Genomic DNA, 57671 nt, shown 5'->3' on the forward strand with positions numbered 1-57671 from the left:
TTGAAACTGTTGTTCCTTTAGATGAAAACGGTACTGCTGTTATTCCAATTGAAGATGTTGCAGCTGGAGATCACAGTGTTGTCGTTGTCTATGATGGTGATGATACTCACGCAGGATTCCATAAAGTAGCAACTTTCGCTGCTCCTGCAGTATCCAGTGAATTTGCTAATATCACTGTTGACGGATCAGGTTATATTGACGCTGTTTTAGTGGATAATATGGGCAATCCTATTGAAAACGCTACAATTGTCTACAAAATCAATGGTGTTGAAGCAAGCATTACAACTGATGAAGATGGTCACTTCATGCTGAACAATACCAACAATGCTATTGTTGAGCTCAGCTATGCAGGTACTGATTCTATCGAACCAGTTAATATAACTATTGACCTGCAGAATATTGCTTCTATCAAAACTGGTACTGTCCTTAACAGTAGTGACTTCTCACAATATGCTTGTGATTTCTACGAAGGAGAACGTGGTAGTAACTTTACCTTCCAACTCTTGGATATGGTAGGCAATCCTCTTGCAAACAAAACTATTTACATTGGTTATAATGGTGTAACATTAAACAGAACAACTGATGAAAACGGTTATGCAAGTGTGCAAATTAACCTTAAAAACGCAGGTTTATACACCTTTGTAGTCGTATTCCTCGGTGATGAAGACTACAACGCAACTATGGCTGTACATAAAATAACCATTGAAAAGAAAACTACTTCAATATCTGCAAGTGCAAAAACATTTAAGGCTACTGCAAAAACCAAAAAATACACAGTAACTTTAAAAACCATCAAAGGATCATCCATTGATGGAAAAACATACCTTAAAGCAGGTAAAAAAGTAACTTTAAAAGTAAATGGTAAAACATACACAGCAAAAACCAACGCTAAAGGTCAAGCAACATTCAGCCTGAAAATAACCAAAAAAGGTAAATTTACAGCTAAAGTTTCATTCGCTGGTGATGTAACATACGAAGCTACAAGCAAATCTGTAAAATTAACAATCAAATAGAAGTGATTTAATTCACTTCTAACTTTTTCTTTTTTAATTTGATATTTTTTTAAGATAACTTTATAAACTATTTTTAACAAACACTTCAATACCTTAGAACAATTTTTTAATTGTCGGGGTTATGATTTAATCTCGGGAGGTGAAAGGTATAGGAGATAACTTGAAATTAATTATAGGATTAATAATTCTATGTGTCGTTTTATCTTTTTCATCAGTTTCAGCAACTGTAATCGACGATAATGTCACAGCAAATCAGACAGAGGATATTGTTGGGATAAATGAAGTTGATGAAGTGCCTGATGAACCTGATTTGGTATTCAATGACACCATTTACATTGATTCGGAAAATTTTTATGATTATTTCGAAGATGGCGTTTTGAAATCCAAGTGCAACGATAAAACACTGATATTCACACAAAATTTCGAGAACTTAGGTAAACTGACTATTGATGCGAACAATGTAACAATCAAAGGCAATGACTTTTATTTGAAAAACACAGTATTTGAAATAATCTCAGATCGTGTAACACTGTCAAATGTCAATCTTGAGCTGGACAGCGAATTTGCAGACAATGACGGTGCGGGGATAGAAGTCGTATCCGATTATGTAAATCTCATAAATGTGAACATAAATTATGTTGTTCCGACCAATGTTGAAGCATATGGAATATATGCAATGGGCTATGAAAACAGGCCTCTTAAAAATCTGAGGATTATTAACTCATATATTAATTTCGAAGGACATAACAATGATTTAAACGTCTATAATTGTGCACTAAAATTATCCGATTGCAAAGATGCCATAATAGAGAACAATACTATTGAATCAGCTTTGCCTCTTAAGGATATTATATTTGGTGCAGATGGTGCTGAACTTGCTTCTGATTTGGTTTTAACCGTCGGAATTGGTGGTTGTGACAATATTTCCTTTGTTGGAAACAGTCTTATTTCAGAAGTAAACAAAAGAACGGATTGTCGATACCCTTCACTTGACTGTATGTTAGTAACTAAATCGGACAACTGTCTGATTTACAATAATTCAATATACATGACGGATTTCCTAACATATCTGGGAACTGACAATTATATCTACGGATTGGACATTTACAATCTAAACAATTTGACTGCTTCAAAAAACAAGATTACAATTATTACAACTGGCGGAAAACTGGCAGCAGGTACTGCATATCCGATGCAGTTGACAGGTCCTCTTTCCAATGTCAATATCACTGAAAATGATTTGTATTCATTTTCAAACGGTCCTAACATAGGAATTTATTCACAGAATTTCTATGGTACAACAAAGATTTCCATAACTAACAATAAGATTAACGTTACTGGACTTGCGGGAACTCATGAATGGGCATTGGTTGCAGGTATCGAATCACAGGACTCCAATTCGAATATCGTTAACAATTCAATTGAGGTTCACAGTGTAAGTGATGTTTCAATAGATGACAATATCTATGGTGTTAGTTATCGTCAGTCAACATCAGGTGATCATCAGTACAATATTCAAAACAATACAGTGTTCAGTGACGGATTCTATTCAGTTTCAATATTGAGTTCAAAGGATTCAGTCATTGGAGACAATTTACTGATTTCATATAATCCTGATGCTAAAAACGGCAATAACGGATATAAATATTGGGATATGAACTCACATGAAAATCTTGAGTTCTATAACAATCGTGTAATAACAGCATTCGACTATTTTGCTCAGCAGAACAATAACATTGACAATGGGGATGATGTTGATTACACAAGTCCGACCAATACTAAAGGAATTTCCAATAAAATCGATGGAAGCAACATCCAGGCAGAAAAAACTAACAAGTTCAACTACAATCCGCTGATTCCTGGATCTTCAGATACCGTAAACGGTAAACCTGAAGACGGCAACCAGCAGAATTCCCAGACTGGTGATGATTCAAACCAGCAATCAGGCGGCTCTGATAATAAAGGTACAGGAAGCGGAAACTCTTCAAATGGTGCAATGTCTTTAAGGGAAGCTTTGATGAATTTCATGAATTCAAACACTGATGGAGGAAACACCAATACAACTTCATACAACGGACAGAATGCAAATACAGTTTCAAACAACACTGATTCCAATCCGTCCGATGCAGGTGAGGATTCTTCTCAAAGTGAATCCAAGACAACCCAAAGTTTCGAGCCTTCAGCCGCCGGTGAATCTTCAGGCGTCAGCAAGAAGGTATATGAAATCGAAGAGAAAAATGAAATCGACAGGTTTATTCCAGGTGTGTTCTTTGTCATACCTGTTCTAATATTGCTGTTCATTGGAACTAGACGTAGAAAATCACAATTTGATTAAATTTTAGTTGTTTTAACAACTTTTTTCTTTTTTTTATATGAATTTTTTTAGATACTTTTAAATATTTTCTTTTTCAAACCTTAAAACATAATAGACAATTGATATGTTGTCAAGTTAAAATTAATTTAAGAGAGGTATCTAATTTGAAAATAAATAAAGCAATGTTAATTGTTTTCACGGTATTTGTTTTCCTGTCAATATCCTGCGTGAATGCGGCAGACATTGATGCGGATTCAAACAGTACTGATAAAAATGTTTTAACAAGTGATTTAAATACAATTAATGTTGACAATACTTCAGCAAGCACTATCAATGAAGCGTTGTCAATAGCAAAGGACAATGGCACAATTATATTGTCAGATGGTGTCTATAAGAGTGACGGCAACACAAAAATCACAATCACCAAGTCTGTTAATATAATCGGGTCTGACAATACAGTCCTTGACGGTTTAAACAAAAACTACATTTTTACAGTATCAGACAATATTACTGTAACATTCAAGAATTTGAAGTTCATCAATGCTTACAAGTCCCCTGAATCCTATGGGGCAACATATTCCAATACTGTATACGGCGCAGCACTGGATATAAAAAATGCAACAGTAACAATAGAAGACTGTACATTTGAAAACAGCAAACTGTTCTACGGTACAGTTGATAAATATATCTATGGTGGTGCAATAAGCAATTTCGGAGATTTGACAGTAATCAATTCAAATTTCATAAACAACACTGCACTGTCCACTTCAGGACTTTTCTCATACGGTGGAGCAATCTACAATAAGGGAAAGGCAAAAGTAATGAACTCATCATTTGAAAAATCCCAAAGCGTTGATTTCGGTTACGGTGCTGCAATAGCCAATGACGGAGAGATGATTTTTGAAAACGGCAGAATCACAGATTCAAGAGCCCTTCATGAATGTAAAGGCTCAGCAATATTCAACAATGGAAAAATGATTCTAACAGGTTCAGTCATTGAAAATAACTACATTGAAAGAGCAAACTTCAACGGAATCTATGGGGCAGTATACAATTCAGGTGAACTTACAGCTTACGGAAACATATTCAGAAACAACACAGGTTTTTATGAAGCTCCAATGGCTTCATATAAAGGGTCTCCAAACATTTACAGCGTAGGCATACTGAACCTGACATATAACGCATTCATGGACAACAACTACTTCGAGGGAATTTTCCGTGACGTTTACATCAACGCAGGAGACATCATCTCTTTGGACAATAACTGGTGGAATACCAATGAAAACCCGTACACAGATTCATCAAGGATAAATGTTGACGATTTAAACTCATGGATCATATTCAAGCTGACTCCTGACTATTCAAAACTCAACATATCCGAATCAGTAACACTAAAAGCGTTCTGGACAAACAACATAGATAACCTTCCTCAAATTAATTTATTCCCAATTTTCAACGCTACTTTCAAAACAGTTGTCAACAGCAATCAATACACTTCAACAAAGGAACTTGTCAATGGAGAATGCAATTTCGAATTCACATACACCCAAAATAAAGGATCATACAATGTAACTGCAGATGTAAACGGATTTGGCCAAACTGCCATTGTTGATGTCGGAAAAGCCAACACTTTCGTAAAGTTCACTGCATCAGATAACATAACATTTAATGAGAATCTCACAGTGGATGTTGAGGTAACCTCTGCAGGTTCAAAAGTTCCGACAGGTGTTGTCTTATTGAAGATAAACGGTGAAGTCTACACAGTTAATTTGACAAACGGCAGAGGCAGCACTGTCATTTCCAATTTAAATCCAAAGGATTATGTGATGGAAATAATCTACGACGGTGACGAGGACAGCTTCAAGGCATTCAACGAAACTACAATTCATATTAAAAAGCAGTCAGTGGACCTGACATTGACAATTCCGGAAATTAAAGTGGGTCAGAAAGGAACATTAATAACCACTTTGCTTCCTTCAGGAGTTCAGGGCCAGGCAATCGTTTATGTTGATGGGTCAAGAAAGAAAATAGCTTACCTCTACAACGGCAACACTACAATTGCATTAAACAACTTTGCAGAAGGGGAATACAACATCACCCTGGAATTTGTTGAAACTCCATTTTATTATCCGGCAACAGTCAGCGGCATCCTGAACGTAACACGTTACCCGACTCAAATCAACATTACCTCTCATGACATTAATGTCGGGGAAAATGCTACAATAACTATTTCAGTTTCACCTGAATCCCTCAGGGGAGAAGCAACATTGATTATCAACGGCGTAAGCAATGAGATATTCATTGACGATACAGTTACAAACATAACTCTCGAAGGTTTCTCAGCAGGCCAGTATAACGTCACACTCGTATTTGAAGGTGATTTGAGATATTATCCTGTTAATGTTTCCACTTCATTCAATGTCTTGAGAACTCCTACAGAGTTGACAGTCACCATTGACGAGGATGAGAAAAATCTAAACGGTACAGTCACAGTCAAGACAAATCATGCCAATTCCACAGGCGTTGTGGGAGTCTACATTAACTATGAAGTATACCGGATGAACCTCACCAACGGCGAAGCACAGTTCAACGTCAAATTTGACAAAGGAACCAATTATATCTTCGTATTCTATGAAGGGGATGAGTATTATGAGGAAGCTACATGGAACACAACAATAGGTGTTGACGATGAGTTTGCATTCATAGGACAAAATTCAACAGGATTCGCCTACAATGACTTCAATTACTCAGTCAGGCTGATTGAAGTTACAGGAATTCCAATGCCTAACAGAATCGTCTCAGTCAGTTTCGAGGGCAAAATCTATAATATAACAACTGACAACAACGGATATGCATATCTTAACATAAACATTGCTTCAGGAAAATATGACATTTTAGCTACTTACAGAAACTCCACAATAACCAATCATATTGTGGTAAGTGACGTTAAATTTAATCTGACTGCATCAGATATCACTTATGGTGAAACTGAAACATTAAAAGCAATTTTTGATAGTAAAATCACAGGAAATGTCAATTTCATCATAGATAATAAATTAAATGTTGTTTACAAAATCGTAAACGGCAGTGCTGTTTACAACATTTCAGGACTTGATGTTGGAAAATACACATTAAGGGCAGTCTATTCCAATGGAAAGATAAACCTGACCGAAACTACCCAGTTCAATATAGTTAAAGCGGATGTTGAATTGAAATTGGATATTCCAAGCTCAACACCTGAATTTGATCAAATCATTAACATTAACGGCCTTAAAAATGCAACAGGTACTGTGATAATTACAGTTAACGCAAATACATACGAAAGGACCATCAGTAACGGGCAAGTCACATTAAACATGTCAAAACTTGATGAGGGAAATTACACAATATCTGTCAGATATGGAGGAGACGGAAACTATAATCCTTCACAAGTCGAATCATACTTCTATGTCAAGAAATTTGCAAGTGCAATCGATTTGACAATCAACAGTGCAGCATATGCTGAAGATTTGACCGCTAACGTAAATCTGAATATGAATGCAACAGGAATTGTCAGATTCACTGTTGGAGATATCGTAAAGGATGTTGAAATCAAAAACGGTAATGCAGTGTGGAAATTCACAGGCATTGACGTCGGCACATACAACATCACTGCCGAATATCTTGGAAACGAATATTACGTTTCATCATCAAACACAACTTCATTTACCGTAAGCAAGGCAAATTCTAAAGTTGAGCTCTACGTTAAGGATGTTGCTTTGGATGAAAACATCAGAATCTATGCCAACTTAAGTCCGAATGCCACAGGTAAATTGTCATTCAGCATGATAGGATACTTCTCACCAAGAGACAAGCCAATCACAGATTCCACTTCAAACTGGTATATTGCACCATTGAATACAGGTGAATACACAGTCATTGCAAGATATGCGGGTGATAAGAACTACTATGCATCAAATACAACATATCTTTTGAATGTTTCTCAGCAGAAATCTGTCCTGACAGTAGATTTGAATGATGTAAGAGTCACAGAAAGGGTAGTCTGCAGAGTTACCCTGAATACAAAATACGGTGACCCTTTAACCTCAACAGTGACACTGAAAATAGGTGCAAACACATATGGCATTGATGTCAATGACGGAAAAGGATTACTTGTTATTGGAAGAATGGCGGCCGGAAATTACTCTTACTCTGTCCAGTATGCAGGTGATGAAAACTTCACCCCGGCAGGCATCAGCGGCAGCTTCAAGGTTGTTGATGACTTGCTTGATGCAACATTGACTGTAAGTAACCTTACAAAATACTATGGCGGCAAGGACAAATTGCAAGTAACCTTAAAGGATTCAAATGGAAATGCATTTGCCAATCAGAACATCATAGTTAAACTGGCATCCAAGGAATATAAGGCCGTAACAGATAAAAATGGAAAAGCTTATATTGATGTTGATGTTGTCTCAGGAAACTATACTGCACTTGTCACATTCCCTGAAACCGAAAGGTATCATGGAGCTTCAGCAAATGCCACAGTAACAGTCATGTCAACAGTTGATGGAATTGATGTTGTTAAAATGTACGGCTCCGGAACCCAGTACTTTGCAATATATACTGATTCAAACGGTAAGGCATTGTCAAATACAAAGGTTACATTCACATTATCCGGAAAATCATACACTATTACTACACTTCCAAACGGAATTGCTAGAGTCAACATTAACATTAAAGCCGGAACATACACAATTACATCCAAAAATCCTGCTACAGGTGAAACCCTGAAAAATAAGCTTACTATTTACTATAAGATTATGAATAATAAGGAGGTTTCCAACTACTACGGTGCAAAAACAAATTATAAGGTTCGCATTTACGGAAACGATGCAAAGCCTGTAGGTGCAGGAAAGGTAGTGACATTCAAGGTAAACGGCAAAACCTACAAAATCAAGACAAACAAGAACGGCTATGCCACACTGGCTGTTAAATTGCCTGCAAAGAAATACACTGTAACTGCAAGCTATAATGGATTTAAGGTTTCAAACAAGATAACTGTCAAAAAGGTCTTGTCCGCCAAAAACATTTCAAAGAAAAAGACCAAGACAACCAAGTTCAAGGCCAAACTGGTCAACAGCGCAGGCAAGGTTCTTAAAGGCAAAAAGATTACCTTCAAAATTGACGGTAAGAAATACACTGCCAAAACAAACAAAAATGGAATAGCTACCGTTACTATCAAAATGACTTTAAAAGTCGGTAAGCATAAGATACAGTCCATTTACGGCAAGACAAAGATAACCAATACAATAACAATCAAAAAATAGAAGTTTTCATAAAAAACTTCTCTTCTTTTATTTTTTCATATACATTGCATTATTCCATTTGTCTTTTTTTTAATTTCACTTTAATTTTATCAACAATCCATTTAATTATTAAGCTAGTTTTTGGAGTAACTATTAATTTCATTGACTGTATTTTTAATTAAAATGTATCGAAAATAATTTGAGTTTTCAGCAATAACTTTTATTAGGGTAGGAGTTTAATTATTATTATGATTTTTAAAATTATTGCCAAAGGCCATAAGAATGTAACCTCAAGGCATAAGTCAACATTCGAGATAACAAAAGATCCTGAACTGACTCTCAGCGGTGACTGCATTGTTGGGGTTGATATGGACAGGACCATGCTGGACTTTCCGGATGAATTCAAGGAAATGATTGCAGATTCAAGCACTAAAATCACAGTGGATTTAAAAACTGAAAACGGCCATGATGAAATTACAGGATTCGGTCATGAGGATTTGACACTGACACATCCAACGGATATTGTAATCAGAAAAAGCGATTTCACATGTTCCAGAACATTGATGATAAAGGCGGATAAGGCTGCAAGGGACTTGGATGAAAAACTGATTGATGATTTAAAAAATGAAAAAATCATGGAAGTTACTATAAAAACATCTAAAAACAGTTAACTATATATAGTTTGAAAAATATATTTTTTTATAACTACTTTTGTTTTATGCGGGGGTGGTCGAGCGGTCAAAGGCGCTAGGTTGAGGGCCTAGTGGGTCAGTCCCTTCGCGGGTTCAAGTCCCGTCCCCCGCACTATCTGATTACTTTTTTTGAAAACTTTATTTTGTATAAAAATCAAATATTTTTTACGAAGGAGGAAATTTATTTGATAAAAAAAATATTTTTTATTTTATCTTTAGCATTAATTGCCGTATCACTGACTTGTGTAAGTGCAAGTGATGTGGACAGTAATGTTACAGCGGATCTTCAAGATCTGGCTTTTGAAATCAACTTAACTGATGTTGGTGAAACACTTAATCTAGAGCATGATTATAAAAGCACTAATTCCTCAAATCAAATAATAATCTCAAAACCAATAACAATTGATGGAAATCATCATACAATCGATGCTCCTGATGTAAACAGGGTATTTTTGATAAATGCCGATAATGTTTGCATTAAAAATTTAAATTTCATCAATTCAAGAACAACCGGCCTTGCTGGAGGAGTCATCTCCTGGTGGGGTAACAACGGTACACTGTCAAACTGTAATTTCGAAAACAATTCCGCTTCATCAGGTGGTGGTGCGGTTTTATGGAACGGAAATGACGGATGCATAGAAAGCTGCAATTTCATAAATAACAATGTTTCATATGGTCCTGCAGTCAGCTTAACCAGCGGAGAAAGCTTTGACCCTTATCAAATTCACATTCAGGTTGTAAACAGTGAAGGCGGAGCCCTTTACTTGAATGGATATAATCTCATTGTCAATAACTGCAATTTCTCAAACAATGCTGCACTATTGAGTGGGGGTGCAATCTGTGTTAACTGGAATGGCAATGCCACAATTTCAAACTCCCGCTTCAAAAGCAATTCTGTTTCAGAATACAGCGGTGCAATACATGTGGATGGGGACAATTCAACTATAATAGGTTGTGATTTTGAAAATAATCATCAAAAGGATTTGTTTTTAAATGCAAATGCTGCTATCATCAATTCCACTTTTGATTATCCTCAGTCCATTGAAGACTGGCATAACGCAACTTACGTTAACGTTACATTCAGGTATGGCAATCCCTTTGACGAGTTATGTGAAAGAATAGCCAACACCCCTGAAAGTGGAATTCTGGTTTTAGATAAGGATTATACCTACACCGGCGAACCGGCTAAGGGAATTCTAATCAACAAAACCATTACAATAGACGGTAACGGCCACACATTGAACGGAAATCACACATCAAGAATGTTCAATATAAGCGCCGACAATGTGGTTATCAAAAACATTAACTTCATCAACGGTAATGCATATGGATTATACTTCTCTAACAATGCTGGTGGAGGTGCAATTTACTGGAACGGAGCAAACGGATACATTGAAAACTGCAACTTCACAAACAACACTGGAAGAGGACTTGAATATGATCCGTTTGACAAGGAAGAAACTTTTGTTGATGAAAACGGAACCATCTGGCATACTGTAAGAGTCAGACCAATGGGTGCAAAAATCAATGAAGGCGGAGCTATTGTATGGAACGGTACAAACGGAACAGTTGTCAAATGCATTTTCAAAACCAACAGTGTAGGATATCCAAACTATGGCGGAGCAATCTGCTGGAGAGGAGAATCAGGTAAAGTCTTGGAAAGCGAATTCTACAACAATGATGCATGGGGCGGAGCTGCAATCTGCTGGATAGGAGACAAAGGTACAGTAACATATTCCAAATTTGTCAATTCCGGAAACATTTTCGGAAGGGACGTAATGTGGTTCGGTGAAGATGGTGCTATCAACTACTGCTGTTTACTTACAGAAGAGGGTGGAAATCCTTTCTATTTCCCTGATAATATAAATGCTGACAATAATATATTGATGGATAAAAAATATGCATCATATGTCGATAAGCTAGAAAACCTAAGCAACTGGGCTGTTTTATGGACATATCATCCTAGCAAGAATTTTGCTGTGAAAGGTGATTTGATAACTCTTGAATGTTTTTTTGTCGTATTTGAAATAGAAGGAAATTCCACTGCTATAACATTTTCAGCTAATGTTACCAAAACAGCTGAAAATAACGGTATCGTTCAGCATAAAATTGTCAACGGCAAACCTGTTATTGAAATTCTCCCAACACCTTTGATTGTTTCAAATGACATGTCAAAGTTTTACAAGCAATCCAAAGACTTTAAGGTACGTGTTTATGAGAATGACGGCAGTTTGGTTGTCAATAAAAAGGTTAAATTTACTATTGGTAAAAAGACATATTACAGAACAACCAACAGCAAAGGTTATGCGATTTTAAAAATCTCAAACAAGCCTGGAAAATATACTGTTACTGCAAATTATGGCAAGATAACGGTCAAAAACAAAATCACTATTAAAACAACTTTAATTACTAAAAATGTCAGTAAAAAAGTTAAAAAGACTGGAAAATTCACCGTAAAGACTTTAAACTCCAATGGTAAAGCTGTTAAAAATAAGATTGTAAAAATCAAATTCAAAGGCAAGACCTATAAAATAAAATCTAATAAGAAAGGAATTGCCACTTTTAAATTGCCAAAGAATTTGAAAGTTGGAAAATATACTATAAAAACCACTTACTTTGGTTTGACAAACACTAACAAGATTATGGTTAAAAAATAACCATATTCATTTACTTTTTTTTTAAGTTATATTATGCACATATGAAATGACTGATAATGGTATCTTTTTTTAAATCTATTTTTCATAACTTATTTAATGTATTAAATAAAAAGTTTATATTAAATAAAAATTATTTGGTGATAAATTATGAAGGCTGTAATTCCAGCAGCAGGTTTTGGAACTAGATTTTTGCCTGCTACTAAAGCGCAACCAAAAGAAATGTTGCCTGTTTATGATAAACCTACCATTCAATATGTAATTGAAGAAGCGGTGGCTTCTGGAATTGATGATATATTAATCGTTACAGGTAGGAATAAAAGGTCTATTGAAGATCACTTTGACAAATCATTTGAACTTGAACAGACATTGCAAAGTGCGGGTAAGGATGACCGCTTAAGGCAAGTTCGTGCAATCACTGATTTGGCTGACATCTGCTATGTAAGACAAAAAGAACAGAAAGGTCTCGGAGATGCAATCTATTGTGCTAAAAAGCATATAGGTGGAGAACCGTTTGCAGTTCTTTTAGGAGATTCAATTACCAAAGGCCCGACCCCTTGTACCAAACAGCTGATTGACGTTTATGAAAAGTATGATGCATCAGCAATCTCCCTTGAAGAGGTTCCTAAAGAAAAAGTGGAAAGATACGGTATAATTAAGGGAACTGAAGTTGAACCTGATGTTTACAATATTGAAAAGCTAGTTGAAAAGCCTCTGGCTCATCAGGCTCCATCAAATCTGGCCATTATGGGAAGATATGTATTGGCTCCTGAGATTTTTGATAAGATTGATGAAACCGAACCAGGTGTTGGCGGTGAAATTCAGCTAACCGATGCCCTTCAGAAATTGGATTCAATTTACGGTGTGACATTTGAAGGAAAAACCTATGATATCGGTAACCGTTTCGAATGGCTTAAAACATCTATTGAATTTGCAATGGATGACGATGACTCCAAAGATGAGTTAATGGCTTATATGAAAGAGATTATACATGAAAATGAATAGTTATTTCTTTTGAAATAACTTTAAAACTTTTTTTTGATTATTATGCAGAATCGATTGATTGAAAAGACCGGTGATGAGATATCTCCACTGGGTTTCGGTGCCATGAGGCTTCCGTTGAAAAACGGTAAGATTGATCGTGAGCTTGCAAGAGAACAGATTTATCATGCAATAGATAACGGAATTAATTTTATAGATACGGCTTATCTTTATGGTGACAGCGAAACATTTCTCGGTGAGGTTCTGCAAGGCGAGTACAAAAACAAGGTAAAATTATGCACCAAACTTCCGGCCATCAACATTAGAAAATATGAGGATATGGAAAAAATCCTTGATGAGCAGTTAAACCGCCTTCAAAGAGATTCAATTGATTATTACATGATTCATGCCGTTGATTTGAAAGCTATGAATCGTCTGCTTAAAAAAGATTTGCTTAAATTCATAAACAAGGCTAAACGGGATGGCAAGATAAATCATGTAGGCTTTTCATACCATGGTCCCAAAGAGGAGTTTGAAATAATTCTCGACGGCTATGACTGGGATGTCGTAATGGTTCAGTACAACTATTTTGACGAGAATGTCCAGGCAGGAATGGAAGGAATAGAATATGCGGCTTCTAAAGGGATGGGAGTGTTTGTAATGGAGCCTTTAAAGGGAGGTATCCTTGCAGGAAAAATGCCTGATGAGGCTGAAGAGATATTCAGAAAAGCCAATCCTAATAAAAGCAATGCAGAATGGGCGCTGGAATGGGTTTTGAATAATAGAAATGTAACATGCGTTTTATCCGGAATGAATTCAATCGACCAGATTGATGAAAATATCAGAATTGCTAATAACATAACTCCGCTGTCATTGAGCTTTGAAGATATGGAAACAATTGAGCTTGTCAAAAGGGTTTTGAGAAATTCCCTTAAAATCAACTGTTCCACATGCGGATACTGCATGCCATGTCCGCAGGGGGTAAATATTCCGGAATGCATGAAGATATACAATGAAAAATATCTCTTCGGGCATAAGGGATTTTTCAATGAATCATTTATGGATTATTACCAGTATGTCGGAGGCATCATGGGCAGTGAAGGCAGTGCCGGAAAATGCAACGGTTGCGGAAAGTGCTTACGCAAATGCCCTCAAAAGCTGGATATCATCTCAGAGCTCAAAAAGGTTAAAAAGGAATTTGAATTTCCAGGACTTAAATTTGTCATGTTTTTTGTCAGGCATATCGGATTTCCGGTTTACAGACATGTTGTTAAACTGCTGAACCGTTAGTTTTTTCTTATTTTGTCAGTTATATTCTCCCACTGTTGAGATTCAACAACATCATAGGTTTCTCTCCAGAATTTTTGTCTGACAATATTAGTTACTTCAATGAAATTTCGGTGATTTCTCTGTTTTAGAAAATGGTCATAGTAGTCATATGGCATTATAATCACTTTATTTTATAATTTAATATATTATAATGTGTATTATTCTATTTAAAGCTTGTTGAAGCCACTTCGTAAAATTGTTCCCGTTTAACCATCTTATTTAAACTTTTCTGTTATCTATAAAATTATATACTTCAAAAATAGAAATATTACCAAGGTGAAAAAATGAAACTAGAAGAATTATTGGCACCATGTCCAAAATGCGGTTCAAAGGACAAAGTAGCTAAAAGAAAATTACTGGACAATCACAGAGCTCATGCAGAAATGGATGCAGTAAAATGTGAAAATTGCGGCTACATTTTCTTTGTAAACGACAACATGGACGAAAATGAGAAAAAGAAACTCTTAAATGAATTAAACAAAGTTTACGGTTAAAATGACATTTCATGTAATGATTATTCCAACATTAAACTGTCCATCAAATTGCAAATACTGTTGGGGATCTGAAAACAAAAAGGAAATGATGGATTTGGAAATCATAGACCAGATAATCGCATGGTTAGAAGATTTCAGAGACGATAAGGTCCATTTCACTTTCCACGGCGGTGAACCTCTTCTTGCAGGTTATGATTTTTATAAGCAGGCTTTAGAAAAACTGTCCAAACTGCCCAATCTTGAAGGATTCTCACTTCAAAGCAATATCTGGCTTTTAACTGATGAGCTGATAGACCTATTCCTTGAGTATAATGTGGTTGTAAGCACAAGTATTGACGGGCCAAAGGAAATCAATGATTATCAGAGAGGAGAAGGTTACTTTGACAAGACTATGGAAAAATTCAGACTGGCCAAAAGCAAAGGTCTGATTATTAACTTTGTTTTGACAGTAACCGACTATTCAAAGGATTTCTCAGATGAATTATATGATTTCTTTAAAAATGAAAAGATGAATCTTAAAATTCACGCAGCATTGCCGTCACTTAGGGGAGACAATGCCGACCCGTGGGCACTTGACCAGGAAGAACATGGAAAATTGCTCATAGACTGGCTTGACAAATATCTCTATGATTTGGATAAATTTACAGTGATGGATTTGGACCACATCTGTAAAAGTTCACTGAGAAGGAGAGGAACTTTATGCACATTCGCAGACTGCATCGGAACCACATTGGCAGTGGGATCTGACGGTTCCATATATCCATGCTACCGTTTTGTAGGAATGCCGGAGTACGTTTTGGGCAATGTGGCTGACAATCCGAGTTTTGATGATTTGAAAACATCTGATGCATGGTCAAAACTTATGGAATTCAGGGACTATGTTGGAGAAAACTGTAAGAAGTGCAGATATGTTAAATACTGTGAAGGAGGATGTCCTTACAATGCAATTGTAGCATATCAGACACCTCAGGCAGTGGATCCTCAGTGCACTGCATATAAAATGATTTTTGGAGAAGTATCAAAAAGGATGAATAAGGAATTTGCAAAATCCGCATTCGGAATGGGCGGACCGACTCCTAGAAAAGAGGGTGAGCCGTTCAGCATAATGGATCTTGCAATGAAACCTTGATTTTGAGTTGATAATATGATTTGTGATGACTGTGAACATCTGGAGTTAAGAAACAAGTATAAGATTGTATGTAAAGTTCATGACCATCTTCTTTTGGATGTTAAGGAATGCATGAACTATAAAAAAGCTGAAGATGAATAGATTTTTTTCTATTCAACCACTATTTTTTTTTATTAATTTTTCTTTGAAGCAATATTTCTCTAATTTTTTTCAGTAATACCGAGTATTTAAATGAATTCAAAAAAAGTAATAATATTTATATATTATAGTTTATATATTATGAAACAGTAATACTGAGTATTTAAATAAACTCAAAAAAAGTAATACTTTTTGGCTGTTGGTACTTACTTGGTAATTTTTTTTTTAAAGGTTTGAAAAATTTGGGATAACCCTTAAAAAATTTTTGAGTAATACTGGGTATTTAAATAAATTCAAAAAAAGTAATACTTCGAGGTGTTTAGTGTGATAGATGAAATAACTGATTTCCTGTTTGGATTAAAAATGACAATTATTTCAGGTATATTTTTATTAATCGCAGTTATTTTTATGATATTTGGAGTAAAAACTCCAGTTTATTTAGACCCTGCATGGGGAACTGTTATAATCAGTGGTATTCCAATGCTGCTTTTGGCAATGACAAGGCTGATTCGTGAAAAATGGATCTCATCAGCCCTCCTGATTGCAATAGCTATGGTGGCTTCACTTTTCATAGGTGAGATATTTGCAGCAGGAGAAGTGGCATGGATTATGGCATTAGGAGCCCTTCTCGAAGACTGGACTGTCGAAAGGGCTAAAAAAGGTTTAAGAAATTTAATTAACTTAACTCCACAAACCGGAAGAAGAATTGTGGACGGTGTAGAAGAGGTTATTCCAGTAGATGAGATAAAATTAGGGGATACCTTAAGAATTCTTCCGGGTGAAAGCGTACCTGTCGACGGTGAAATAATAAAAGGTACTTCATCACTTGACCAGTCAATCATGACAGGTGAATCCCTTCCAATCGATAAGGAAGTGGGCGATGAAGTGTTCTGCGGTACAATGAATATGTATGGTGCAATTGACATTAAGGCAACCAGTTTGGGTGAAAATTCATCACTTCAAAAACTGATTGATCTTGTAAAAGCCGCAGATGAAAAGCAGGCACCAACCCAAAGGATTGCAGACAAATGGGCAACATGGCTGGTTCCTGTAGCATTAATAATAGCTATTGTTGCTTGGCTTGCAACCGGAAATATCGAAAGAGGAGTAACCGTTTTGGTTGTATTCTGCCCATGCGCATTGATACTTGCAACACCGACTGCAATCATGGCCGCAATAGGTCAGGCAACAAAATACGGTGTTTTAATCAAATCAGGTGAAGCACTTGAAACTTTGGGAGGACTTAATACTCTAGTATTCGATAAGACAGGAACCTTGACTTACGGTAATTTAGAAGTTTCTGATGTTATTTCTCTAAAAGATGATTTAACCAATTTGGATTTGCTTAAACTCACAGCATCCTGTGAAAAATTAAGTGAACACCCATTGGCTAAAGCTATTGTAAATAATGCAAAAGAAGCAGATATCGACATTGAAGAGCCACAGGACTTTAAAATGTATCCCGGTAAAGGGGTTACATGCAAAAATTCTTATGGCCAGGTATATGCAGGAAACTCCAAATTCCTATCTGAAAATGAAATTGATGTCAAAGTTGACACACAGCTAAATAAATTGAAAACTGAAGGTAAAGCTTCAATCATAGTTGCATTAAATGGCGAGGTTGTAGGTTTAATCGGTTTATCTGATGTGATACGTGAGGATTCCAAACAGATGATTGACAGTCTGCATGAGATTGGAACCGAAACAGTACTGCTCACTGGAGATAACACAGAAACTGCTAATTACTTTGCATCACAGGTTGGAATTGGCAAAGTTTATGGAAATTTACTCCCTGAAGAGAAACTTTCATGGATTGAAAAATTCAAGTCCGAAGGCAAAAAGGTATGTATGATTGGAGATGGAGTAAATGACGCACCGGCACTTAAGACAGCAAATGTAAGTGTGGCAATGGGATCTGTTGGAAGTGATGTGGCTATCGAAGCTGCAGACATTGCACTTTTAGGTGACGACATCGGAAAAATCCCCTATCTTAAAAAACTTTCAAATTCCACATTATTCACTATCAAGGCAAACATTGCAATTTCAATGACAATCAATGCAGTAGCTATTGTATGTTCCGTATTGGGACTTTTAAATCCTGTAACAGGAGCTATTGTCCACAATGCAGGTTCATGTCTGGTAGTTTTAAATGCAGCATTGCTTTATGACAGGCACTTTGACGATTCAATCAAAAAAATCGACACCCAGAATACCGAACACTCACACTATCATTACCACAATGACGGTGAGCACACTCACTCCCATGAAGGTGTTGAAATTCTTGACGAAATCGAAACCGAAAATGGAATAAAGCATATACATGTGCATAAACATTCATTAAATAGACAAAGTTTTGAACCACATCACAACTAACTTCTTTTTTTTACATCAAACTTATATAACTTAATCAATAATCTTATTATAGGTATTATTATGAATGATAAAATAATTTTAGGACTTCCAAAGGGAAGTTTAAACAATGTTAAAAGGGGAAATACTCACCAGTTATTTGTTGATGCCGGTTATGAGGTTAAAGGATACGAACCAGGTGATGAATCTTACGAAATTGAAATCCTGAATGATGATGAAATTATTGCATTTCTTACACGTCCTCAATCCACTCCCGTTGAACTGAACAGGGGAATGGTTGACATAGCTATTGTCGGTGAGGACTGGATTAAGGAAGAATCCGTTTTAAGGCCAACCAATACAGTTAAGCTTGGGGATTTGGATTATGGAAAAACCCGTTTGATTGTTGCGGTTCCAAAAGACTCTCCATATGACAGTTTATCTGATTTGTTCAGGGCAAACAGGGACAGGAAAACTCCAATCCTGTGCTTTACTGAATATCCTAATTTAACAAGAAAGTTCATCATGGAAAATGAGGTCTATCAGGAAATTTACGGTGATGCAGTACCTTTCGTTCAGGTCAGGGGTCTTACTGACGGTGACAATGAAATGGTCCAGGTCATCAACTCAGACGGTGCCACTGAAGTATACATTGCAAAGGGCGCTGATTTGATTGTGGACAATACCCAGACAGGAAGCAGCTTAAGAAAAGCAGGTTTGAAGGAAATTGAGACAATACTTCATTCATCAGCAGGACTGTACGCCAGTGAACATTGCAGTGAAGAAAAGCTCAAGAAAGCTAAAATGATATATGAACAGCTTTTGGGAGCAATAACTGCCAAAAAGTATTTCGATGTAAAGTTCAATATTTCAAATTCAAAAATTGATGAGGTCTCCAGCTATCTGATTGACAACAAGCTTTGCGCTGACGAGCCTACAATCACTGCAGGATCAGACTTTTCACAGATTAACGTTCTGATTCCTAAAGCAAAATTCCCTGAAATGGTCGATGCAATTAAGGGATTTGACGCAACTTCAATTATCAGAAATGATTTAAAACAGCTTGTCGAATAATCATTTCATTTTTTCTTATTTTTTTGCTAAAATTACTTGAACTTTGTTTATTTTTTTTCAATTATTCTTAAATTTGTTTATTTGTTGAAAAATCGTATATAAAATATCATGATTTATCATTAACATTTATAAGGTATACTTTACATAAATAATTTTATTATAAGTAGATGGGGATGTAAAACATGTTAACATCTGTTCAAAAGGAAATTTTACAAACATTAATAAATTTATATCAATCCTCTAATGGTAAATCTATTAAGGGTGAAGATATTGCTGAGGTTATGAATAGAAATCCCGGAACAATACGTAACCAGATGCAATCTCTAAGAAGTTTAAGTTTAGTTAAAGGAGTACCAGGTCCTAGAGGAGGATATAAACCAACAATCGAGGCATATCATTCTTTAAACATTTCAGTCTCTGACCAGGATTCCAAAGTGCCTATTTATAAAAACGAACAAAAGCTGGATGATGTGTCTGTGGCACGTATAGAATTCACAAGTGTTCCTCAGCCTAGTGAATGTGAAGCCGCAATAAAAGTCTTAGGAAGCATAAAAGATTTGAATCTTGGAGATACGGTTAGAATAGGTCCAACTCCTGTAAATAACTTGGGAGTTATGGGGACTATCGTGGGAAGAGATGATATGGACAATATTCTGCTTGTCGATACAACCACAATCAGGAGCATTCCTAAAAAGACCGTAGGAGATATTGCAAGCAAGGACGTAATATCATTTTCCATGGACTGTTCTGTCAGGGACGCCTGTAAAAAATTGGCTGCCTGTGAAATTGACGGAGCTCCTGTAATTAAGGACGGAAAGGTTGTGGGAGTATTTACATTAACAGACCTTGTTAAGGCAATAGCCAATGATGAGGCTGACAAGAACGTCGGTGAGCTGATGTCTACAAATGTTGTTATAGTCAATGAAGACATGAAAATAGCAAACGCCATTGACGTCATGCTTAAAAAGGCAATTTCAAGACTGATAATTGCCGACAATAATCAAGTTTTACTCGGAATTGTAACAAGAACAGACCTTATTGACAGCATAACAAATTTAAAACAATTCCCAATCATTACTAATTAAGTGATTTAATGAAAGTTAACCAAATAAATGTTGAAAAAAATATGTCTATATCAGATTTGCTTGACCAGTTTGATGAATCTGGTGTGCTCGGTGCGGGTAGAGTAGCCCGTGCATGCAATATATTGACTGACATGATTTCCGATGAGGACATGAGCGTATTTCTAAGCCTGGGAGGTCCTTTAATTCCAGGAGGTATGAGAAATATAGTCTCTAAAATGATTAAGGACGGTCATGTTGATTTGATAGTATCAAGCGGAGCAAACATCACTCATGATCTGGTAGAAGCATTCGGAGGAAGTCATTATCGCCATGAAGGAAAAGACGATGAAGAGCTCAATGAAGAAGGCATAGGCAGGATTGCAGATATTAATGTCGGTTCAGATGATTTTACAATCTTTGAAACAGAGATTATCAAAATATTTGAAAAGATATCAAGTGAAAAGCAATCTGTTTCAATTCAGGAGCTTCTTCATGAAATAGGTCTTATGGTGGATGATGAAAATTCATTTGTTGCTAATGCGGCCAAAAATAACATTCCTATTTTTGCACCGGGCCTTATAGATTCCATGACAGGTTTGCAGCTGTGGATTTTCTCACAGGACCATGATTTTGTAGTCGATGCAGTAGCTGACATGCATTATCTATCCGATATTGTGTTTGAATCTGAAAAAGTCGGAGCCATACTTTTAGGAGGAGGATTGACCAAACATTATACCCTGGCATCCAATGTGATTAAGGGTGGTCTTGATGCAGCTATTCAGATTACCATGGACAGGCCTGAAGCAGGCAGTCTCGGTGGTGCACCTTTAGAAGAGGCAAAATCCTGGGCCAAGGCAAGATGCGGATCCAGTTTGGCAAGTGTCGTTGGTGATGTCACTGTCATTTTCCCATTGATTTATGCAGCCGCATTAGACAGGTTATAAGGTGATTGGATGAGTTATATTATTTTAGCATTATTGTTTATTTTATCCGGTTTTTTCATGAAATATTCTGATGATTTCATGGATGAACTTGGAAACGTTCGTTTTGCAAGTATTTTAGGAGTAATATGTGGTATTGCTTCAGCTGTGGCTTCTATTTATAGTGTAGAGGCGGCTTACATTTTTATAGCTATTCCAATAGGTAATTTTATTGCTATGAAAATAGATGGAATTCATCATGTAATTACATTGATAGTATATATAGTTATTTTGCTTGCCTGCGGAATTCCGAATTTGAGTTTAGTTATATTATTGATATGTATTTTAGGAACCCTTGCAGATGAAGTGGGTCATGAATTGATTTCAAAAGTAACTCAAAACAGGTTTTTAAATTTCTTTTTTGAATATCGTTTTGTGTTAAAAATAGTGATATTCCTACTTGCGGTATGTGGCGTATTCAACATTTGGATATTTGTCTGCTTTATAATGTTTGAATTATCCTATGTATTTGCGGGAATGGTTTTCAGTAGGTTAAATTAAAAAAAGAGTTAAAAAAGGAATTTTTAAATTCCTTTATTTTGTTTTTATTCGATGTCAGCACCCATTCTTCCAGCAACTCTAGCAATGAGTACTGTAACGATAACTGCAATGATGGTTACTACAATAGCGTATGTAAATAAACTAGGGAGTGCATCTCCGGTACCAATGAAAGATTCAATTAATTTTTGAATTGCACTGTTCCATGCTTCACCTGCAACAAACGCAAATGCTGTGGTGATTAATGCTAAGATAGTTTCCATGATTAATTTTGTTACTTCATTTGCCATGATTAATCCTCCGTTTTTTTATAAATTTGTTCATAAATTTTAAGAACAATATTATTTTTATATTTTTTTATTAAAATAATTTTACATTTAATCAAGTGTTTTGATTAATTCTTCGCATGCACTTTGTGGGTTTTCAGCTTCGTAAATGCTTCTTCCAACTATGATTGCATTTGAAATTTCTAAAGTTTTTTTGCCGTCTCCGCCCTGTTTTCCGACACCTGGGGAGATAATGTATGCATCTTTACCGACGATATTTCTGATATCTGAGAGACGATCAAGTCTTGTTGCTGGTGCAACATAGTTTGTAATTCCCATATCAACTCCCATCTGGGCTATTGCGTCCGCATTTTTCTGCAGAAACATCTTAGCTCCAGGATGTGACATTTCGGTAAGCAGGAATAATTCCTTTTCATGCTTGTTTGCCATGTCAAGACATGCCTGAACACTGTCCTTTCCGACAAATCCGTGGCAAATTATTGCATCGGCTCCTGCCTTGAATGTTTCATCGCATATCTTGGAGTTTGTCGCATCGATGTCTGCAACTTTAAAATCGCATATTACTTTAAATCCGAATTTGTCCTTTAGTTTGTTGATTATTTCAAGGCCTTCGGCGAGTGCAAGTGGATATCCTATTTTTATTGTGTCGATATAATCCTTGATTTCATCACAAATTTTAATGGCTTCACTTTCACTCATGACGTCGAGTGCCAAAATGAGGTTGTTTTTTATATTCATGGTATCACTTTTTCTTTTTTAGGATAATTAAATATTAGGTTTACCTAAATAATGTTTAGGTAATTACTAATAATATTTATATATAATAAGCTATATAATACCATTATCAATAAAACTTTAAAAAAGTTTAATTATAATTTAAATTTTTATTGAGTGATTAATCAATTTTTATTGATTTGAATTTGGAGGAAATTATTTATGCATATTATGGAAGGATATTTACCATTACAATGGTGTATTATATGGTTTGTCATATCAATCATAGTTGTAGCTTTTGGTATTTATCAAATTAAAAAAATCGTAGATGAAACCCCTGAATCCAAAGCTTTACTCGCAGTAAGTGGTGCATTCATGTTCATCTTATCATCTTTGAAATTACCTTCTGTTACTGGAAGTTGTTCACACCCTTGTGGTAACGGATTAGGTGCAGCATTATTCGGTCCTGCTGTAACAGCAGTACTAGCAACTATCGTACTTATTTTCCAAGCACTTTTACTTGCTCACGGTGGATTAACCACTTTAGGTGCAAACATTTTCTCAATGGGTATCGTAGGACCTGTTGTAGCTTGGATTGTATACAAAGGTTTAACAAAAGCTAATATTTCATCAACTGTTGCAGTATTCTTCGCAGCATTCTTAGGTGACTTATTAACTTACGTAGCTACTTCATTCCAATTAGCTTTTGCATTCCCTGCTCCATCATTTGGAACAGCATTGACTAACTTCTTAATTATCTTTGCAGTTACTCAAATTCCATTAGCTGTTGGTGAAGGTATCTTAACTGTAATCATATGGGACAGATTAAAAGCTTACAAACCTAAATTATTAAATAAACTTAATGCATTAGCTCCTAAAGAAGCATAAGGTGATTTAAATGAAAACATCTACATTAATTATTTTAGCTATTGTTTGTATTATTATCTTCATTGCACCATTGGTAATATTCAATGGTCATGGGGAAGACGACGGATACTTCGGTGGATCTGACGATGCCGCTGGTGAAGCTGTAGAAGCATCAGGTTACACACCTTGGACTTCTTCAATATGGGAACCACCAAGTGGAGAAATTGAAAGTTTATTATTCGCTCTTCAAGCTGCTATAGGAGCAATCATCATTGGTTACTTCTTCGGTTACTGGAGAGGACAAGGTAAAGAAGAATAAATAATCTTCTTTATTATTTTTTTCTTTTTTTAGTGATTTTATGAAATTTGACATGGATTATATTGCGCATCATAATGAGTTAACAGAATCAAATCCTTATTTTAAATTGTTTTTAACAATTTTCCTGTTAATATTAACATTAGCACTTGATAATCTATATTTTGATATATTCATCTTCATAGCAATGTCCATTGTGATATTGGCTATAGCAAGGATAAATTATCGTTCATATCTGAAATTCCTTTCAATTCCAATGGTTTTTGTAGTTCTGACATGTCTGTTCCTTATATTCTTCTTTGGAAAAGGACAGGTTATTTATGAAACAGGTATATTCGGCATTGTTGTTACTACAGATTCACTGCACTACGGTGTTTACACATTCTTTAGGGTTATAGGATGTCTGCCTTTATTAGGATTTTTGGCTTTAACAACCCCTATTGCAAAAATTTTGCATTGTCTGGCTACACTTAAAGTTCCAAAAGTAGTTATTGAAATTGCACTTTTGATGTATAATTCAATATTTATATTCCTAAATGAAATTGACACCATGCAAAAGGCACAGGAAACCCGTCTGGGATACAGTACCTATTTCGGATCTTTCAAGTCTTTAGGTGCTCTTGCAAGTACAATATTTTTAAGGTCTCTAGATAAAAGTGAGACATTACAGCATTCTTTAGATTCCAGAGGTTATTCAGGAGAACTACCGGTTTACACACCTAGAAAGAGGGGAGATTAAATGTTGGAAGTAAGAAATATTAAATATTCATATAACAGTGACTATCAAGCTTTAAAAGGAGTTAGCCTAAAAGTTGAAAAAGGAGAAATGGTTTCTCTTTTAGGTAAGAACGGTGCTGGTAAGTCAACATTGTTCTTGCATTTGAATGGAATTTACGAACCTGATGAAGGACAGGTCTTCATTGACGGTGAAGAGTTGAAATACGATAAAAAATCATTGCTCAAATTCAGACAGAAAGTTGGAATAGTATTTCAAAATCCTGACGACCAGATTTTTGCTCCAACTGTAGAGGAAGATGTTGCTTTCGGACCTCTAAATCTGGGATTGCCTATGGAAGAGGTTCAGGACAGGGTAGAAGAAGCCCTTGCTCGTGTTGGTATGAGCGGTTTTGAAAAGAAGGCTCCTCATCATTTAAGTGGAGGCCAAAAGAAAAGAGTTGCAATTGCAGGAATTCTTGCAATGAAGCCGGAAATCATGGTTTTGGATGAACCTACTGCAGGTCTTGACCCTCAGGGAGTAACAAACCTGACCAAACTGCTGAAGGAACTCAATGATGAAGGAATCACAATCATTATTTCTACTCATGAAGTCGATCTGGTTCCAAATTATGCAAAAAGGGTTTTCGTATTGGTTGACGGTTTGCTGATAGCTGAAGGAACTCCTAAGGAAATATTTTCTCAGCCTGAAATTCTTGAACAGGCAAATTTGAAAGTACCTATTGTTACTGAACTGTTCCAGCAGCTTGAAGATGAAGGCTTTGATATGGGAAATGATTATCCGTTAACTATCGAGGAAGCTAAAAATAAGTTTTTAACTCTGTTAAACAAAAACTAATTTTTTTTTAAATCAGAATTTTTTCATAATTTTAATATCCAAAGTATTACTCGCAGTAATAATTCATAATACTTTTTTATATCTAACTAAATTATTTATATAATTAATAACACATTTTTTTATAAGGTGAATTTAAATGAGAATTGGAATTTGTGATACTACATTTGCCCGTTTTGATATGGCTTCAGCAGCTATTGATGAACTGAAAAACAACGCTTATGATTTAAAAATAATTCGTGAAACAGTTCCGGGCGTCAAAGACTTGCCTGTAACTGCAAAAATTCTCATTGAAGAAGAAAACTGTGATATTGTAATGGCACTTGGTATGCCTGGGCCAATGGAAAAGGATAAGATGTGTGCTCATGAGGCATCTACCGGGCTGATTAATGCACAGCTTATGACAAACACTCATATTCTGGAGGTATTTGTCCATGAAGATGAAGAGGAAGATCCTGTTGAACTTGCAAAACTTGCAGAAAACAGAGCCCGTGAACATGCACAAAATTTAATCAAGATGATGTATCACAGAAAAGCAATGAGAAAAGAAGCTGGAATGGGTATGCGTGAAGGAAAAGAAGATGCAGGACCACTATAAGGTGTATAATGTCATATAAAGTAACTGATGAAGATAGAAATGATACATATGTTGTTCTTCCGGCATATAATGAAGCCACTAGAATCCAGCCTGTCCTAGAGGATATAGCTAGTAAAGGATATAACATGGTCATTGTTAACGATGGCTCATCAGACAATACTCTGGAAGTTATCAAGCAATCCAAGAAATTGTTTCCAGACCAGATTCATATCTTCAATCTGCTTATCAACAGAGGTGTGGGAGTTGCCACACAGACAGGTTTTGAAGCTGTCTTGAAATATAATCCTAAATATATAGTCAGCATGGATTCGGACGGGCAGCATTCTGCCGATGATTTGGACAATGTCATAAAACCATTGGTTACTGGTGAAGCTAAGGCAGTCATTGGAGTAAGGCCTCTAAAGGACATGCCAAGAAGCAGAAACTATGCGAATGCAATCATGAATCTGCTTACAAGAATATTTTATAGGGTTGATGTAAGCGATTCCCAGACAGGATTCAGGGCAATAACCGTTGATGCATTGGAAAAAATCAGCATTAACGCTACAGGATATCTTATATCTTCAGAATTCATTCGTGAAATCAACGACAATAATATTCCATTTGCCGAGGTTCCTATTAAAACAATTTACACTCCTGAAACTCAGGCAAAAGGAACAAATGCTATTGTCGCACTTAAAATATTACTACAAATGATTAAACATCAATTTTAAAAGGTGATAATGTGTATTTATATGCTTTGATATTTCCAATAATTTCATTAATAGCGATTATTTGGTTTATTACAAGATATTTAAAAGGAAAAAATTCATTCTTTACAGTTTTTTTATGGTCAATATTTTGGATAGTTGTTAGTTTATTTGCAATATTTCCTAATGTCAGTATGACCTTTGCACGGATATTCGGTATAACCCGTGGGCTTGACTTTATAATCATTTTAGTATTTGTAATATTATTTTATACAATTTTAAAACTTTATTTCATTGTCGATAAGATGCAGAATGATTTGAATAAGATAGTTAAGGAAGTTGCACTTAACAATGAAATCACTCTTGAGGAAGAAGAGGAATAACTTATGCTTTATTTTAGAGGATGCACTGCCAGAGAAAAAGAAACAGGCATACAGGATGCAACAGAAAAGCTATTGAAATTAGCTGAAGTTGACTATCATGTACTGGAAGACGAAAAATGCTGCGGTTCCGTTCTGCTTCGGACAGGATTTTTGGATGAGGCATCTGAGCAGATTGCAAAAAACACCAAAATCCTAAGCAAAGAGGATTTAATCGTCACCTCCTGTGCCGGATGCTACAAGACACTGAAAGAGGATTACGAGGGTCTGAATGTAATTCACATTTCACAGCTTCTCGACGAACTCATCAGCCAGGGAAAGCTGAATTTCAAGAAATCCGATTTGAATGTGACCTATCATGATTCCTGTCATCTGGGCCGTCATATGGGAGTCTTTGACGAACCGCGTGATGTAATCAAATCCGTTTGCGAGTTGACTGAAATGGAAAACATTCGTGAGTCCAGCTTATGTTGTGGTGCCGGAGGAGGAGTCAAGTCAGCTTATCCTGAAATTGCCGATCAAATGGCAAAATCAAGGATTTCACAGGCAAAGGATACATCCTGCAAAACTTTAGTGACTCCATGTCCATTCTGCAAGCTCAATCTGGAAAATGATGAGCTGGAAGTACTTGATCTGACTGAATTTTTGGTAAAGTATGGTGGTATAGATGAAACCCAGTGAACTTGAAACTATGAGAAAATCCTTCAACACAGTTAAGAAAAGATCCAATTCAATCAAGGATTCTCAATCCACTAAAAGACTGGAATCAAGGGTTCGTGAAATCAAAAAATATTCAATCGAAAACAATGATGAGCTTTTAAGCCAGGCAATCGAATCATTCAGACGCAATGACATTGATGTTAGAATGGCCGAGACAGCAGATGATGCCCTAAAAATCATTGACGATTTGCTTGATGAATACGATGCGGGTGTTGTGGCCAAAGCCAAATCAAACACTCTTGGTGAAATAAACCTAAAGTCTCATCTGGCCGACAGGGATATTGATGTTGTTGAAACAGACCTTGGAGACCGTATACTTCAGCTTAAAAAGACAGATAACAAGCCGGTTCATCCGACAGGTCCTGCATCACATTTGAACGTTTCCAATATTGCAGGCATTGTCAATGAATCTCTTGACGTTAATGTCAATCCCAAGCCCCGTGAAATTATGGAGGTTGTGAGAAGTGATGTGCTAAACCGGCTTAAAAATGCCAATGTAGGTATAAGTGGAGCCAATGCAATTGCATCCGAAGAGGGGTCATGTGTAATGGTGCATAATGAGGGCAATATTTCAATAGTTTCACTAAAAGATTTGCATATAATTGTAGCTGGAATCGATAAAATCGTACCTTCACTTGAAGACGCAATCTCCATTGTGAAACTTGAAACAATCTTTGCAACAGGAAACTATGTAACATCATACATGAACGTAATTTCAGGACCCTCAAAGACTGCAGACATAGAAAAAAAGCTTCTCAAAAACATGTACGGTGCAGAAAAAGTTGTCTTGATTCTTCTGGACAACGGAAGAAGTCAGGCGACACCGGATTGTCTTTACTGCATAGGATGCGGAAACTGCGTTGTTCACTGTCCTGTCTATAATGCCGTCGGAAACGAGTTCGGATTCAACAACTACCTGGGCGGCCGTGGCGTTGCAATGTCAAAATTCATTGAAGACGATGAGACCTGCTTTGATTCAGGCCTTTACATGTGCACATTATGCGGATTATGTACTTTAAACTGTCCTGTAGCAATTCCTACAAATGAAATTATCGAGAACATGAGAAAATTGTCCACCGAAGTGGGATTCTATCCTAAGGCCCACGGCAAAATCAAGGACAATGTATCCAAAAATGATTCTCCTTACTGATTTTTTTCACTTTTTTTTAGCATAATCTTTTAAATTTTTTTTAAAAAACAATAATCTTATAAATAATAAAGAAGTAATATTATTATATTATAAAATTATATTTTATTGGAGGAAATACATGCTTCTATTAATAAGTCCTATAAATCGTGAAGAAGCTCTTGAATCTATTGAAGGTGGAGCAGATATTGTTGATGTGAAAAACCCTAAGGAAGGTTCACTAGGTGCAAACTTCCCATGGGTCATTAAAGAAATCAGAGAATTAACCCCTGAAGACAAGCTTGTAAGTGCTACTTTAGGTGATGTACCTTACAAACCAGGTACAGTTTCACTTGCAGCAATGGGTGCCCACGTTTCAGGTGCAGATTATATTAAAGTCGGATTATATGGAACAAAAGACCATGACGAAGCGGTTGAAGTTATGGAAAATGTCGTAAAAACTGTAAAAGATATCAGCGAAGATACAATTATTGTAGCCGCAGGCTATGCAGATGCTCACCGTGTAGGTGCAGTTGATCCTATGGAAATTCCAAAAGTTGCAAAAGATGCAGGATGCGACCTTGCCATGCTGGATACTGCAGTCAAAGACGGTCACACATTATTTGATTACTTAGATTTAGATAAACTAAAAGAATTTGTAGAAGAAGCTCACGGATACGGTTTAATGACCGCACTTGCAGGTTCCGTTAAAAAAGACCAGTTAAAACCTTTACATGATATCGGATGTGATGTTGTAGGTATCAGGGGAGCTGCATGTGTAGGCGGTGACAGAAATACCGGAAAAATCCACCATACCGCAGTAGCTGAGCTTAAAGAACTAATTGATTCATTTTAATCGGGTGTAATTATGTCATATTCAAAAAAAGTCCAAGAAGCAAGAATGTCTTATACTTTTGATGATTTTCTTTTAACTCCTAATGCAAGTTATGTGGAACCTAAAGACATTGATACCACTGTAGAACTTGGAAAAGGAATCAAGTTAAATATTCCTGTATTGAGTGCTGCAATGGATACAGTAACTGAAGCAGATCTTGCAATAGCAATGGCACAGCAAGGTGGTGTCGGAGTTATTCACAGAAACATCTCACTTGAAAGACAGGTAGAGGAAGTCAAAAAGGTAAAAAATGCAGAAGATTTAACAATTCGTGATGTTATAACCATTTCTCCAGATTCTACAGTTTCTGAAGCTCAGTCATTAATGAGAAATGAACTTATCAGTGGTTTACCTGTAGTTGACGGCGATAAAATTATGGGAATTATCTCAAAAAGGGATATCAGACCTTTCTTGAAATCTCAACCGTCAACAGCAATTAAGGACATCATGACTTCTGATGTGGTAACCGTTGAAGAAGGCGTTTCCGCTGAAGAGGCACTTAATATTGCCTATGAAAATAAGGTTGAAAGACTTCCTGTTGTCCGTGACGGCAAGCTTGTAGGAATCATTACAATCAAGGATATCCTTAACCAGGACCAGTATCCTAACGCTGCCCGTGACAAGGACGGAAACTTTTTAGTTGCTGCAGCATGCGGTCCATTTGACCTTGACAGGGCAATGGCTTTAGACCAGGCAGGTGCAGACATTGTTTCCATTGACTGTGCTCATGCTCACAACATGAATGTTGTTAAATTCACAGAAACCATTAAGGATAACATTGATGCTGAATTATGTGTAGGTAACATCGCTACTGCTCAGGCAGCTGAAGACTTGATATCCATGGGTGTAGATGCACTTAAAGTAGGTATCGGTCCGGGTTCAATGTGTACTACTCGTATTGTAGCAGGTGTAGGTGTACCTCAGCTCACTGCAATTTCAGATGTGGCTGATGCAGCTGCAGATACAGGAATTCCTGTAATTGCTGACGGAGGTATAAGATACTCAGGAGATGTTGCAAAAGCTATCGGTGCAGGTGCAGATGCAGTAATGCTTGGAAACTTGCTTGCAGCATCCTTGGAAGCTCCTGGTGAAATTGTTGTAATGAACGGTAAGCAATATAAGAAATACCGTGGAATGGGATCTATGGGCGCAATGACCAGTGAATATGATGGTGGAGCAGACAGATACTTCCAGGGCCAAAAAAGTAAAATGAACCATACTAAATATGTCCCTGAAGGAATTGAAGGTGCTGTACCATACAGAGGAACTATCGAAGAAATCCTCTTCCAGTTGGTCGGCGGTTTAAAATCATCCATGGGTTACTGCGGTGCAGAAGACATTGCAGCAATGAAAGAAAAAGCAAACTTTGTTAGGATTACAAGCAGTGGAATCAAGGAATCCCACCCTCATGACTTGTTAATCACTAATGAAAGTCCTAATTATCCAACTCTCGAATAGTTGGATATTATTTAATATTTTTTTTTGATGGGAATTTAAAATATTAGCATGAATATTTATAAGAAGGACTTGTTCTCATCAATGATTATATTTTATAATGGAAATTAATTTTTTCTTAAAATTACTAATTTTAAGCAAACCTTTAAATATTAGTTAATTCAATATTATCATATTAGATAATTTTATGATTATTTTATATAATCAGGTAAATTCAAGGAATTTACTATTTAATTAAATTTTATTATTTACGGAGAGATTATAAATGGCAAGAACTAAAAAAGTTGGTATTACAGGAAGGTTCGGTGCAAGATACGGAAGAAAAGCAAAAAGATCTGTTAAAATCATTGAAGAAAACATGAAAAAAAATCATGTTTGTCCTAAATGTGATAGACCATATGTAAAAAGACAAGCTGCTGGAATCTGGAAATGCAGAAAATGTGGTGCAGTATTCACCGGAGGAGCTTACGTTCCACAAACTCCTATGGCAAAATCTGCAGCACGCAGTATCAGAGACATTCGTGTGGAGGAATAGGCCTTGTATAGATGTCCACGTTGTGGAGCAGAAGTAGACCATAAGAGCTACATGGAAAATAAATGTCCTAAATGTAGATACAGGATTTTATTTAAAGAAGTTCCAGAAACCACTAGAATCATAAAAGCAAGATAATTCTTTGCTTTTACTATATTTTTTACTATTTTTGATTTAAATGTTAATTTCCACTTCTAGAAAACCTTCTCAAAAAACTAGAAAGTTTTGTAAAAATTTAGCACGCGTTACCGGTTCAACCTCTGTCAACAGGGGTAAAATGAATATGCGCGAACTTCTGTTGAAGGCGCTGGAACTTGAGGAAGTTAACCTGGCAGTCGTCAATGAGATTAAGGGAAATCCAAGTAAAATAACTTTTTATTCAAATAAAGGAGAAGTTTTGCTGACAATTCTTATCAGCATTTCACAGGATTCAGAAAAGCTCAACATTGCTCCATCAAAATTGAAAATAGTTTCAAAGGTAGAAGAGCTTAATGTGTTAAGCGATATTCTAGGCATTGAATTGGTGGACATAGCAGAGGATAATTTCATTCTAATTTCTTCTGATGAGAAATTAGCGGCTAAAATAAATTTCATTAATAAATTTGGAGATAAAATCAATTTCCAAATCAATGTTAAAAAGATTTTAGAGGATGTACATGATTGATGAAACACCTCTCGAATCTGTCAAAAGCAATATATCCATTGAGTTTGAAAATGAAGGTCAGGCCAAGATAATTTATGACGCTATTGTTTTAGAGTTCGAAACAGCTCCTGACTTCAGATCATCAATGACTATAGATGTGGATGGTTCAAATATACTGATTAACATTGATGCAGAGGATTCAACATCTTTCAGGGCATCTGTTAATTCAGCCATAAAATGGATAAAATTGGCATTAGAGATAAATAACTTGACAAACTTATAAATTAATAATTAGGTGATAATATGGAGATTCCTGAAAATATTCAAAATCAATTAAATCAGTTTCAACAATTACAGCAACAAGCTCAAGCTGTAACCATGCAAGTTCAGAATGTTGAAATCCAAATTCAAGAAACTGAAAAAGCTTTAGATGAACTTAAAAAATCCGATGAAAATACTGAAGTATTTAAACAAGCTGGAACTTTACTCATTAAAGTTGAATACGCAGATGCATTGTCCGAAATGGAAGACAAATTAGAAACTCTTCAGTTAAGAAAACAAACCATGTCTCGCCAGGAAGAAAGAGTCATGAAAAAACTTGAAGAAATGCAAGCAACCATTCAAAACGCAATGCAAGGTATGGGCCAATAGGCTTAATACTTTTTCTTTTTTTTATAGATTAACATGTCCAAACTTAAAAAATTATCTCAGGATGACCTGTCCAAAATTTCCGATGATTTCGGTGAAATCCTGGAAAGGGAAGTTTCTAAAAACATTTCAACAAAAGAAATTGAAGATTTGGATTTGGATATTACCATCAATTATGAAAACGACCAGCTTGATGTTGATGTTGATGTTGGAGTTATTTTCGATGAGCTTTCTGAAATCAGCCAGGACCAGATCATGAAATCCATTGATGAAGCTTATTTGAAGTTTGATTCTTATATTGATGAGAATTTCAGGGAATAATTATTTTTTTTAAATCCGTAAGTATTACTTATTATACTTTTTTTATTATATTAAGTATTACTTTTTTATAAAAAAGTATTTATAGTATAATTTCAATATAATTATTTGTGCAATGCGAGGTAAAAAATAAAGCCATATTGTTTGCATCAAAATTGAAAAAAGTTTGGAGTAATCTCAATAGCTTAGCAATATTAAGACAAACACGTAATACTATCTTTCAAATTCCCTCTTTTTGTTACTTCAAACTTACTTTTTTCAATTTAACTTTATCAAGCTAATTTTATTAAATTTTAAGATTTTTAATAGCCTAAAAATTCGGCGTTTTATGATTTTTTATTTTTTTTGAACATTAGTTTAATTAATTTTATTATTTTAATATGTAATACTAATTTTTGTTAATAAATTTAAAAATTATATATTCAAGTTTACTTTAATTTTTCTAAATTATAGTAACATTTATATAGGATGTAAATAAAATTAATATTTAGAGGTTCATAACACTTTTTGTTATTAATCAAAATTGATCATTATTTTTATATACTCGGAGAAGAGCCCAAACACCTTTGCTCTTCTCACCTCCTTAAGTTTTTAATACTTCTTTTGTCCAATTATTTAATATGATTAAAAAAATTCCAGTTATAGATTTAAAACAAGGCCAGGCCGTCAGCGGAAAATCAGGAATGAGAGACACATACACTCCATTAAGAACTGTTTTTGCACCATCAGCAAATCCCGTTGAAATAGCCCAGGGACTAAAGTTGAACGGTGCCGACGAGATGTATATAGCTGATTTGGACCTTATAGAATCACAGGGCCACAACATCAATGACATCAGGATGGTCAATACAATATTACCTGTTCTTTTTGACGGTGGAGTTAAAAACTGTGAATCATTCGAATTCTTCCTGGATTTCGCCTACAAAGTAATTGTTCCGACAGAAACTCTTGAAAGCATTGACGAGATGAAAAAGATATTCGAAAAATTCCCAAAAGAAAGAATTGTAATAAGCGTGGATGTAAAGGATGACGAGCTTCTCTCAAAACACATGGACCTGACACTGTCTGAATTTAAACAAATCATGATTGAACTTAATCCGAATGAAATAATCCTTCTGGATATAAGCGGTGTGGGCACAGAAAAGGGATACAATGAGAAACTCCTTGAAGAATTCAGCGAACTAAAAGACAAACTGATAATTGCAGGCGGTTTAAATAAAGATTCTTTGGTTGAATTGGAATCTCTGGGAATAAAAAAAGTACTGATAGGCACAAGCCTGCACTCAGGTGAAGTTAATCTTCTAGACTAAAGTGAAACAAGATGCAAATTGTATTCTAACTTAGTAAAGGTACACTAGTAATTGTGAAAATTTTAAATAAAAACTTAAAAAAAGTAATGGAATATCTCCATAAAAATAAATAAAACATTAACAGTTTCAAACAATCTAGACTAAAACACTTAAAACAAGGTACGGGAATATGCATGCAATTATGAATAATGCGATTCCTAATCCTAATTTTGGTTTATCTTCATCCAAAGCTCCGGATATTATCAGAATTATTGAAAAGAATCCGAAAACCACTGGTAAAATATGTGAAAATATTGTTGTTCCAACTATTGATGCCATTTTTTATCACTACTATAAATTTACATTTTTTAATTATATAAATCTAACTTAATTTTACTTTATTTTTTGTTATTTTTAAGTTTAATTAATTTTTTATATTATTTTTTGCAAATATTTATTTATGAGAATTGATACGCATCATCATCACAAAAAAGCCGGTGAAAATTTGGCATTTGTATTTTTCATCAATCTGACATTCAATATAATAGTCATACTTGGCGGTTTGGCAACAAACAGTATGGCAATTCTTGCAGATTGCATTCACGATTTGGCAGATACAATTTCCATAGCTTTTGCATGGATTCTTGAAAAGGTTTCCCAAAAGGATTCAACTGAAAAGTATTCTTACGGATACCAGAGGTTTTCCATACTCGGTGCAGTGGTAATTTCTGTTTTTGTTATTGTGATGGCATTTGTGATTTTGCAGGAAGCTATTCCTAGACTGTTTTCTCCGGAAGGTGTTGATGCTGAAGGAATGCTTGTTATAGCGGTAGTCGGTTTGATATTCAAATCAATTTCAGTTTACCGTCTTCATAAGGGTGAAACATTCAATGAAAAGGCGATATTTCTCCATCAGCTGGGGGATATTTTTGAATGGCTTGCCATTTTGATATTGAGTGCTGTTCTGATATTCTGGGATGGGGCCCCATATCTGGATCCTTTCGTTTCAATCGGAATCGCTTTATGGCTGATTTTCAATCTTGGAAGAAACCTCTATAAATCCCTTGAGGTTTTACTTCAAAAAACACCGGATTACTTTGATGTTGATCAGTTCAAAGGTCAGATTCTTTCAATAGATGGAGTAAACGGCATCGATGATTTCCATATATGGTCACTTGACGGAATAGATTCTGTAATGACATTAAAGGTTGATGTGGATTTTGGAAAAAATGTTGAGCTTATCAAAAAGGAAATCTATGAGATTTCTCATGAGTATCATATTGTCGACATTACAGTTGAATTAGGTTAAGGTATTATTATGACACTGGTTATCATAGGTCCTGTAACCCAGGATATAATAAGGATTGGTGGTGATGAGTCCTATAAGGTCGGAGGGGCGACTTACTATCAGAGTTTTGTTTTTGAAGAATTCTACGGTGACTATCTGGCTATTGTTAATTGCGGTGATGAAAGTTTGCTCAATGACTTTCCGGATTTATCAAAAGTCAGACCAATACTGAAGGACAACACTCATTTTTTCATTAACAGCTATCCGTATCCTGATAATTTAAATATCAGACATCAATCAAGCAATTTTGCAGATATTCCTGTTTTAAAAAGTGATCTGGAAGAAATTTTACCTGATGAGATTGACGGCTTTGTATTGAATCCCTTGAACCGTCATGATTTTCCACCTGAGACAGTCGAATATCTGAAAAGCTTCAACGTTCCAGTCTTCATGTCTCTTCAGGGTTTTTTGAGGACTGAAGGCAATCAAGTAAATGACAATTATGAAATAGAATTATGCAAGTTTGATGAGTTAAGTACAATTTTAAATGGTGTTGATGTCATTTTCCTTGACGAGGCTGAAAAAAATTTCATTGGAAGCAACGTTGATGTGGATGAGATGGTAATTACAGATGGAAGTAACGGATCTAGAATTGTCGGTGACGGCGAGATAAAGGTTGATGCAGTAAAATGTGAAAATGTTGTGGATACTACTGGTTGTGGAGATACCTACATGGCGGCCTATATTTCACAAAAATTACTGATGAAATCTTCCAGAACTGCAGGAAACTTCGCATCTCGCATTGCCAGTGAAAAAATAAATAATTACGGCCCTTATAATTTCAACAAATAATCGACTTTTCAAATGTTATTGTAATACTTTTTTATATTCGGTATTTTTTATTTTAAATACTTTTTAATTATTTAGAAAACTTTATAAATAAATATAATTATAATTATATATGCATTTCGAATTTTTTTTTACACTTTTAAAGGGTCATCATGTTAAACAAGTCAACTAATATAATCGAAAAGGAATTTAAGAATTTACGTAGGGAGCTATTGGATTTAACATTAAGAAATCAACTTCTTAACTTTAAAGCAAGAGCTAAAACCATTACAATCGTAAACCAGTCCCCTGTAAATCTTTTCCAGACATTGGTTCTTCAAGAAAACAAGATGTATTTTGTAGCCAACAAGAAGGATAAAAAAGAGGACAAGTCATCTGTCTGGGACCATATTCCATTTGATTTTTCAAAGTTTTCAGAAGGCGACAGAAAGTTAGCAACAGATTTGACCCCAAAGGAACTTCAAAAAAGATTATATTACATTAACAACCAGGCAAAGACAATGCTCCAGGAGCAGGGTTACAATATCCTCTATCTGGCTGTCGGATTTCTGGAATGGAAAGACAAATCCAAGCCAAGACAGAAAAATAACGCTCCTCTCGTATTGATTCCGGTTTCAATGGAAAGGAAAAAAGTCGGAGAATCATTCAACCTCGAATGGACAGGGGAAGATATCCAAACCAACATCTCACTTAAGGCAAAGCTTCTTGAAGCAGGCATTGAACTTCCTGATTTCCAGTTCAAAAGATACGGCGAGGTCATTGACCATTACATTGCAAGTGTGCGCCGTGTCATTTCAAGAATGGACGGATGGGAAGTAAACACCAATGTAGCTTTAGGTTTTTTCAGTTTCACAAAATTTGTAATGTATAACGATTTAAACCCTGAAGCATGGGCCGACAATGTTGATTTGACTAAAAACGAATTGATACAGGCCATTTTTAATCCTGCAAAAAATGATCAGGAATCATTCAGGGAAGAAGACATTGACTCAAGGCTTGAATATCAGAACATGTATCAGGTTCTTGATGCGGATTCATCACAGATTGCAGCTATTCAGGACGTTAAGGCAGGCTGCAATCTTGTTGTGGAAGGACCGCCTGGAACCGGAAAATCACAGACTATTGTAAACCTTATTGCTGAGCTTCTGGCTGAAGGCAAATCAGTTCTGTTTGTATCAGAAAAGATGGCGGCACTGGATGTTGTAAAGGACCGTCTGACCGCTGTAGGTTTGGGCAAGTTTGTTCTTGAACTCCATTCCCATAAAACCAGACGTAAAAAATTCCTAAAGGACCTGCAGAAGGCAACCAATGTAAGGGCACAGGAACCACTGAACATTGACCAGACAATCCGTAAACTGGAAACCTTACGCCGCCAGCTGGATGACTATTCACAAATCATTCACAAACCTGCATTTGCAGTGAATTTATCTCCGTTCCAACTGTACGGAATGAAAGAATCTGCCGATGACCATTTCTCAAGAAAGGATACACTGATGCCTCTGGTCAGATTTGAAAATCCGGAAAGTGTCACATTGAAAGATTTGGATGACATGAAAATAGCTCTTGAAAATCTCGCAGAGCTCTATCAGACAATTTCCCGTGAAAATCCATGGAGCAAGTGCGCTCCTAAAAGTTTGCTTCCGGCCGATTTAAGGGAAATAGAAATGCTGATTAACGACACTCTTCACAGCCTGGACAATTTCCTTGTTGAGCGTGGAAGGGTTTATGACATTTATGGAATTAAAAAGCCGGATACATTAAACGAGTTTCAAAATTCACTTTCCGCATTTGAGGTAATCAAGTCACAGAATGCGGAGCTTATTGATGCAAGCATCATAAAGTCCGGGGCATGGAACAATAACAATGACGATGCATTCAGATTAATCAACGAGCTTCAAAGATATCAGAAATATGCTCCTGCCTTAAACAAGTTTAATCAGAACATTTTCCAGGCGGATATTGACCGGTTGATATATGAGCTGAGAAATCTCTCACATAAGAAATTCAGGTTCTTTAACAATAAACAGCATATTGAGCTTGTTGACAGATATTATGCAATACCAGTACCTGGAAGTGTTGATGAAATAATAAGGGATTTACAGGAAGCTAAAGCAATAATCAAAATCAGAAAAACCCTTGAAGCCAACAATGCACTGGGCCAAAAATATTATGGAGGATATTGGCATTTGAATGCAAATCCTCAGGATTTAGTGGCTATTGCACGCTGGATGAATGAATTTTCAGCACTTGTGCGTGAAGGAACATTTTCACAGAATACAATTGACATGATGAGTAAGGATCTCTTTGATTTCAAACCTGAAAGGGACCTTGCAGAATATATTGAGTCCGGAGAGGAGTTTGTCAGAGTATTGTCAAAGCTTAGGGACAAATTAAATCCTAGAAGCAAATTAATCTTTAAAAGAGAAACAGGTGACGTACCGTTTGAGGCATGGCAGCAACAGTTGTATAATTGGAGAGGACAGCTATCAAGCCTTCACTTATGGTCACAATATTTAAATACTAAAAACAGGCTTAAAAGCTCAAATGCAAAGATGTTTGTAGATTCAATCGAAAAAAGAAACATTCACAAGGATGACATTAACGCACTGGTTGAAGGAAACTTTGCAGATTCACTTTTAAATATATTATTCATTGAAAATCAGGAACTGGCTACATTCGTAGGTGAACTTCACGAAAACAGAATTCGTGAATTCAAGGATTTGGATAAAAAGATTTTAACATTAAACCGTAAAAGGATATTCCATAAGCTGAACAGCAACATTCCAAAAATATTCGGCGGAACAGAAAATCCTCAAGCTAAAATATTGGCAGGAGAATTTACAAGAAAAAGCGGACACATGCCGGTTCGAAAACTCTTGGAAAAAGCCGGCGGAATGATAAAACAAATCAAACCTTGTTTCATGATGTCCCCGTTATCCATTGCACAATATTTGGATCCTACAAATGAAGAGCTTCAGTTTGACGTTGTTATTTTTGACGAAGCAAGTCAGGTAAAACCTGAAGATGCATTAGGTGCATTCATGAGAGGTAAAACCGCAGTGGTTATGGGAGACACCCAACAATTGCCTCCTACATCATTTTTCGACCAGATGTCCGATGCAGACAGCGACGAGGAAGAGGCAACATCACTGGACATGGAAAGTATTCTTCATTTATGTAAACTGTCATTCCCGGTTAAGATGCTTAAATGGCACTACCGTTCCCGTCATGAATCATTAATCACAGTTTCAAACAGGGAATTTTACGATAATGACCTTTTGGTTTATCCTTCACCTTCACATTCAGACCCTGAACTAGGTTTGAAATTCCACTACAATCCGAATACACAGTATCTAAGAGGAGCATCATCCAAAAACCCTCTTGAAGCAGATGATGTTGTAGAGGAGATATTCAACCACTTTGAAAAATACGGTGATACAAAAAGTTTAGGAGTCGGAACATTTTCAGTTGCCCAAAAGAACGCAATACTGGAAGCACTGGAAGTAAAACGTAAGGAACATCCGGAATATGAACCTCTGTTTTCAGACAATAAGGAAGAACGTTTCTTCGTTAAAAACCTTGAAACAATACAGGGGGATGAAAGGGATGTTATTCTAATCAGTGTCGGTTACGGCTATGATCAGGACGGAAAGATGTCCTTAAACTTCGGTCCGTTAAATCAGGATGGTGGAGAAAGACGTTTAAATGTACTGATTACACGTGCAAGAGAAAAATGTGTAGTATTTTCAAACTTTAAAGCTTACGACATGAATTTAACAGCTAACCCTCCATATGGGGTTAAATCCTTAAAAGAATTTCTGGAATATGCTGAAAACCTTACTTTGGGAACCAGCAATACTGATGAATATTCAAAAGAACCGTTTGAAGATGCAATAGCAAGTTTCCTGCAGGAAAACGGATATACTGTTGACAGACAAATCGGATGTGCAGGATTCAGAGTTGACTTGGCTATTGTAGATGATGAAAACCCTGGAAAATACATCCTGGGTATTACAACTGACGGTAAAATGTATTCCTCAAGTAAAGTTGCCCGTGACAGGGACAGGCTCCGTGAACAGGTATTGACAGGTTTAGGCTGGAAATTATACCATTTATGGTCAACCGACTGGTACAGAAATAGGGATTTAGGCCGTAAAAAACTTCTTGAGTTTGTGGAAAAATCAATTCGTCAAACCAGAGAAGAGGAAAAACGCAGATCTGAAGAAGAGAAGAAACTGGCTAAGAAAAGAAGAATTGAAGCTGAGAAAAAAGCAGAAGAATTGCGTTTAGCCCGTGAAAGGGAAGAAAAAGAAAAAGCTGAAAAAGAAGCAGAAGAAGCCGAAATAAATCCTGAAGACATTGGACCTGCTGATTTTGTAGAGGTTGAAAAAGTTGATGACGGAGATATCTTAGAAAAACCTATTGATGTAAGTGAAATAGATCCTAAGGAATTCTTTGAAGATGATGACGCTGTAAAAAAACCTGTTAAAGACAATTCAATTAATGAAGATAATGTTTCAAAAGATGCTCCTTCAGAATTTGTAACTGTTGAAGACATTGAAAAGGATGAACCTGAATTCAAACCTGATAAATCCGAATTCATAGGTGAAGATTCCATTGATGAACAGATAGAAGATTTGGAAAACATAAAAACAGAAACAATTGGTGAAGATTCTGAGGATAGTGTAAATGATGTAGATGATATTGTTGTTGAGCAAGCCGCTGGTGGTGCAGATTCAGCTACTGAAAATGTATTTGAATTTAAAGACAACGATTTTGATGAGGATAATGTTGCAGATGAGAAAGTATCCGAATCCAACGATATTGATATTGATGATAGTGTTAATGTTGCAGATGAAGGCACTGTTGAAAGTACTGATTCTGTAAATGAAAATGTATCTGAATTTAAAGATGATGATTTTGATGACAGTGTTAATGTTGCAGATGAGGTTAATGTTGAGGGTGCTGATTCTGTAAATGGTAATGTGTCTGATTCTAAAGATGATGATTTTGATGATTCTCCGGACAAGGAAGTCTGGGAGTCACAGGAAGAACCTGCAGATAAAAATGATGATGCTGAAGTTTGGGAAGATGATGAAGAAATTTCCCCTGAAGACAATGCCGAAGTTTGGGAAGATGATACTGATTATGCAGATGAACACCAGGAACCGAAATCATTCAAACAGATAGTTAAAGATTTATTGCGCCCTGAAAGGGATGAGGATGATGAATCTGATAACAATAAGTCATCAATCTTTTCAGGACTTAAGTTCCACAAGGATCTTGGCAAAAATTCAGTTTTCGAAGATGACTTGGATGAAGGTATTCCTGATGAGGATATTGAGGATAAATCTGCTAAGCAATCTGATAAGGTTGATTTGGGTTCAGATGATGATTATATTTATGTAGATCACAGCAATGATGAGGTTGCTGATGAAATTAATCATGATGACTTCAATATTGAAGATTACGCTTCAAAAGTTGAAAAAGAGCCTATAACTGAAGAATATGAAGAACCAGTCACTGAAGAATATGGTGCTGGTTTCGAAGAAGAAAAATCAGAACCGGTTAATAACATTAAAAAACCTGTTTTCTCTGATAAAATCAATATAGAACATGATGAACCTTCAAAAGAAGTAGATAATGATGATGTTAATGTTAATGTTGATGATGGTGTTGATTTAGGTTCTGAGGATGTTAATGTTAATGTTGATGATGGTGTTGATTTAGGTTCTGAGGATGTCCATGTTAAAGACGATGTTAACGCTGATGATGATTATATTTATGTAGACCATAGTGATGATGAAATAGCTGAGGAAAACGAAGATGATTTTGACGTTGATGAAATTCGCCAAAATGTCAGACCTAAAACTAAATCAAAAAGAGCAAGTTTTGTAAAACAGATATTCTCAGATGTTGTTTCAGGCGAATCTCAGCTTGAACCTGAAGAAATTGAAACTGTAAGGGGAGTGGTCATTGATGAAGAGATTCCTTCACACAGACCTGCACCTAGCGATGACAATGTGGTTGAAGCTGAAATAGTGACTGAGGATATGGATTATTCACAGGATATTCCATTGGAAAAACCTACTCCAAAAGAGGATTATTACTTTGAAGAGGATGAAGAGTTAAACATATTCAATGATGAATTACCTGACTTAAGTCATGATGACTATGAAGAGATTCATGATGAAGCCGAAAGAGTAATTGACAAGGCCATGGATGAGTTTATGGATGAGGTATTCAGCAGCAAAGAATCTTCTTTAAGAAACGAATCATCAGACAGTTTCAAAACTGAAAACATCGATGATATAATTGACAATAATAATAAGTCCTTTGAAGATTATCCTGAACCTGAAGATGTTCAGGATTATGAAATTCCACATGACAATGATGATGACATAAATAATTTTGAATCCAGCATTGAAGATCATTATGTTGATGAGGAAATAGTTCCGGATTCTACCTCACAAATTCAAGAAAATGAAAGCAGTGCTGAAAACATACAAACTTCTGAGGATACACCTTTACCTGAAGATGTTTACTTCAAGGGTGCAACTGATGTTACAAATCCATTAAGAAAAAATAATGTTTATTATAAAAACGAGCATAAAAAGTCACTGAAGGATTCTATCCGAGGAATTAAAAAGGATATGCAGTATATCAATAAATCCTTAAATGAAATTGAAAATCCTACCCAAATAGATTATGTTTCAGTGGTTGACAGAACAGAGGAATACGACCCTAATGAGTATTTATCCAAGCCAAGCGATGATGACTCAGACAAGATTATTCAGATGGAGGAAGAATTAGCCGGCAATAATTTCGAATCCGATTTCGTTGAGGATGATGTTATTGTTAATGTCACTCACAGACCTATTACCGAAGAGCAGAAAGATCAGGCATTGGAGGACATTATCCAGTCAGCCAATGAAGATTATAAGGAAATTGAAAAGGAAAGATTCCACAATAACAACAAGCTTAAGGCATTTGATGATAAAAAGCTTCCTGGCAAGAAAAAGCTTGAAGATGAGATAATCGACTATGTTCAGGTCACAGACATAGGTATAACATCACAAAATGAGCTCTACTCACAGCCAATATCCAACATTTCCAAATCAGTAGTCAGAATTGTGGATGTTGAAGGACCAATACACGTTAAAGAAGTTACAAAAAGAGTCAAGGACAGCTGCCACATTAAAAGGGCAGGTTCCAATTTGAAAAAGACAGTTCAGGCCGCCATCAGTGAAGCCGAAAATACCGGAGATATAATCAGAATTGGAGATTTCCTCTATGATGCATCCAACAATAATGTTGTTATCAGAAGAAGGCAAAAACCTAACATTGAACTGATTTCTGATGAGGAAATATCAAAAAGCATTGAACTTGTACTTCTTCATAAGGGCAATGTTTCAACAAAACAGATTGCCAAGGAAACTTCACGCAATTTCGGTTTCAAATCCACCTCCAAAAAGACTGCAGCAAGAATCAACAGTGTTTTAGATTTAATGATTGCAAACAACCGTGTAAAAATAGTCAATGATTATGTTGAGCTAAATTAGGTGATTTTCATGTCTACAAAAGTTAAATCTCCTGATAATTTGCCGAATAAGCCAGGTGTCTATATAATGAGGGATAACACAGACACCATAATTTACATCGGAAAGGCAAAAAACCTTATAAAAAGGGTTAAATCTTATTTCAGGGAAAAGCTGGACAGGCCAAAAACCCAAATACTGATGAGCCATTTCGACAGTCTGGAATATATTGTCACCAATTCCGAAAAGGAGGCTCTGATTTTAGAGGCAACTTTAATCAAAAAGCATCGCCCTAGATATAACGTTCAGCTTAAGGATGATAAGAGATATCCATATGTAAAAATCACAGATGAGAAGTTTCCTCGTCTTGTCATTACAAGAAACGTTACCAAAAACGGCATTTATTACGGTCCGTTTACTGATGTGGGTTCTGTAAAGCAGACTGTAAAATTTTTAAAGTCCTTATTTAAGATTAGAACCTGTAGAAATATGCATGGGCCTTGTCTGAATTCCCAGATTGATTTGTGTTATGCTCCATGTGACGGAAAGATTTCAGAAAAGGAGTATGCTGAAATAATCAATAAGATTGACTTGTTTTTCCAGGGCAAATACTCAACAATAGTCAGGAACCTCAAAAAGGAAATGATGGATGCTGCAGGCAAGGAGGAATATGAAAAAGCCGCTGTTATAAGAGATCAGATAGCTTCAATTGAAGAGATTATGGAAAAGCAGTTTGTTGATCTCGTTGATGATGATTTGGACCAGGACGTTATAGCTATCGCACCGGGTGAAAATGAAGTGGTTGTAATAATCATGCCTATCAGAAACGGCAAGATTGTCGGGCGAGATGACTTTTTGATGAGCGCTTCACAATATGATTCATCATCCGAAATCATGTTTGCATTTATTCAACAGTATTACGGATATAACCGTCACGTTCCAAAACAGATTCTCTTGGATGAGGATATTGATGAAAAGGAACTGCTGGAAGAGTGGCTAAGTGATTTAAGGGGAAACAAAGTTCACATTAAAGTTCCTCAGAAAGGTGTCAAGTTGCGTCTTGTAAAGATGGCTCGTAAGAATGCGGAAATAATCAAGCATCAAAAGAAAAAGATGGAATCAGCTTTAATTGAGCTTAAAAAATATCTGAAGCTTGAAAAGTTGCCGCGCGTTATTGAAGGTTATGATATAAGTAACATTTCAGGCAAGTTTGCGGTGGGCTCCAAGGTGTCCTTTAAGGACGGCAAGCCCAACAAAAAAATGTATAAACATTTCAAAATGGAAACTCCCGGACCGAACGATTTTGCAATGATGGAGGAATTGCTGACCCGCAGGTTAAAAATGATTGACAGAGACCCCGAACCTGACCTTATAGTGATTGATGGAGGTAAGGGACAGCTTGGTATGGCATGCGGAGTTTTGGATAAGTTAAATCTGACTCATATTCCCATAATTGGTCTTGCTAAGGAATTTGAAGAGATATTTATTCCTAATTCAAGCCGTCCGATTATAATTCCTAAAAATAACAAGGCATTGCATTTGCTTCAGCAGGTGAGGGATGAATCACACCGCTTTGCAATTACCTATCATAGAAAACTGCGCAGCAAGAATATCTCGGCCTCTTCACTGGACGATATCGCTGGAATTGGTAAAAAAAGAAAGATGATTCTTTTAAAAGAATTTGAAACAATCGATAACATTAAAAAGGCATCAATTGGGGAATTATCTAAAATAGAGGGTATGAATCAAAAAACGGCTGAAAATGTCTATAATTATTATCACTAATTCCTTATTAAGTTTTAGAAAAAAATACTAATTTTCCATTAACTTTAAATATAAGTATTTTTAAAAAGTTTCATAACTAAAAGTAAAGGAATTAAATTTATGGTTAAATGTCCAAGATGCGGTTATGAAAATGCAACCTCATCTACATATTGTCATAATTGCCACTACCTCCTGTCAGACAAGAAAATGAAAAATACTGGTCGGCATCGGGGTTGGAGCATAGGCATTGCGAAAAAAATTGTAATTGTTTTGGGAATAATTATCATTGCTTTTTTATTATTTTCATTTGCTTATAATAATTCTCAACCTTCTAGTAATGAAGCATTAAATATAGTTAGTGACGATGGAAGCCAACATCAGTCTTCTTCTTATCCATTCAAAGCTGTTATTAAATATAATGGTAATTGGTATGCCAAAATGGGTGATCCTAATTACCTTATCGAAAAAACAGGTACAGGAACAAGTTCATATACTCTGGATTGTGCAGCATGGGATGATGTGGAAATAAGTGCTGAGAAATATGGCGGTGAAGGTGAACTAACAATCCAGCTTTTAAGAAATGGTAAAGTTGTAGCTGAAAATTCAACTACAGACGGTTATGGTGATGTATCAATTAAATATGACAGTTAAATCTGATTAACTTTCTGTTCAAGTAATTCCACTAGTTCATCAGTTTTATAGAGTCTGATTTCAGTTTCATCTTCTTTGAATATTCTTAAAAATTCGATTAAATCGTTACATATCTGGTCGTATTGAATGCTGTAGGTATTAAAGTTAGACAGTAGTCCGAATGCTTTCTGTTGGTCTAATTTAGGTTCATCCCTTAAAATACGTTCCATATTTGCAAAATGAGTTTCAATCATGATTTTTTCTTGTTTTAAATAATTTAAATATTCTTCAATTTTGTCATCGCTAGCCATTGTAATCACTTGTTTTAAAATATAATGATTAAAATATAAATAGTTTCATGAATATAATTGTATTATTATAAGGGGCATAAAGAATGATAAAAGTAGAAAATGTAAGTAAAGATTATGAATTGGATGATGGAACTAAAATAACCGCTTTAACAGATGTTAGTTTTGAAGTTGAAGAAGGAGAAATTCTGGGAATTATGGGAAAAAGCGGTTCAGGTAAAACAACACTGCTTAGAGCATTAAGGGGAGTTGAACACATTGACGCAGGAAAAATCACAGTTGGTGATGTCAGTGTGGATTCAGATTCTTCTCAATTTTATTATAATAATCTTAAAAAAGAAACAGCTATTCATCTTCAAAGGTCATTCGGCGTATGGCCAGATACCGTACGTGAAAATGTTTTAAGAAAATTATATGCTAGAAGATACTTTGATGAAGGAGATACAAACTTTGAAGTTGCAGAAAGTGAATTCGGTGAGGAAGCTGATGAACTTCTGGAACTTGTTTCATTGACCCATAAGGCGGATCATTATGCTTCTGTTTTAAGCGGAGGTGAAAAGCAAAGACTTATCATGGCTCGTCAGCTTGCAAAAAAACCGAAAGCTTTACTTCTTGATGAACCTGCTACTATGGCATGCCCTAAAACCAAACAGGAAATATTGGATGCTGTTAAAAAAATTAACAAGGAATTGAATATCACAGTCGTTCTGGTTTCACACTTGCCTGATGTGCAGAAATATCTGGCGGATAGAGTGATTTTACTTGAGGACGGCCAAATTGCTGATGAAGGAACTCCTGAAGAGATTTGTGACAAGTTCATGGCTGATATGGAACCTATAGTGGACATAGAAAATATATCAACTGATAAAGATTTGATTGACGTTAAGGATGTTTATAAAAGGTTCTATTTATTGACTGGAGGGGAAGTTCTCCAGATGAAGGACATTAACTTCAAAGTGCAGGACAAAAACATTTTAAGCATCATAGGTCCGAGTGGAGCGGGTAAAACTGTTCTTTTAAGGATGCTTGGAGGATTAGATTATCCCGATAAAGGTGACATCCTCTATTACTCCGAAGGTGAATGGAGAGACATTGAAATGCCTGGTTTGAGCCGTATGAAAATCCGTTCAAAGTTAGGTTTCATGCATCAGGAATTTGCATTAAGCCATTATGCTACAGTTTTAAACCAGCTGGCGGCAAGACTAGGATATAAAAATGCAAACGTTGTTAAGGAAGCTCAGGAAAGGGCAAAAAGAATAGGTGTCAGTGAAGAGCTTCTGGATTCATTCTATTTATTGACAGACCTTTCTGAAATGGAGGCCAAACATCGTCTTGAACAGATTGGTTTGGATGCCGATATTTTAAATGACCTATTCCCAAGATTTCCAGAAACCGCTACCAAGGAGGCTGTAGCAGACATTTTCGAAAGCCTTGACTTGGATTTGGATATATTGCACAGGCGTTCATATGAACTGTCCGGAGGTCAGAAGGTACGTGTAATGCTTGCTTTGATTCTGGTATCAAGGCCTAAGTTCCTGCTTTTAGATGAACCGTTCGGTGATTTGGATCCTGTTACATTAAGGGATGTGACAAACTCTCTTAAAAAGATTTCCCATGATTATGGCATTACAGTTGTAATGATTTCACATAACACTGACTTCATTAAAGAGCTGTCCAACAGAGCAATATTTATGGATGACGGAAAAATAATTGATGACAGTGAAAACATCGATGAAATTGTAGACAACTTCATTGATTTCTGCCATGCCGATTATCTTAAAGGGGAATAATCATGTTTAACGTGATTATGCTTCCTGTAGATGGTTCTGAATATGGTGATAAGGCGGCGGCTGTAGCTATTGATTTGGCAAAAAAATATTCCGCCAGAATTGCTGCTGTTCATGTCCTTGAAGAATTTTCATTTAACAGCTATGATTCCGAAGAGGATTCCGGTGATGAAATTTTGGCAAAAATCACTGAAAAGGCATCCGAAGTGGGTGTTGAAGTAACAGAACATCTGCTTACTGCAGACCCTTTAAGGGACATGAAATTCATTGTTGAGCAAACCCGCGCTGATTTGGTTGTTATCCATGCACATGGGGCAAACAATAACAGATTCGTATCATTTGAAGAAAACAATGTAAGTGATACACAGATAGGTTCTGTTTCTGAAAGACTTCTAAGAACATCTAATGTTCCAGTATTGTTGATAAAATAATACTGAAAAACTTATTTTTTTCTTATTTTGCTTATTTTTACTTATTTTTAACTAAACTTTTAAATATAATAAAAAACTTAGTATTCATAACATAAATTGTTTTATAAAAAGGAGATATTTATGATAGTGAAAGATTGGTGCTCATTCTGCGGAGAATGTGCTGGAGTATGTCCAAGAAATTTGATTCAAGTTAGGGAGTATTCATTAGTCTTTAACGATGATGACTGTAAAGATTGTGATACATGCATTAAAGCATGTCCAATTGATGCTTTAGAAAAAGAGGAATGATTATATGATTGAAACTGATGTAATAGTTGTTGGTTCAGGACCTGCAGGTTCCAGTGCAGCAAAACATGCTGCATTAGGCGGAGCAAAAGTTATTTTAATGGATAAGAAATCTGAAATAGGATCACCAAAAAGATGTGCTGAAGGAGTTTCAATTCAAGGACTTGAAAAATTAGGAATTGAACCGTCCCCTCGCTGGGTTACCCAGGAAATTCAGGGTGTAAGATTAGTAGCACCTGACAGTACTGACATCTGGTTAACCAAAGATGAAGTACAATTACCTGAAGCAGGTTACATTCTTGAAAGGAAAGTTTTCGATAAACATATGGCTATGGATGCAGCTAGAGCAGGTGCAGAAATCAAAATCAAGACTTTAGTAACCGGAATTGAAAAAATAGACAATGGTTACATTGTTGAAACAGAATGTATGGGCGAAAAAATAGATTACAAATGTAAAATCTTAATCGCCGCTGATGGTCCTGAAGGTCACGTTGCAAGATGGGCAGGATTAAGACCAGCTGCAAAAGCAAAAGAAATGGAATCCGGTGTACAATATGAAATGTGTAACGTGGAATTTGAAAGACCAGGAGTCATTGAATTCTACTTCGGATCTGTTGCACCTGGAGGATACGTCTGGATTTTCCCTAAAGGAGATGACATTGCAAACGTCGGTTTAGCTATTCTTCCTCACAAAGCTGAAAAAACCGCAAAAGAATACCTTGATGATTTCATTGCAAAATGTCCATATACCAAAAATGCCCAAGCTGTTGAATTGAACGTTGGTGGAGACCCTGTCGGCGGAATGACCAAAAAACTTTATGATGATAACATAATGGTTGTAGGAGACGCAGCAGGACAAGTTAACCCATTAACCGGTGGAGGAATCATTTCAGGTATGACCGGTGGAATGTGCGCAGGTCAGGTTGCTGCACAGGCTATCAAAGAGGACTGCTCTAAAAAATTCTTAAAACAGTACGATAAAATGGCTCATGAAGAATTGGACCATGAAATCAAAAGATACAAAAAAGTACAAGAATACCTTTTAACCTTATCTGATGAAGAACTTGACAGTATTGCTCATGCGTTTGAAAATGAAAGCTTTGAGAAAATTTCAACCACTGAAATTGTTAAAAAATTAATTAAAATATCTCCAAAAGCTTTACTTAAATTAGGTAAATTCGTATAGGTGTTCTAATGATTTTGGTTACTGGTGGAGCAGGTTATATTGGTTCCCATACCAATAAGGCATTGCATAATGCGGGATATGACACAGTTATAGTTGACAATCTCTGCAAAGGTTATGAAAATTTTGTCAAATGGGGAAATTTTGAAAACTATGACTTTGGTAAAGACAATATTAGAGAAGTTTTTGAAAAATATGACATAGATGGTGTTATTCACTTTGCTGCTTTTTCATCAGTAGCAGAATCAGTTGAATTTCCTCAAAAATATTTAAAAAATAATTACAAAAACACATTAAATCTCTTAAAAATAATGAGAGAATTTAATGTGGATAAATTTATTCTTTCATCTACAGCTGCTGTTTATGGAAATCCTGAACAGATTCCTATTACTGAAGATACAGAACTAAAACCAATCAATCCTTATGGGCATTCCAAATTCATCACTGAAAAGGCTCTTCAAAGAGAAGCTGATAAAGGTGATTTTAATTATGTATCTTTAAGGTACTTCAATGCCGCCGGAGCTGACTTTGATGGTGAGATAGGGGAACTGCATGATCCTGAAACTCATTTGATTCCTCTGGTTTTAGATGCGGCAATTGGAAAAAGGGACAGCATATCCATCTTCGGAAGCGATTACGACACTCCTGACGGAACTTGCATCCGTGATTATATTCACGTAAATGACCTGGCGGATGCACATATCAAGGCATATGAATATCTGTGCAATGAAAATGAGTCCAATATCTTCAATCTTGGAAATGGTCAGGGATATTCCGTCCGTGAAGTCATAGACATGTGCAAAAAGGTCACAAAATGTGATTTTGAAGTCAAGATGGATGAACGCCGTGAAGGAGATCCGGCAATTTTGATAGCGGATTCAACTAAAATCCACGAAAAATTAGGATGGACTCCTCAATACGATTTACAGCAGATTGTAGAGTCCGCTTGGAAATGGCATAAAAAAATGAATGTAATTTAGGTAATTTTCATGGAAAATGAAAATTTTGAATCAAAAATTGATGTTCGAATAATTGTTCAGGGTTTGGATATTGCTCAGCTGGTTTCAAAGGCTGTTAACAATATTCAGCTTGAACAGGATTACAATATTATTGTTTCATCTATAATTCCAACTACTGAATTGAGCATAGTCAAAAAAGTGGCTAGCGGTGCTGATATCTTGCTCATTGGCGGTTATGGTCATGATGAAACATATAATATTCTTTTCAATGAATTGAAAACTGATTTTAATCATGTTGGATTATTTGATTATAACAATATAATTATTGAAGATGAATCCATTGATTTCAGACTTGCTGAAAAGGAAATATTAAATTCAATAATTAAATCAACATTATCTTATTCTTTAAATTTAATTAACATCCACACTTTAGAAAATAAATTAATGAAAGTAACTCATAATTACAATAATTTACTCGATGATTATAATAAACTCATTAAGGAAAATGAGGTTTTATCCCAGGAGAATAACGAACTGAGGGAAGATATTGATGGGATTAAATCTGATTTTTCAGCATTCAAATTAAGATATGAGGATATTTATTCAAAAGAAATTTTAGAAATTTTTAATCTTGAAGAACTTTGGCAGGAAACTTTCAGACAGGATTTGGAGGATTATTCAAGAATTGTCATAGCTACAGACAAGTTCAGGCCTGAAAACATTATCGTAGGTCAAAACTACATTGCGGCTCAAAGCAAACCAAAAGCTGTTGAATGGCTGAATATTGTTAGAACCGCATTAATATTCGTAGATGATAATTCTGAAGATTTAAAAAAGGATTTAAATAATATTGAAGAAGAAAAAGTTCCAGAAGTTAGAGATTCATATGAGGATATTTCAAACAATTTTGAAAATTTCTGGGATTAAACATTATAATTTTATACTAGTTTTTAGATAACTATTATTATACTATTTTATAGGGAGTTTACAAATGCAAGGTGAGATGGAAGACAAATGCGGTATTGTTGGAATTCATTGTTCAGATAATTCTAAAAATGTTGCATCATTTGTTTATTATTGTTTGTATGCTTTACAGCACAGAGGTCAAGAATCAGCAGGAATTGCTACTTTTAATCCGGAAAATGGTTTAAATTTCTATTGCGGTATGGGTTTAATAACTGATGTATTTAAAGATGAAAAAATCCACAGTTTACAGGGCAGTATGGCAATAGGTCATGTAAGATACTCAACTACTGGTCAGTCAAAATTAGAAAATTCACAACCTTTTGTAACTGATTTTGGTGACGGATTTATTGCAATGGCTCATAACGGAGATATCGTTAATTCCGAAGAGTTAAAAAATGAACTCATTGATGAAGGATTCTATTTCAAGTCAGATAGTGATTCTGAAGTGATTTGTTATTTGCTTAAAAAAGAGCATTATGACAATGGTAAAAATGTTATTGAAGCTATTGAAGCTGTATGTAAGAGACTTGTAGGATCATATGCATTGACAATTTTGGTTGATGGTGAACTGTATGGAGTAAGAGACCCTATGGGAATCAAACCTCTTGCCGTTGCAAAAAGAGATGATGAATTCATTTTAGCATCAGAAACCGTTGCTTTTGATGTTATCAATGCACAATACATTAGAGATATTGTTCCTGGAGAAGTAGTTTACTTTAAAAATGATGAGATTAACTCCCACATGCTGGAAAGTGCTGGAAAATGCAAACTTTCACACTGTATGTTTGAATATGTTTACTTTGCAAGGCCTGACAGTACAATCGACGGAATCAATGTTTATCAAACAAGGATGAATATTGGACGTCAATTGCATAAGCTGTATCCAATCGATGCAGATGTTGTCATTCCTGTTCCGGATTCTTCCATTCCTGCAGCTATAGGTTATTCCAGAGCTTCCGGAATTCCGTATGGTGAAGGATTGATAAAAAATAGGTATGTTGGAAGAACATTCATCATGCCGACACAGGAAGAAAGGGAACTTGCCGTCAGACTCAAGTTAAATCCTATAAAGGAAGCCATCAAAGGCAAAAAAATTATTCTAATTGATGACAGTATTGTAAGAGGAACCACTTCAAAACAATTGCTCGACCTTGTAAAAGAAGCGGAACCTGCAGAAATTCACTTTTTAGTTGGATGCCCTCCTGTAGTTGCTCCATGTTACTATGGTGTTGCGATGGCAACCAAAAAGGAATTGATTGCTGCAAATTATTCTGTTGAGGAAATTCAGGAGCAATTGAACATTGACTCTTTAGGATACATTACATTACCTGCTTTGGTTGATGCAATTGGAATGGATAAGGACGACCTATGTTTAGGTTGTCTGAATGAAGATTATCCTACAGAAATTCCTGAAGGTCTTGAAGCTGAAACCTACTACAAGCCTTAAAAGATTCTTATGGTTGAATTATTAGCTCCTGCAGGAAATTTTATTTCCCTTCGCGCAGTCTTGGAAAATGGGGCAGATGCAGTTTACTTTGGCCTGGATGATTATAACATGAGGGCCAATGCTAAAAACTTTTCTTTAGATGATTTAAGTCAAGTGTCTAAAATTGCTGGCGAATATGGAGCTAAAACTTATTTATGTACAAATATTATTTTAAATGAACGTTTGGCAAGTGAACTTCAAAATAATCTTGAAGCTATTTCAGAAAGTGAAATAGACGGACTTATTTTATCTGACATTGGCTTAATTGAAGATACCGTTTCAAATGGCCTTGAAGCTCACGTAAGCGTTCAGGAAAATGTTACTAATTCTTATACATTAAAGACCCTTAAAAAATTGGGGGCGAAAAGAGCTATCCTTTCAAGGGAATTATCTCTTGATGAAATTACAGACATTACCAGAAAATCACCAATTGAAACTGAAATTTTTATTCACGGTGCAATTTGCATGGCAATTTCAGGAAGATGCTTTTTAAGTTATGGCCTGTATGGAAGAAGTGCAAATTGCGGTGATTGCTTGCAGCCTTGCCGTAAAAACTGGACATTGACATACGAGGAAGGTGATGACAATGTCATTAACTTTAGTGATGTTGATGAGGAGAAGTTCATTATTACAGGAAGTGATGATGGAAGCTATAGAACTAATTTTTTCTCTCCAAAAGACATGTGCATGATTGAATACATTCCCCAGTTAATGGAAAGTGGAGTTGCATCATTTAAGATTGAAGGAAGGGCAAGAAGTCCTGATTATGGTGCAATGGTAACTGGAATTTACCGCCAGGCCATTGACAATTATGAAAAGGATCCTCTGGGGTATGAAGTCAAGGATGAATGGATGGAAGAGCTTTCAAGTGTATTCAATCGTGGATTCGATACAAACTTTTATTTTTCAACACCTTTCGAGACAAGTGATGACAATCAGTCAAAATATATTAAAAAGGACATAGGGCAGGTGGTTAACTATTACAGTAAAGTAAATGCTGCCGAGTTGAGAATTTGGGACGATTTAAAAATTGGGGATAAGATTATTATCCAGGGAAAAACAACAGGTTCCATTACTCACACAATAGATTCCATGCAGATTGAAGGCTGTCCTGTGGATAATGTTGAAAAGGGTTGCAATGTAGCCATTGCTTTACCTTCAAAGGTCAGGCAAAACGATTTTGTATATAAGCTGATTGAAAGGGAATGACTATGTTAATCTGATATTTATTTTTGTATAATCTCATAGTAATATTGAAAAAAATTATATAGGTAATAAATTTTATAATATATTTAAAAAGGAGGTATTCTTATTTTTAGTCCAGACATTGTTTATGAGCATGATAATTTTGTCCTTGAAAGATTTGAATTTGAAAACGGAACAATACTTGAGGATGTTAATGTAGAGTATATTGCAAAAGGCATCCCCAAATATGATGATGAGGGCAAAATCACTAATGCTATTATTGTATGTCACAAGTATGATGGAAATGCCTCTTCACTTGATGATTTGTATGAATTTACCTGTGAAGGAGGTGTTTTTGATTTCCATAAGTATTTTATCATATCAATTTCCTCCTTGGGAACTCCCGGTTCATGCAGTCCTTCCACTACAGGTTTGAGATACAGATTTCCTAAATATTCATTCAAAGATAAGGTAAACTTCAAAAGGCAGGTCCTGAAAGAGAAGTTCAATATTGACCATGTTAAAGGTTTTTTTGGAACTGGAATGGGTGGTTATGAAGTATATATGTGGGCCTGCGAATATCCTGATGAGATGGATTTTATTATTCTTATGAACAGCTCCTATAAAACAAGCGGATATAGATATGCAGTTGCCAGGGGAATCGAAAGTATTATCGAAGCTACTGATGATTTTTACAAGGATGTTTATAATGATTCATTGTCAAGAACAATGGTTTCAATCAATAAGATGTTGTATTCCAATTATTTTTCAAAAAGGTCCTTTCAGAAAATGACCAATGATGAAATTGATGTTTTGATGGATGATCATGCTGAAGAAAAACTGTTCATGGATATCTATGACTTCAAGTTGCAGAACGATTCCATCCTTAATTATGATCTGGAAGATAAGTTATCAAATATCAAAGCAAAGACTTTAGTCATAGCTCCTAAGGATGATTTGTACTTTTCTAAAGAATTTGATATATTGCCTTTGAAGGATTTGATTGCTGATTGTGAAATACAAATTTTTGATTTGTCTGATGAGTATTATGAAGGAAACATTGATTTTGCTGAATTTAGCAATATTCTTTATGGATTCTTGAAGAATTTTGACTGAATTATTTTTTCATAGCGATTTTCTAAAAATATAATATTGATGTTGACAAATATATTTACATACTTCTTAATTGAAATTATGAGAGAATTTTATGATTAAAAAAATAGCTATTTATGGAAAAGGCGGTATTGGAAAAAGCACTACCGTCGCCAATTTGTCTGCCATATGGGGCAGTGATGATTTGAACTGTCTGGTGATAGGATGTGACCCGAAAGCGGACACTACACGTACGTTATATGGCTCTAGAATTCCAACCATAGTCAACACTATAAAAAACAATAAGAATTACACAAGAGATGATCTGGTTTTTAAAGGATTTAAAGATATTTTATGTGTTGAAAGCGGAGGACCGGAACCTGGTGTCGGCTGTGCTGGACGTGGTGTAATTGTAGCTATGAAAAGACTTGAAAAACTGGGCATTTTTGAAGAAGACCTTGATGTTGTCGTATATGATGTGCTGGGTGATGTTGTCTGCGGAGGTTTTTCAGTGCCGCTTCGTGAAAAATATGCTGATGAGGTTCTGATTGTTACTTCAGGAGAATACATGTCCCTTTATGCTGCAAACAATATTGTCCGTGGTGTGAAAAAACTTAAGGGTAACTTGAGTGGAATTGTATGCAACTGCAGAAACGTCGACAATGAAGAGCAGATGGTTTCAGACTTTGCAGAAAGGATAGGAACACATGTAATTGGCACAATCCATAGAAGCAATTTAATTCAGGATGCTGAATTAGATGCAAAAACTGTTGTGGAAAAATATCCTGAAAGTGATGAAGCACAGGAATACCGCAAGCTTGCTTCAAGCATTATGGCCAATGAAAGAATTGCCACTCCGGAACCTATGAGTGATGA

General features: G+C 35.7%; 52 protein-coding genes, 1 tRNA gene and 1 pseudogene (1 of these 54 cut by a window edge). 49 read left to right on the forward strand and 5 right to left on the reverse strand.

The features are described 5' to 3' along the window. The 8 genes and pseudogenes from E7Z81_RS02695 to E7Z81_RS02730 all read left to right on the forward strand — a co-directional run. Positions 1 to 1013: pseudogene (locus E7Z81_RS02695) on the forward strand (hypothetical protein); the annotation flags it as partial. A 160-nt stretch (positions 1014 to 1173) separates the two neighbouring features. Continuing rightward, positions 1174 to 3348, forward strand: a complete 2175-nt coding sequence (locus tag E7Z81_RS02700; RefSeq protein ID WP_292743876.1) for a right-handed parallel beta-helix repeat-containing protein — start codon at positions 1174 to 1176, stop codon at positions 3346 to 3348. A gap of 143 nt (positions 3349 to 3491) precedes the next feature. Beyond that, positions 3492 to 8636, forward strand: a complete 5145-nt coding sequence (locus E7Z81_RS02705; protein ID WP_292743879.1) for an Ig-like domain repeat protein — start codon at positions 3492 to 3494, stop codon at positions 8634 to 8636. 227 nt (positions 8637 to 8863) lie between these two features. Beyond that, a complete protein-coding gene (locus E7Z81_RS02710) occupies positions 8864 to 9286 on the forward strand; it encodes a DUF371 domain-containing protein (RefSeq protein ID WP_292743881.1) in 423 nt (140 codons plus the stop codon). A gap of 49 nt (positions 9287 to 9335) precedes the next feature. Further along, positions 9336 to 9419: transfer RNA gene (locus tag E7Z81_RS02715), tRNA-Leu, on the forward strand. Between the two features lie 73 nt (positions 9420 to 9492). Then, entirely contained in the window at positions 9493 to 11964 is a 2472-nt protein-coding gene (locus E7Z81_RS02720) for a right-handed parallel beta-helix repeat-containing protein (RefSeq protein ID WP_292743884.1), read from the forward strand. Between the two features lie 147 nt (positions 11965 to 12111). Further along, a complete protein-coding gene (galU, locus tag E7Z81_RS02725; RefSeq protein WP_292743887.1) occupies positions 12112 to 12966 on the forward strand; it encodes a UTP--glucose-1-phosphate uridylyltransferase GalU in 855 nt (284 codons plus the stop codon). Positions 12967 to 13008: 42 nt separating this feature from the next. Then, positions 13009 to 14232 (forward strand): aldo/keto reductase, encoded by a 1224-nt coding sequence (locus E7Z81_RS02730; protein WP_292743889.1) that lies wholly within the window; start codon positions 13009 to 13011, stop codon positions 14230 to 14232. Here E7Z81_RS02730 and E7Z81_RS02735 read toward each other — a convergent pair. Continuing rightward, on the reverse strand, positions 14229 to 14387 hold the full coding sequence (locus E7Z81_RS02735; protein ID WP_292743891.1) for a hypothetical protein: 159 nt from the start codon (positions 14385 to 14387) through the stop codon (positions 14229 to 14231). The two genes, E7Z81_RS02730 and E7Z81_RS02735, sit on opposite strands and share 4 nt — an antisense overlap. 168 nt (positions 14388 to 14555) lie before the next feature. Between E7Z81_RS02735 and E7Z81_RS02740 the strand changes: the two genes are divergently transcribed. The 8 genes from E7Z81_RS02740 to E7Z81_RS02775 all read left to right on the forward strand — a co-directional run bounded on the left by E7Z81_RS02740 (position 14556) and on the right by E7Z81_RS02775 (position 22000). Further along, entirely contained in the window at positions 14556 to 14765 is a 210-nt protein-coding gene (locus E7Z81_RS02740; protein WP_292743894.1) for a TIGR04165 family Cys-rich peptide, read from the forward strand. Between the two features lies 1 nt (position 14766). Next, a complete protein-coding gene (locus E7Z81_RS02745) occupies positions 14767 to 15894 on the forward strand; it encodes a TIGR04083 family peptide-modifying radical SAM enzyme (RefSeq protein ID WP_292743897.1) in 1128 nt (375 codons plus the stop codon). 15 nt (positions 15895 to 15909) lie between these two features. After that, a complete protein-coding gene (locus tag E7Z81_RS02750) occupies positions 15910 to 16035 on the forward strand; it encodes a hypothetical protein (protein ID WP_292743899.1) in 126 nt (41 codons plus the stop codon). Positions 16036 to 16356: 321 nt separating this feature from the next. Continuing rightward, entirely contained in the window at positions 16357 to 18405 is a 2049-nt protein-coding gene (locus tag E7Z81_RS02755) for a cation-translocating P-type ATPase (RefSeq protein WP_292743904.1), read from the forward strand. A 60-nt stretch (positions 18406 to 18465) separates the two neighbouring features. Further along, positions 18466 to 19455: an ATP phosphoribosyltransferase gene (locus E7Z81_RS02760; protein ID WP_292743905.1), complete on the forward strand. Its 990-nt coding sequence runs from the start codon at positions 18466 to 18468 to the stop codon at positions 19453 to 19455. Positions 19456 to 19637: 182 nt separating this feature from the next. Then, positions 19638 to 20540 carry a CBS domain-containing protein gene (locus E7Z81_RS02765; RefSeq protein WP_292743906.1) on the forward strand — a complete coding sequence of 301 codons (903 nt, stop codon included), beginning with the start codon at positions 19638 to 19640 and terminating at the stop codon, positions 20538 to 20540. An 8-nt stretch (positions 20541 to 20548) separates the two neighbouring features. Beyond that, entirely contained in the window at positions 20549 to 21463 is a 915-nt protein-coding gene (locus E7Z81_RS02770; protein WP_292743910.1) for a deoxyhypusine synthase, read from the forward strand. A gap of 9 nt (positions 21464 to 21472) precedes the next feature. Next, positions 21473 to 22000, forward strand: a complete 528-nt coding sequence (locus E7Z81_RS02775; RefSeq protein WP_292743913.1) for a hypothetical protein — start codon at positions 21473 to 21475, stop codon at positions 21998 to 22000. A 44-nt stretch (positions 22001 to 22044) separates the two neighbouring features. Here the strand turns inward: E7Z81_RS02775 and E7Z81_RS02780 are convergent, their stop codons facing one another. Together E7Z81_RS02780 and pyrF are read right to left on the reverse strand one after the other, a co-directional pair. Beyond that, a complete protein-coding gene (locus tag E7Z81_RS02780; RefSeq protein ID WP_292743915.1) occupies positions 22045 to 22287 on the reverse strand; it encodes a DUF5654 family protein in 243 nt (80 codons plus the stop codon). Positions 22288 to 22374: 87 nt separating this feature from the next. Beyond that, on the reverse strand, positions 22375 to 23022 hold the full coding sequence (pyrF, locus tag E7Z81_RS02785) for an orotidine-5'-phosphate decarboxylase (protein WP_292743918.1): 648 nt from the start codon (positions 23020 to 23022) through the stop codon (positions 22375 to 22377). A 198-nt stretch (positions 23023 to 23220) separates the two neighbouring features. Here pyrF and cbiM point away from each other — a divergent pair, with 198 nt between their 5' ends. From cbiM to E7Z81_RS02875, 18 genes are all read left to right on the forward strand, one after another. Next, positions 23221 to 23886: a cobalt ECF transporter S component CbiM gene (gene cbiM, locus E7Z81_RS02790; protein ID WP_292743921.1), complete on the forward strand. Its 666-nt coding sequence runs from the start codon at positions 23221 to 23223 to the stop codon at positions 23884 to 23886. Between the two features lie 10 nt (positions 23887 to 23896). Further along, positions 23897 to 24184, forward strand: a complete 288-nt coding sequence (locus E7Z81_RS02795) for an energy-coupling factor ABC transporter substrate-binding protein (protein ID WP_292743924.1) — start codon at positions 23897 to 23899, stop codon at positions 24182 to 24184. 40 nt (positions 24185 to 24224) lie between these two features. Next, entirely contained in the window at positions 24225 to 24920 is a 696-nt protein-coding gene (gene cbiQ, locus E7Z81_RS02800) for a cobalt ECF transporter T component CbiQ (RefSeq protein WP_292743927.1), read from the forward strand. Further along, entirely contained in the window at positions 24921 to 25754 is an 834-nt protein-coding gene (locus E7Z81_RS02805; RefSeq protein WP_292743930.1) for an ATP-binding cassette domain-containing protein, read from the forward strand. It abuts the gene before it with no gap. Positions 25755 to 25890: 136 nt separating this feature from the next. Further along, positions 25891 to 26349: a riboflavin synthase gene (gene ribC, locus E7Z81_RS02810; RefSeq protein WP_292608987.1), complete on the forward strand. Its 459-nt coding sequence runs from the start codon at positions 25891 to 25893 to the stop codon at positions 26347 to 26349. Positions 26350 to 26357: 8 nt separating this feature from the next. Then, positions 26358 to 27062 carry a glycosyltransferase family 2 protein gene (locus E7Z81_RS02815; RefSeq protein WP_292743933.1) on the forward strand — a complete coding sequence of 235 codons (705 nt, stop codon included), beginning with the start codon at positions 26358 to 26360 and terminating at the stop codon, positions 27060 to 27062. Between the two features lie 11 nt (positions 27063 to 27073). Then, positions 27074 to 27421, forward strand: coding sequence for a DUF2304 family protein (locus E7Z81_RS02820; protein ID WP_292743936.1), 348 nt, complete (start codon positions 27074 to 27076; stop codon positions 27419 to 27421). A 3-nt stretch (positions 27422 to 27424) separates the two neighbouring features. Next, positions 27425 to 28099, forward strand: a complete 675-nt coding sequence (locus tag E7Z81_RS02825; RefSeq protein ID WP_292743939.1) for a (Fe-S)-binding protein — start codon at positions 27425 to 27427, stop codon at positions 28097 to 28099. After that, positions 28086 to 29288, forward strand: a complete 1203-nt coding sequence (locus E7Z81_RS02830; protein WP_292743943.1) for an LUD domain-containing protein — start codon at positions 28086 to 28088, stop codon at positions 29286 to 29288. The genes E7Z81_RS02825 and E7Z81_RS02830 overlap by 14 nt, the downstream gene beginning before the upstream one ends. Before the next feature lie 118 nt (positions 29289 to 29406). After that, positions 29407 to 30120, forward strand: a complete 714-nt coding sequence (locus E7Z81_RS02835; RefSeq protein WP_292743946.1) for a (5-formylfuran-3-yl)methyl phosphate synthase — start codon at positions 29407 to 29409, stop codon at positions 30118 to 30120. A 12-nt stretch (positions 30121 to 30132) separates the two neighbouring features. Further along, positions 30133 to 31617, forward strand: coding sequence for an IMP dehydrogenase (gene guaB / locus E7Z81_RS02840; RefSeq protein WP_292743949.1), 1485 nt, complete (start codon positions 30133 to 30135; stop codon positions 31615 to 31617). Between the two features lie 262 nt (positions 31618 to 31879). Then, positions 31880 to 32149, forward strand: coding sequence for a 50S ribosomal protein L37Ae (rpl37A, locus tag E7Z81_RS02845; RefSeq protein WP_292743952.1), 270 nt, complete (start codon positions 31880 to 31882; stop codon positions 32147 to 32149). A gap of 3 nt (positions 32150 to 32152) precedes the next feature. Further along, positions 32153 to 32284, forward strand: a complete 132-nt coding sequence (locus E7Z81_RS02850) for a DNA-directed RNA polymerase subunit P (RefSeq protein WP_292743955.1) — start codon at positions 32153 to 32155, stop codon at positions 32282 to 32284. 139 nt (positions 32285 to 32423) lie between these two features. After that, positions 32424 to 32810 carry a ribonucleotide-diphosphate reductase subunit beta gene (locus E7Z81_RS02855; protein WP_292743960.1) on the forward strand — a complete coding sequence of 129 codons (387 nt, stop codon included), beginning with the start codon at positions 32424 to 32426 and terminating at the stop codon, positions 32808 to 32810. Then, entirely contained in the window at positions 32803 to 33072 is a 270-nt protein-coding gene (locus E7Z81_RS02860) for a KEOPS complex subunit Pcc1 (RefSeq protein WP_292743964.1), read from the forward strand. Before E7Z81_RS02855 ends, E7Z81_RS02860 begins: the two co-directional genes overlap by 8 nt. A gap of 20 nt (positions 33073 to 33092) precedes the next feature. Next, the gene (locus E7Z81_RS02865) at positions 33093 to 33440 is read left to right on the forward strand and encodes a prefoldin subunit beta (protein WP_292743967.1); all 348 of its coding nucleotides are present in this window, start codon (positions 33093 to 33095) and stop codon (positions 33438 to 33440) included. A gap of 33 nt (positions 33441 to 33473) precedes the next feature. After that, entirely contained in the window at positions 33474 to 33758 is a 285-nt protein-coding gene (locus E7Z81_RS02870; protein ID WP_292743970.1) for a DUF3194 domain-containing protein, read from the forward strand. Between the two features lie 617 nt (positions 33759 to 34375). Further along, positions 34376 to 35065, forward strand: a complete 690-nt coding sequence (locus tag E7Z81_RS02875) for a HisA/HisF family protein (RefSeq protein ID WP_292743974.1) — start codon at positions 34376 to 34378, stop codon at positions 35063 to 35065. 135 nt (positions 35066 to 35200) lie between these two features. On the opposite strand, the gene E7Z81_RS02880 is transcribed toward E7Z81_RS02875, so the two are convergent. Then, on the reverse strand, positions 35201 to 35383 hold the full coding sequence (locus E7Z81_RS02880; RefSeq protein ID WP_292743976.1) for a hypothetical protein: 183 nt from the start codon (positions 35381 to 35383) through the stop codon (positions 35201 to 35203). A 121-nt stretch (positions 35384 to 35504) separates the two neighbouring features. Between E7Z81_RS02880 and E7Z81_RS02885 the strand changes: the two genes are divergently transcribed. The 5 genes from E7Z81_RS02885 (at position 35505) to E7Z81_RS02905 (ending at position 47134) form a co-directional block, all read left to right on the forward strand. Continuing rightward, positions 35505 to 36353, forward strand: a complete 849-nt coding sequence (locus tag E7Z81_RS02885) for a cation diffusion facilitator family transporter (protein WP_292743979.1) — start codon at positions 35505 to 35507, stop codon at positions 36351 to 36353. A 9-nt stretch (positions 36354 to 36362) separates the two neighbouring features. After that, positions 36363 to 37184 carry a PfkB family carbohydrate kinase gene (locus E7Z81_RS02890; protein WP_292743982.1) on the forward strand — a complete coding sequence of 274 codons (822 nt, stop codon included), beginning with the start codon at positions 36363 to 36365 and terminating at the stop codon, positions 37182 to 37184. Positions 37185 to 37333: 149 nt separating this feature from the next. Continuing rightward, positions 37334 to 44743: a DUF3320 domain-containing protein gene (locus E7Z81_RS02895; RefSeq protein ID WP_292743985.1), complete on the forward strand. Its 7410-nt coding sequence runs from the start codon at positions 37334 to 37336 to the stop codon at positions 44741 to 44743. A 9-nt stretch (positions 44744 to 44752) separates the two neighbouring features. Further along, positions 44753 to 46504 carry an excinuclease ABC subunit UvrC gene (gene uvrC, locus E7Z81_RS02900; protein WP_292743988.1) on the forward strand — a complete coding sequence of 584 codons (1752 nt, stop codon included), beginning with the start codon at positions 44753 to 44755 and terminating at the stop codon, positions 46502 to 46504. Positions 46505 to 46603: 99 nt separating this feature from the next. Further along, on the forward strand, positions 46604 to 47134 hold the full coding sequence (locus E7Z81_RS02905) for a zinc ribbon domain-containing protein (RefSeq protein ID WP_292743992.1): 531 nt from the start codon (positions 46604 to 46606) through the stop codon (positions 47132 to 47134). Here the strand turns inward: E7Z81_RS02905 and E7Z81_RS02910 are convergent. Next, on the reverse strand, positions 47131 to 47424 hold the full coding sequence (locus E7Z81_RS02910) for a hypothetical protein (protein WP_292743995.1): 294 nt from the start codon (positions 47422 to 47424) through the stop codon (positions 47131 to 47133). The genes E7Z81_RS02905 and E7Z81_RS02910 overlap by 4 nt on opposite strands. Positions 47425 to 47507: 83 nt before the next feature. Here E7Z81_RS02910 and E7Z81_RS02915 point away from each other — a divergent pair, with 83 nt between their 5' ends. The 10 genes from E7Z81_RS02915 to cfbC form a co-directional block, all read left to right on the forward strand. Then, complete coding sequence (locus E7Z81_RS02915; protein ID WP_292743998.1) at positions 47508 to 49211, forward strand: ATP-binding cassette domain-containing protein; 1704 nt, start codon at positions 47508 to 47510, stop codon at positions 49209 to 49211. A 2-nt stretch (positions 49212 to 49213) separates the two neighbouring features. After that, a complete protein-coding gene (locus E7Z81_RS02920; protein ID WP_292744001.1) occupies positions 49214 to 49639 on the forward strand; it encodes a universal stress protein in 426 nt (141 codons plus the stop codon). 120 nt (positions 49640 to 49759) lie between these two features. Continuing rightward, complete coding sequence (locus E7Z81_RS02925; protein WP_292744004.1) at positions 49760 to 49927, forward strand: 4Fe-4S binding protein; 168 nt, start codon at positions 49760 to 49762, stop codon at positions 49925 to 49927. A 4-nt stretch (positions 49928 to 49931) separates the two neighbouring features. Then, positions 49932 to 51110 (forward strand): NAD(P)/FAD-dependent oxidoreductase, encoded by a 1179-nt coding sequence (locus E7Z81_RS02930; protein WP_292744007.1) that lies wholly within the window; start codon positions 49932 to 49934, stop codon positions 51108 to 51110. Positions 51111 to 51118: 8 nt separating this feature from the next. Next, the gene (galE, locus tag E7Z81_RS02935; RefSeq protein WP_292744011.1) at positions 51119 to 52087 is read left to right on the forward strand and encodes a UDP-glucose 4-epimerase GalE; all 969 of its coding nucleotides are present in this window, start codon (positions 51119 to 51121) and stop codon (positions 52085 to 52087) included. 9 nt (positions 52088 to 52096) lie between these two features. Further along, on the forward strand, positions 52097 to 52993 hold the full coding sequence (locus E7Z81_RS02940) for a hypothetical protein (protein WP_292744014.1): 897 nt from the start codon (positions 52097 to 52099) through the stop codon (positions 52991 to 52993). A 64-nt stretch (positions 52994 to 53057) separates the two neighbouring features. After that, a complete protein-coding gene (gene purF / locus E7Z81_RS02945) occupies positions 53058 to 54479 on the forward strand; it encodes an amidophosphoribosyltransferase (protein ID WP_292744016.1) in 1422 nt (473 codons plus the stop codon). 9 nt (positions 54480 to 54488) lie between these two features. Beyond that, entirely contained in the window at positions 54489 to 55727 is a 1239-nt protein-coding gene (locus E7Z81_RS02950) for a peptidase U32 family protein (protein WP_292744018.1), read from the forward strand. Positions 55728 to 56027: 300 nt separating this feature from the next. Next, the gene (locus tag E7Z81_RS02955; protein WP_292744021.1) at positions 56028 to 56819 is read left to right on the forward strand and encodes an alpha/beta fold hydrolase; all 792 of its coding nucleotides are present in this window, start codon (positions 56028 to 56030) and stop codon (positions 56817 to 56819) included. Positions 56820 to 56910: 91 nt separating this feature from the next. Next, positions 56911 to 57671 carry the 5' portion of a Ni-sirohydrochlorin a,c-diamide reductive cyclase ATP-dependent reductase subunit gene (cfbC, locus tag E7Z81_RS02960; RefSeq protein ID WP_292744024.1) on the forward strand. 34 nt of this gene lie beyond the right edge of the window, so 761 of the gene's 795 nt are visible here — the first part of the coding sequence; the start codon lies at positions 56911 to 56913; the stop codon falls past the right edge of the window.

It is taken from the genome of Methanobrevibacter sp. (genome assembly GCF_015062935.1).
In the GTDB taxonomy this organism is placed as follows: Archaea; Methanobacteriota; Methanobacteria; order Methanobacteriales; family Methanobacteriaceae; genus Methanocatella.

Excerpts from the sequence above, each read along its gene's own strand:
- E7Z81_RS02815 (WP_292743933.1), top strand. The coding sequence starts at position 26,358 with ATGTCATATAAAGTAACTGATGAAGATAGAAATGATACATATGTTGTT.
- E7Z81_RS02920 (WP_292744001.1), top strand. The coding sequence starts at position 49,214 with ATGTTTAACGTGATTATGCTTCCTGTAGATGGTTCTGAATATGGTGAT.
- E7Z81_RS02855 (WP_292743960.1), top strand. The coding sequence starts at position 32,424 with ATGAATATGCGCGAACTTCTGTTGAAGGCGCTGGAACTTGAGGAAGTT.
- E7Z81_RS02835 (WP_292743946.1), top strand. The coding sequence starts at position 29,407 with ATGCTTCTATTAATAAGTCCTATAAATCGTGAAGAAGCTCTTGAATCT.
- ribC (WP_292608987.1), top strand. The coding sequence starts at position 25,891 with ATGAGAATTGGAATTTGTGATACTACATTTGCCCGTTTTGATATGGCT.
- E7Z81_RS02930 (WP_292744007.1), top strand. The coding sequence starts at position 49,932 with ATGATTGAAACTGATGTAATAGTTGTTGGTTCAGGACCTGCAGGTTCC.
- uvrC (WP_292743988.1), top strand. The coding sequence starts at position 44,753 with ATGTCTACAAAAGTTAAATCTCCTGATAATTTGCCGAATAAGCCAGGT.
- E7Z81_RS02905 (WP_292743992.1), top strand. The coding sequence starts at position 46,604 with ATGGTTAAATGTCCAAGATGCGGTTATGAAAATGCAACCTCATCTACA.
- E7Z81_RS02795 (WP_292743924.1), top strand. The coding sequence starts at position 23,897 with ATGAAAACATCTACATTAATTATTTTAGCTATTGTTTGTATTATTATC.
- E7Z81_RS02915 (WP_292743998.1), top strand. The coding sequence starts at position 47,508 with ATGATAAAAGTAGAAAATGTAAGTAAAGATTATGAATTGGATGATGGA.
- E7Z81_RS02825 (WP_292743939.1), top strand. The coding sequence starts at position 27,425 with ATGCTTTATTTTAGAGGATGCACTGCCAGAGAAAAAGAAACAGGCATA.
- E7Z81_RS02880 (WP_292743976.1), bottom strand. The coding sequence starts at position 35,383 with ATGGCATCAATAGTTGGAACAACAATATTTTCACATATTTTACCAGTG.
- E7Z81_RS02745 (WP_292743897.1), top strand. The coding sequence starts at position 14,767 with ATGACATTTCATGTAATGATTATTCCAACATTAAACTGTCCATCAAAT.
- E7Z81_RS02870 (WP_292743970.1), top strand. The coding sequence starts at position 33,474 with ATGTCCAAACTTAAAAAATTATCTCAGGATGACCTGTCCAAAATTTCC.
- galU (WP_292743887.1), top strand. The coding sequence starts at position 12,112 with ATGAAGGCTGTAATTCCAGCAGCAGGTTTTGGAACTAGATTTTTGCCT.
- E7Z81_RS02730 (WP_292743889.1), top strand. The coding sequence starts at position 13,009 with ATGCAGAATCGATTGATTGAAAAGACCGGTGATGAGATATCTCCACTG.
- E7Z81_RS02770 (WP_292743910.1), top strand. The coding sequence starts at position 20,549 with ATGAAAGTTAACCAAATAAATGTTGAAAAAAATATGTCTATATCAGAT.
- E7Z81_RS02760 (WP_292743905.1), top strand. The coding sequence starts at position 18,466 with ATGAATGATAAAATAATTTTAGGACTTCCAAAGGGAAGTTTAAACAAT.
- E7Z81_RS02775 (WP_292743913.1), top strand. The coding sequence starts at position 21,473 with ATGAGTTATATTATTTTAGCATTATTGTTTATTTTATCCGGTTTTTTC.
- E7Z81_RS02865 (WP_292743967.1), top strand. The coding sequence starts at position 33,093 with ATGGAGATTCCTGAAAATATTCAAAATCAATTAAATCAGTTTCAACAA.
- E7Z81_RS02830 (WP_292743943.1), top strand. The coding sequence starts at position 28,086 with ATGAAACCCAGTGAACTTGAAACTATGAGAAAATCCTTCAACACAGTT.
- galE (WP_292744011.1), top strand. The coding sequence starts at position 51,119 with ATGATTTTGGTTACTGGTGGAGCAGGTTATATTGGTTCCCATACCAAT.
- E7Z81_RS02860 (WP_292743964.1), top strand. The coding sequence starts at position 32,803 with ATGATTGATGAAACACCTCTCGAATCTGTCAAAAGCAATATATCCATT.
- E7Z81_RS02740 (WP_292743894.1), top strand. The coding sequence starts at position 14,556 with ATGAAACTAGAAGAATTATTGGCACCATGTCCAAAATGCGGTTCAAAG.
- rpl37A (WP_292743952.1), top strand. The coding sequence starts at position 31,880 with ATGGCAAGAACTAAAAAAGTTGGTATTACAGGAAGGTTCGGTGCAAGA.
- E7Z81_RS02940 (WP_292744014.1), top strand. The coding sequence starts at position 52,097 with ATGGAAAATGAAAATTTTGAATCAAAAATTGATGTTCGAATAATTGTT.
- E7Z81_RS02710 (WP_292743881.1), top strand. The coding sequence starts at position 8,864 with ATGATTTTTAAAATTATTGCCAAAGGCCATAAGAATGTAACCTCAAGG.
- guaB (WP_292743949.1), top strand. The coding sequence starts at position 30,133 with ATGTCATATTCAAAAAAAGTCCAAGAAGCAAGAATGTCTTATACTTTT.
- E7Z81_RS02895 (WP_292743985.1), top strand. The coding sequence starts at position 37,334 with ATGTTAAACAAGTCAACTAATATAATCGAAAAGGAATTTAAGAATTTA.
- E7Z81_RS02875 (WP_292743974.1), top strand. The coding sequence starts at position 34,376 with ATGATTAAAAAAATTCCAGTTATAGATTTAAAACAAGGCCAGGCCGTC.
- cbiQ (WP_292743927.1), top strand. The coding sequence starts at position 24,225 with ATGAAATTTGACATGGATTATATTGCGCATCATAATGAGTTAACAGAA.
- E7Z81_RS02735 (WP_292743891.1), bottom strand. The coding sequence starts at position 14,387 with ATGCCATATGACTACTATGACCATTTTCTAAAACAGAGAAATCACCGA.
- cbiM (WP_292743921.1), top strand. The coding sequence starts at position 23,221 with ATGCATATTATGGAAGGATATTTACCATTACAATGGTGTATTATATGG.
- pyrF (WP_292743918.1), bottom strand. The coding sequence starts at position 23,022 with ATGAATATAAAAAACAACCTCATTTTGGCACTCGACGTCATGAGTGAA.
- E7Z81_RS02805 (WP_292743930.1), top strand. The coding sequence starts at position 24,921 with ATGTTGGAAGTAAGAAATATTAAATATTCATATAACAGTGACTATCAA.
- purF (WP_292744016.1), top strand. The coding sequence starts at position 53,058 with ATGCAAGGTGAGATGGAAGACAAATGCGGTATTGTTGGAATTCATTGT.
- E7Z81_RS02765 (WP_292743906.1), top strand. The coding sequence starts at position 19,638 with ATGTTAACATCTGTTCAAAAGGAAATTTTACAAACATTAATAAATTTA.
- E7Z81_RS02885 (WP_292743979.1), top strand. The coding sequence starts at position 35,505 with ATGAGAATTGATACGCATCATCATCACAAAAAAGCCGGTGAAAATTTG.
- E7Z81_RS02750 (WP_292743899.1), top strand. The coding sequence starts at position 15,910 with ATGATTTGTGATGACTGTGAACATCTGGAGTTAAGAAACAAGTATAAG.
- E7Z81_RS02910 (WP_292743995.1), bottom strand. The coding sequence starts at position 47,424 with ATGGCTAGCGATGACAAAATTGAAGAATATTTAAATTATTTAAAACAA.
- E7Z81_RS02780 (WP_292743915.1), bottom strand. The coding sequence starts at position 22,287 with ATGGCAAATGAAGTAACAAAATTAATCATGGAAACTATCTTAGCATTA.
- E7Z81_RS02890 (WP_292743982.1), top strand. The coding sequence starts at position 36,363 with ATGACACTGGTTATCATAGGTCCTGTAACCCAGGATATAATAAGGATT.
- E7Z81_RS02925 (WP_292744004.1), top strand. The coding sequence starts at position 49,760 with ATGATAGTGAAAGATTGGTGCTCATTCTGCGGAGAATGTGCTGGAGTA.
- E7Z81_RS02950 (WP_292744018.1), top strand. The coding sequence starts at position 54,489 with ATGGTTGAATTATTAGCTCCTGCAGGAAATTTTATTTCCCTTCGCGCA.